Below are 57,671 nucleotides of genomic sequence, written 5' to 3'. Positions count from 1 at the left end.
CTGGTCTGTTTGCACAGATTGATAAGCTGTATGGGGTGCATTTTATTGAAAAACAGGTTCCGGTATGGCATCCCGATGTTCGTTATTTTGAGCTAGAACAGGGTGGCGCCATTATCGGCGGGGTATACATGGATCTGTATGCACGTGCCGGCAAACGTGGCGGCGCATGGATGAATGATTATCGCGGCCGCCGCCGATTCACTGATGGTCATTATGCCGGCCAGCTTCAAACACCGATCGCTTATTTGGTGTGCAATTTTACTCCGCCTGTAGCTGGTAATACTGCGCGTCTGAGCCACGAAGAAATTCTGACATTGTTTCACGAAACTGGCCATGGCTTGCACCATTTGCTGACTCAGGTGGATGAATTGGGCGTATCCGGTATCAACGGTGTGGAGTGGGATGCGGTGGAAATGCCGAGCCAGTTTATGGAAAATTTTGTGTGGGAATACGATGTACTGGCTGGCATGAGCAGCCATCAGGACACTGGTGCCATCCTGCCTGTAGAACTGTACGACAAAATGCTGGCTGCTAAAAATTTCCAAACTGGACTGTTTATTTTGCGCCAGATGGAGTTTGCACTGTTTGATATGGAAATTTACAGCCAGCCTGGCTGTGACTGGCAGCAAACATTGCGGGATGTACGTCGCAAGGTTGCGGTGATGCCGCAACCAGACTTTAACCGCTTTGCCCATTCTTTCAGCCATATATTTGCCGGAGGCTATTCTGCTGGTTACTATAGCTATAGCTGGGCAGAAGTTCTATCGGCTGATATCTATGCGGCCTTTGAAGAAGAAGCTGATGCGTCTGCTACCGGTAAACGCTTCTGGCATGAGATTCTTGCCGTAGGCGGCTCACGCCCTGCCATGGAATCGTTCAAAGCTTTCCGTGGCCGCGAACCCAGTATTGATGCATTGCTACGCCATTGTGGCTTGGACGAAGCTGTCTGAATTTTATTGAAATATAGAAAACGCGGTGCTTGTACCGCGTTTTCTATATTTGATTGTTTTTTCTTGTTGCAAATAAAATTCATTTCATCTATCAAGCACCGCTTCGCAATCATAACCGGGGGGTAGATGCTTGAACTCATCTTTACTGGATGGCTTGGATTTATACTGAAACTCCCGAAGTTTTTTGATATCCAGACGAGTTGTTAATATACAAGCATTTTCTCCTCCCTTTACAAACAATAAGGTTTTATTTTCTGTTTTGGTTGGTCGTAAAACACATGAACCACCATACTGAGAGGTATTGGCCTGAACTGTATAACAATGCAAGTCTCTTACAGCTGATTCAAGAATGTGCTGATAATAATTGGTATCTTTATTCCATACACATGCTATTAATAAATCAATTTCTGATTTGAATAACACTCTGTGAGTAATATCAGAAAGCTCAAAGCAGTTATAAGTGGCAAAAGATACACCTCGCCAAGATACTTTATGGTAAAAAACATCTTGATAAGATTTTCTTTTAGGCACTTCGAGACGCAAACTATCAATCATTTCCATTTCAGCGGGTGCATAATGATTTTTTATACGCGCGGTAACCACACAAGATTTATATTTTTCTGAATTTTTAAAAGGAAGAGCTTCGATAATTAGGTTATAAGCACATTTTTCAATAACCCAGTGCTCTAGACCAAATATTAAACCGATTTGATGCCTTCGGGCAAAAGCGACCATAAATGGCAGCCAGCTTACGGGGATGGCAACTTCAGGCAGCACCAGAAGATCAGCTTTTTCTTTTAAAGCAGAATTCAGAATAAAGTATAGATCTTCCTGCCGCTGAAAAGTTATATTGTTTTTTTGGTCTTTTCGAATAGCCGAATTGATGTCTGCTTCATTTACTTTCAGATTAGCTATGACCAAAGTTAATGTATTGTCTTTATTTTGGGCGTACGTATCTTTTATGATCAAGCTATATTTATTAATACTTTCTTTTTTTTCATCTATTTTTTTGAAAGCTATTGCTGTTGATTGTTCATTATTATTCTTGTTTTCATTATATCCCTCAATAGTTTTTTCGATCCAATCATAGAGTGTATTTTTTGAAATTTGTTTCTTTAAATCAAATAACTGCCATTCATCAGGATGAATAAACCGTGGAGAATATTCAACTTTATCACGATTCAACTCAATATCAGCATCATCTAGATAACTATTTTCGTCAGTCAGATCCTGATTAGTGTCGGTATAGTTAATTAATGGCCAGGCTACAAGATGATGACGGATTAGATTCGCCTGACGAAACTGTATAGCAAAATTTGAAATTTCTTTACAGTGTTTTTTTTCTAAATCTTCTAGATTGGTTAATCCCAAACTAATCGCTAATGCGATATTGCTGAAACTTTCTAAATCATTGTGAATTTTAGTTTCGATTTTAGTTTCGATTTCAGTTTCAGTTTCGATTTCAGTTTCGATTTCAGTTTCAGTTTCGATTTCAGTTTCGATTTCAGTTTCGATTTCAGTTTCGATTTCGGTTTCGATTTCGATTTCGGTTTCGGTTTCGGTTTCGGTTTCGGTTTCGGTTTCGGTTTTAATTTTATTTGAATCTTTTTTACTATATTTTATTTTTTCAATTTCTTTATTTATATATAAATGGAAATAATTAATAAAGGACTGACATTTTAATATAATTGCATATTGGAATATTTTTTCCCATAATCTAAAAAACTGTAATGCATTCTTTCCTTTGAAAAAAAGTTTAATTTGATTTAAAACCATGAACTTATCATCAATCTTACAAAGACGATGCGCAGTAATATGGCTGGCAAGATATTTAGCCAGCTCGGTTTCATTTTCTGCAATGCCAACTATACTGCGTAATTTATTGGCAGATCCTTCATAGAGCACATCATAAGCGAAATGTTCAAGCTCTTTATGGATATGTTCACTGGGCAAAAATTTAAATGCACTGCTTCTTTCATCCAACTCTTTTTTAAATATATCTAATGCAGCTCGGCTGTGTGTTTTATCATAAAATTGTAGGATTAGCTTATCTTTTTGAATGGGAAGATAATTATCTTTTATTTTTATAGAATATCGATTTTGTTCGTTGTCTTTTGCTTCTTCATGAATCAAAATCTTTCCAAAATATTTTTTGATAAATGCGTCAATGGGATCTGAATCATTATGGGTTGAATCATTATGGATTGATGCATTTTTGATTACGATGAGTATATCGTCAACATATCTTCCGTAATATATTGGGTTAACAGTTTTACTAATTTCTCTATCAAAATCAGATAAATACCAATTACCAATTATTGCAGAAGAGGCGAGACCAATCGGCAGTAACTGTTTTTGACTTGAATCATCATGTGTTATTTGCAGGTAAGCAGATATTTTTTCGCGGTAAGCAGCATATATTTGCCCGATTGTGTTATTTAACTTAGTTGCCAATATTGATAAATCACTACCCTTTTTATAAAATTTTTCAATACGACCATTAATATCATTAATATCTAGATTAATTTGATAAAAATAAGAAGTTAAATCTAATGAAAGTAGGGCTACATCATCTTTGTTTTCAGACAGGTCTTTTGCAATCTGAATGGACTGATCACGCCAGCGATTATATTGTTTGATAAAATATTTAAAAAGAACTTTTTCGTTATGGCTGCCTTGATTTTTCGCAAACCTCAAAGCAGATGCAGACATGCGGTTACCATAATTATCTTTACTAATTTCTGCTTCCAGTACTGGCCCCACATACAAACACCAGAGCGTATCAATTATATGTAAGGCGATAGGAGCATCAATCAAATAATTAATTTTTGTTACTACATATGACTCTTTTTCTTTTACATTACTGATAAATAAACCTTCTTGGGGTTTTTTATTATCACAATCCACGAAATCTACTTGCTTTGGCAATATATGAAAATCAATCTGTTCAAGCCAGTTGTTCAATTGGGTTGTATCATTGTGTGTTAAATAGTTAACAATTTCTTCAAACTTTTTCTCTAATTTTATTTGATTTTTTATTTGATTGTCGGTCTCAAATTCGGCAATCTTCTGTTTTAAAAATAGATTTAAATTGTCATAATATATATAATTTTTTAAATATAAATAAGCCTGCTTAATGATTTTGTTATCTATTTCCACTTATATGACCCCTATACAATTCCTGGTAATTGAACAATAAGAAAGCACGTTTTATGGTGACTATCTAAGATAGCTTTTTTCTGTTTGCAATAATTATATTTTGAAATTTCCCTTTATTCATAATAATTTGAATTGATCTGAGTATTGTAGTTTTCATTTACAAATTCTGGATGTTTATTTTACTGGTTGAACTATCTCCAATATAAAATTCAATGATGCAAAATAACTAACTTTTTTCATTAAAAATTTAATTCTATTCCTGATGTAAAGTAATGGGAATACTATTGTTAGGATATATAAAAAGCTGGCTGTTTCGATTAACAGCCAGCTTTTTTCTTGCCAGAAAGCTTATTCCTCATCCTCAATCAATGCATCTACAAATGCTTTGGCGTCAAACGGGCGTAAATCGTCGATGCCTTCGCCTACACCGATGAAGCGTACTGGTATCGGGCGTTTGGCGGCCAGTGCGGCGAGGATACCGCCTTTTGCGGTGCCATCCAGTTTAGAAACGATCAGGCCGGTTAAGCCAAGGGCATCGTCGAAAGCGACTACTTGATTGATAGCGTTCTGGCCGACGTTGGCATCGAGTACCAGCATGACTTCGTGTGGTGCTTCGGGTAATGATTTTTGCAACACGCGTTTTACTTTTTTGATTTCTTCCATCAGATGCAGCTGGGTTGGCAAGCGGCCAGCGGTATCAGCCAGTACGATATCGATGCCTCGTGCTTTGGCTGCTTCAAGGGCATCGAAGCAGACGGCAGCAGAATCACCGGATTCCTGCGCAATTACGGTTACGTTATTGCGCTCACCCCATTGCTGTAATTGCTCGCGCGCAGCTGCGCGGAATGTGTCGCCTGCGGCCAAGAGGACGCTTTTACCCTGACTTTGAAAATATTTGGCCAGTTTGCCGATACTGGTGGTTTTGCCTGCTCCGTTTACACCAGCCATCATGATAACAAAAGGTTTTTTATCAGCAGGTATGGACAAAGGCTGCTGAAGTGGCTGCAGTAATTCATATAAGGCTTCTTTCAGGGCGCTGCGCAGTTCGTTTCCGTTTTTCAATCCTTTCAGGGTAACGCGCTGGCGTACCTGTGCCAGTAGTTTTTCGGTGGCTTCGATACCCATATCACTGGTGAGCAATACTGTTTCCAGCTCTTCGTACAGGTCTTCATCGATTTTGCCGCCACCAAATACAGACGCCAGCGATTTGGCCATCTGGTTGCGCGATTTGCTTAGACCCTGTTTGAGCCGTGCTGCCCAGCCCAGTCGAGCTGGTTTGTCTGTTTCGCTAGGTATTTCTGTGGTTTCTACTGGAATCACTATGGTGTTTTCGCTGGCCGGAGCCTGAACAACTTCTGATTCCGTGCTGGTAGCAATGGCGGCCGGTTCATCTACAGCAGCCGGTACGATGATGTCTTCTGTTGTTTCGGTAGCTGTAGATTCGGAGACGGCTACATTCGCTGTGTGCTCTTCTACGCTTTGGTGAGTAGCAGCCGGTTCAGGCTGAGTATGAGTTTCAGCCGCTGTATCGGGTTGCTCTACTGATTCCGGCTGCGCGGGGTTAACGCTGGCTTGTTCTTGCTCTGACTCTGTATTTTTTTTTCTTTTAAAAAATCCAAACATGGGTTATTCCTGATGCTAGGTGAACCAAAGTTCTGTAAAAGCTTGTCTTTGGTAATGAATATATGGGTGCTATTGTAGCTTAGAGCCGCTGGTTTGATAATGTGTTATGGTATTTAGACCTGTTTATACGGCCGGTTTGGTTTGCCGGTATTTGAGTTTTCTCAGTCACGAAGGTTTTTTTCTACTTATGTTGTTGGCAGGTTCAACCATGCTGGCAGACAGTAGTGCCGAAGCGGTCTATAAACGGATGGATTTTCCTTCCGCCATGCTAATGAAAGCACTGTGCATTTCTGAAATAGCTGCTGACGTTAGTTTTTATTCGCATTTGTTCACTGGTTGCAATTGGTAGTGATGTTCCGGATTACTGTTACGAGTATTGATGCAGTTATGAATGCTGTTATTGCCGCGTTACTGCAATAATTCTGACCAGCTTTCCGGTTTTTGCCAGTTTACACGATGGATGTTGGTTGCATTGCGGTTGTAGGGCTGATCATAAATCCAGTGCTGCCATTGTGGCTGCAGGCTGCCGCTTATCATGGGTTTGTCATCAATGAGGATATCGCCGCGAATCCATGTTTTGTCTTTGGCTAAAATGATGCGGTTTAGCCATTCATCACCTAAGTAGCGGGCGACCCAGTCAAATTTTTCGGATACGCAGTAATGATAGTCATCGATAGGTGAGGTGCAGATGCGTACGTCGTGTCCTGCTTCTAGTAAGCGTCTGGCCGCCTGAATACCCTGATTCATGGGTGGCAGGGAGGCAAAAAAACCCTTACTGCTGTAAATCTGTGTCAGCTGTTGGTGATACTGTGGCGCCATGTCTTCACGCAGGTAGAAATGTCGGCGTTCTGGCAGGGGTAGGGGCTGCTGGTAGGTTAGCTGCCAGCGCTGTCTTACACCCTGCTCAAAATCAGCCAGAACTCCATCCTGATCAAGTAAAATCAATTTGGCTGCCATACGATTTCCTGTAGTGGGGTCTGCGATTATCAGAGTAATGTTTATAACATGTTTTTTAACGCAAGTCGTACACCTTCACTGATGTCGGTACCGGCTGGTATGTCTTTGCAGGCGCTGCGGGCTTCTTTATCGGTATAGCCTAAGGCTAGCAAAGTGTTAATTATGTCTTCGTTTGCGGTGGCAGCTTCGGCAGCATACAAACCTAGGCTATCGCCACTGGCAGCTAATTTGCCGCGTAGCTCAAGTACGAGACGCTCGGCTGTTTTTTTACCAATTCCGGGAGCAGCGGTCAGGCGTTTGATGTCTTCGCTGGCGATAGCGGCCGCCAGTTCATCACTGCTGAGGCTGGAGAGGATGCCCAGCGCGCTTTTGGCTCCGATGCCGCTTACTTTGATAAGTGCACGGAACGTTTCGCGTTCTTCGCGAGAGCCAAAGCCAAACAGCAGATGGGCGTCTTCCCGTATCACCAGCTGGGTGTAGAGCGCCGTTTCTTCTCCGACTGCGGGTAGGTTGTAAAAGGTTTGCATGGACACCTGAGCCTCGTAACCCACGCCATGTACGTCCAGTACCACTATCGGTGGATTTTTTTCTAGCACGATACCGCGTAAACGACTAATCATTATGTTCCTTTCCTGACGCGGGACAAACAAAAGCCCGTGCATAATACCACGGGCTTGTGTCTGAGTTTGTAGCTGAGTTTACAGTGTGGTCAGCATGGATTTTCTGGCTTCATCAGCACGTTGTTGTTGCTGGAAAGGACCCATACGGACAACGTAGCTGTTTTTCACTTTCACCAGTTTGGCCTGCTGTGCGCTGCCAGCAGCCTGCAGATGCTGTGTGGTTGCTTTCAGATACTGCTGTGCCAGCTCTTTGTTGGCAAATTTCTGTAAATCAACATAAATGTTGCCACCACTGCCGGCTGGTTGCAGGCTTTCGCCGGGCAGTACCTGTTCTACGCGTACCTGTGCTGTGCCGGCACGGACGAAACCCAGTTTCTGCGCCGCAGCGTAAGATAAGTCCATGACACGGTTTGCGTGGAAGGGACCACGATCGTTTACTCTCACGACGACTGTCTTACCGTTTGAGAGATTGGTTACCCGGGCATAGCTGGGAATAGGCAGAGTGGGGTGGGCTGCTGTCAGCATCTGGCTGTCAAACCGCTCTCCAGATGAGGTGCGGCGCCCATGAAAATTCTGACCATAGTAGGAGGCTCGGCCTACCTGACTGAAACTGGCCACTTTTTGTAACGGGTAATATCGTTTGCCCGCTACCTGATAGCTAAGGTTAGCTGTTTTATGCAGATGCTCTGCTGGTGCTACTGTAAGATTAGATAGAGATTTTTTAGCATGATAAACCGGCGCTGACAGATGAGCGGTCTGCTTGGCACTGGCCATGCTTAACCCCAGTATCATGACAACGCTAACAAATAATACTTTAATCCTGATCAAACCATATTTCCGTTTCTGTGAGTAAAAGACGCAAACACCAGACATGCAGATTTTGTTGTCCACGACAACACGTCAGTCTGGTAAAACTGTATTTATACTAAGACAGCAAAAAACAGCGGCAGCCACTAAAAAGTGGCAGGAGAGGCAGTAACCTCATTTGGCAGGAACTGACACTGGCTGCAGTTTCATACAGCACATTGGCGGGTTCCAAAAGTTGCTTACTAATCGGCAAAAAGCCGAAATGGTAACGCAGTTAATAATTGAATCAGTAATTTATCAGGGCGACACTATGCCAAACAAGCCTTTGTCTGTCAAAGATTTTTTCAATCCGGATGAGCCAGCGACCAAACAAAAACCTGTGCGGCACCCGATTTTTTAAGGGTTTGCGATAGTTCGGCAATTGTTGTGCCGGTGGTCACAACATCGTCAATTAACAACAGGTTACGTTTTTTTACGGGCTGCTTCAAGTGAAATACACCACGTACATTACGCTGACGGGCTGATTTTTTCAACGTAGACTGCGGCGGCCGGTGGGAGCGATCAATGCAGTACGGTGGCAGCAGCGGTAACTCGTAATGGCGGGCAATGCTGGCAGCAAGCAGCTGGCTTTGATTAAAGCCGCGCTTAAACAGCCGCTGACGGCTTAAGGGCATGGCCAGCACTGCGTCTATTTGTGCGGTTTCCAGCCACTGTGGCGGCCGTGCCAGCATCAATGCGGCCAAGGTATCGAGCAGGGCAAGCTGGCGCTGATGTTTGTACGCGCTGAGTATTTGTCGGAGTGGAGTGGCATAGCGGTAACTGGCATAGAGGCGAGCAAACGGCCAATGCTGCCCGCATTGCCCACAAGTTCCCGCTGTCAGATTGCCGGAATGGCATTGCAAACAGATATCACGTTCTGGGCGCTGAAGGCTGCTTATGTCCTGCCAGCACGGATGGCACAAGCCTGAGCCATCATCATAATCGTGGCATAATAAACAGTGCGGCCTGCCGATACAGGCGTGCCAGAATGAAGTAAGTAATGAAACTATTCCCATGATCACACCTTCTCAAACTTTACTGATACACGGCTGGGGTGCCAATCATCATATTTTCGACCCTTTTCTGGCCAACCTGCCGCTGCCAAATCAAATGCATATACTTACACCGGATCTACCCGGCCATGGCAGTGCGCCGTTTGATGGCACTTTTGATATAAATACTATTGCCGACCAACTAGCGGCACAGTTATCTGAACCGGCTCATGTTCTTGGTTGGTCGCTGGGAGGTATGGTGGCCATCAGTCTGGCCGCACGTTATCCAGACAGGGTTGCCACGCTGTGTCTAACAGCCAGTCTGGCTAAATTACTGGCCAGCAGTGACTACCCGCAAGGCCTGCAAAAGATTAGTCTGCATCAGATGGCAGACAAATTCAGGATAGATTATCCCAAATACATGCAACAGTTTCTACAGTTGCAGATGTTGTATGCGGATACGGGGATACAAACCGGCATGCAGCATCTGCTGCCGGCCATTTGCCAGTACGGAGCACCGGTTGCTCTTAACGCGGCTTTGCATGCGTTAGAACAGGCAGATTTACGCCCGCTACTCAATAGCTTACACTGTCCGGTAATGCTGGTTTACGGTGGGCGCGATACCATTACACCGCCACGCATGGGCGAATATCTGCATCAGCAACTGCCACAGAGTGATTGGCATCTGCTGCCGCAGGCTGCTCATACACCGTTTTTAAGCCATCCTGATGAATTTGCCCGTGTACTGGGTCGGTTTTGGGAACAATACACATGACAACTCTGCCACACCAGCCAGACTGGTTTCTGCATGCACATCTGGCCGCGACGCTAGACGAACGCCTGAGTATTCTGAAACAGCCACCGCAGCACATTTTGCTGGCCGCCGCTGATGGCAATGAAAGCTACCGCTTACTTAAAATGCGTTATCTACAAGCTTGTTTCCATGAATATGATAGTCGCAGCTGCTATCTTCAGGCAGCACAGGCGATTCGAAAAGCCAAACAGAGCTGGTGGCAGAAGCTCAATAGCAGTCTGCCGGAACAGATCGCATCCGACCGGCTGCCGGATAATCAGGCGGCGGATATGGTATGGAGTAATCTTGGTCTGATTCATCAGCCAGATGCAGTAGCGGTGATTGAAAACTGGGCTGGTGCTTTGCGCCCTGACGGTTTGCTGTTTTTTAGCCACTTTGGGCCGGATACATTAAAAGAAGTCCTGACACTGTGGCGCGCTGCGGGTATAGTGGTCAGCGCGCCGAGGCTACTCGATATGCACGACCTTGGCGACATGCTGTATCAGCACGGTTTTTATGATCCGGTGATGGATATGAATATGCTTACGCTGCAATATACTAAGCCAGAACGCTTTATCGAAGATATGCGCACAGCCGGTCTGTGGCAGAGTCTGAAATTTGACAACGAAATTGAGGCTGTACGTATTCTGGCACAGGCGTGGCAGAATGAAGATATACAGAATGTCACGCTGGAACTGGTGTACGGACATGGTGTGAAAAAACAGATTCTTCCGGAGAACGTTGCACCGATACAGTTTTATCCATCGTCTTCCACTCACTCTTCCCAACCTTAATATAAAAATATAAATATGAAATTTACTGTATTGCTGCGTACCTGTGCTGTGATTATTTCGGTTTTCTGTAGTCTTTCTGCTTGTAAAAGCACTACTCCTGTCACCCCAACGCCGGCAACCAAGCCGCGTGCGGTTATCGGGCTGGCACTTGGTGGCGGGGTTTCCAAAGGGTTTGCGCATATCGGGGTGATAAAAGTTTTACAGGAAAACCATATTCCGATACGGGTGGTGACTGGCACCAGTGCTGGCGCGCTGGTAGGCAGTATGTACGCCTCTGGTATGAGCCCCGACCGGCTGGAGCTGGAAGCAGAAATTCTAAATAAAACCGATCTGGTGGATCCGGTGCTGTCTACTTCCGGCTTTATCAAGGGGCAGAAACTACAGGATTACATCAATGCGAAGGTAAAGAATAAACCGATTCAGCAATTTCCTATCCGCTTTGGTGCTGTGGCCACTGAATTCGGTACAGGCCGCATGGCAGTGTTCAACAATGGCAATGCCGGACAGGCTGTACGCGCCTCGGCAAGCATTCCAAATATTTTTCAGCCAACGGTAATTGGCAATAAACGTTTTGTGGACGGTGGTTTGGTAGCACCAGTGCCGGTCACCGCCGCCCGACAACTTGGTGCCAATGTGGTCATTGCGGTGGATATTTCCGCCAAACCGGCGCGCCTGACCAGTGAAGGCTTTTTTTCTTATTTAGACCAGAGCCTGAATATCATGAGCGCTTCGGCACTGAACAGCGAGCTAAGTAAAGCGCAGGTGGTTATCCGGCCACAGGTACAGAAGCTGGGTACTGTTGGCGGCTTCGACCAGAAAACGCAGGCTATTCAGCTGGGTGAGCAAGCAGCGCGTGCCGCTTTACCACAAATTCGCGCGGTTCTGGCCAAATATCAGGTTAACTAAGCGCTCTGTGCCCGTGTAATCGGATGCAGGCTGCCGCTGTGGCAGTCTGCGTTTTTATTCTGGTTAATCTTGTTAAAAATAATGCAATCCATGATAGTGGCAATTTAATGATTATTAACTAAAATAATAAATAATGTTTTATTCATATGCCATGAACAACATGAGCTAATTCACAATATTAGCGTTAACTGTAAACTGAATGATTTTTAGGCAATCAAGAATTTCATTATTAAAAAATGATAAAAAGATATTTACACGGTTTGTATTTAGTATAAGCAGGAAACCATCTGTGTGAATCTACTGGTTGAATAATATGAATAAAACTATTTCTGGCAATTCATTTTAGTTTTTTATATACGCAAGCTTAGTTGTTACAAAATGAATATCTAATTGTTATCAGCAACAACCAAATACTTCCATTTATCATATAGACAGTCAGCCAAAGCACTATAAACAAAACTGTCATTCAGGTAATGCATTTCCTGCTTATGTGTAACGCAGCCAGTATAAAATAAACTGAATACATACCAATAGACATTACCGAACCCCACTGTCGAACCTTTTTATACTTATCTATGTATAGCTGTTTTGCTGCAATTTTGATAATAATCATGGAAAACCCATAAAGAAAACCGCCCCGATAAACGAGGCGGTTGGATAATATGGTACTGAATCGATTTTAGACTTTTAGTTCAGCACGCAGCTTTTTAGTCACTTTTACCATCACTTCTAGAGCTGCCGTGGTTTCCGGCCAGCCACGGGTTTTAAGACCACAGTCTGGATTTACCCACAAGCGTCGTTGGTCGATAACTTTAAGCGCTTTACGCAGCAGATGCTCCACTTCAGCTTCAGTAGGTACGCGCGGGCTGTGAATATCATATACGCCGGGGCCGATATCGTTTGGATAGCTGAATTTCACAAAGGCATCGAGCAATTCCATATCAGAACGCGAGGTTTCGATGGTAATAACATCTGCATCCATGCTGGCAATTGCTGGCAGAATATCATTGAATTCTGAATAGCACATATGGGTATGAATCTGCGTACTGTCGTCGGCATCGGTAGACGTCAGGCGGAAAGATTCACACGCCCAATCCAGATATTCATCCCATTGCGCACGTTTCAGCGGCAAAGCTTCGCGAATAGCCGGTTCATCAATCTGAATGACGCGGATGCCGGCTTTTTCCAGATCCAGCACTTCATCGTTTAAGGCCAGAGCAATCTGTTTGCACACCAAGCTCAATGGTACGTCATTGCGCACGAAACTCCATTTCATCATGGTTACCGGACCGGTCAGCATACCTTTCATCGGCCGTTTGGTCAGCGACTGAGCATAGGCAGACCATGCTACAGTCATAGCTTTCGGGCGGGCAACATCACCAAAGATAATCGGCGGTTTTACACAGCGGGAACCATAGCTTTGTACCCAGCCATACTGAGTAAAGCAGTAGCCATCCAGCTGCTCACCAAAGTATTCCACCATATCGTTGCGTTCGGCTTCACCGTGCACCAATACATCGATATCCAGTTTTTCCTGCTGCTCAACACAGTAGGCGATGTCTTTTTTCATTGCAGCTTCATAATCGGCGGCACTCAGCTCACCTTTTTTGAAAGCCGCACGTGCCTGCCGGATTTCCTGAGTTTGCGGGAAAGAACCAATAGTTGTAGTGGGCAGCAACGGCAGCTTCATCCACGCCTGCTGTTTCTCAATCCGCTCTGCAAACGGACTATGACGTTGGTCGGCATGAGCACGTAAACTAGCTACACGCGCAGCAACCTGATCGTTATGAATCAGTTTACTGGTCTTGCGGCCGGCAGCAGCAGCATCAGAAGCAGCCAGAGCTTCCTGTACCGTGTCCTTACCATGTGCCAGAGCTTGTTTGATAATACCCAGCTCTTGTAATTTCTGGGCGGCAAAGGCCAGCCAGTTTTTGATTTCTGGGTTAAGTTTCTCTTCTACATTCAAATCCTGCGGGCTATGCAGCAATGAGCAGCTCGGTGCAATCCACAGATTGTTGCCCAGCTGAGTGGCTACCGGTGCCAGCAAATCGATTACTTCGCGCAGATTGGCACGCCATACGTTACGGCCATCAATCAGGCCAACGGACAGAACTTTGTTTTCTGGCCATACATTGGCAAACTCGGCCAGCTGCTCGGGTGCACGGACACAATCAATGTGTACACCATTTACAGGCAAATTTTTGAGTAAATTCAGGTGTTCGGCCACACTTCCAAAATAAGTACCGATGATGATGCGGGTACCAGTAATAGCCAGCTCCTGATAGGTGGGTGCAAACGCATCCAGCCATTCACGCGCAATGTCCACAGCCAGAATCGGTTCATCAATCTGTATCCAGTCCACACCGGCATTGGCCAGTTCACGCAGCAGTTTCTGGTATTCAGGCAACAGACGTGGTAGCAGTTCCAAACGGTTATGGCCGGCATCTTTTTCCTTACCCAGCCACAGCAACGTCAGCGGACCTACCAGCGTCGGTTTGATATCGTGGCCAGTGGCTTTGGCTTCTTCAATCTGTGCAATCAGATTGGCGGCATTGGCTTTAAAGCTGGTGTCCTGATGCCATTCCGGCACAATATAGTGGTAGTTGGTATCAAACCATTTGGTCATTTCCATAGCCACCTGAGTGGCATTACCGCGAGCAAGCTCGAAATACTGGCTAAGAGTAAGCGTGGTCGCATCAAACCCAAAACGAGCCGGAATAGCGCCAAGCGCACACAGAGTATCCAGCACATGGTCATAATAAGAAAAATCACCAACTGGCAGCAGGTCAGCGCCAGCAGCTATCTGAGTAGCCCAGTTTTTCTGGCGAATATCCGCGGCGGTCTGCCGCAGCTCAGCCTCACTTTTGCTGCCTTTCCAAAACGCTTCAACAGCAAATTTGAGTTCGCGTTTAGCGCCAACACGCGGATAACCGGATAAATGGAATGTATTCATAAGAGTTTCTCCCTATTTGTGAAAGATAAATTTCGATAATAGTCAGTGTGCGGGAGTTAAGACATGACGACAAGCGATAAATTTTGCAGTTCTATATGAAAAATTTTAATATACCAATCAGACACTATGCAGTACGAGAATATGATAAGGTATGTAAGTGTATAGTACGAAAACAGATAAATGGCTATTCGAAGAGAAATAATCAGCATAGCCATATCACTCTTAATTAATAAACAAAACGATTGTTTATGAATTTTTTAACTTGTATTCGTGGTTAAAATGATCATTAAAGGCGGAAAATATGGAGTCGATTATTGAGCTGCGTCATTTACGCACTTTGCTAGCTCTCGAAGAAACCGGAAGTGTTTCCATGGCAGCCAAGCGAGTATTTCTGACCCAGTCTGCGCTATCACATCAAATACGGGTGCTAGAACAGTTTTACGGCACACCACTCTTTGAACGCAAATCCAGCCCCATTCACTTTACACCCGTAGGCGAACGCCTACTGCAACTGGCGCGCGAAATCACGCCTCTGGTCACCGTAGCTGAGCTGGATATGGCGCAGATTATTGAAGGCGAAGCAGGGGAGCTGCGCGTGGCTGTGGAATGCCACACCTGTTTCGACTGGCTGATGCCAGCCATGGATGCGTTCCGGCCGCTGTGGCCGAAAGTGGAGTTAGACATCGTGTCTGGTTTTCAGGCTGATCCGGTTGGATTACTGCTGACCCATCGTGCCGATCTGGCCATTGTGTCTGAATATGCACCTCAACCAGGAATTCTTTTTCAGCCTTTATTTGCCTATGAAATGGTGGGAATTTGCGCCAAAGACCATCCACTGGCCGCCAAAACTGTCTGGCAGGCGCAGGACTTCACCGACGAGACGCTAATTACCTATCCAGTACCGGACGATATGCTGGATTTAATCCGCAAAGTATTGAAACCAGCAGGCGTACAGCCCGCACGCCGCAACAGCGAATTAACTATTGCCATCATCCAGCTGGTTTCAAGCCGGCGTGGTATAGCAGCTTTGCCATATTGGACGGTGATGCCCTATCTGGAGAAAGGTTACGTGGTGGCACGCCAGATTGGCGACATTCCATTGCAAAGTGAGCTGTATGCAGCAATGCGCGAATCAGACCACAGCAAAAGCTATCTGGATAGTTTCTGCCAAATTGTGCGTGAGCGCAGTTTCGCCGATTTACCTGGTCTTAGCCCACTGAGCACCCCCGATTAATTTCCAACGACACAGACAATTTACATTGGGAGTGGTCCGACAGTTGTAAAAAATGTTGGCAGCTTGCCGCATCTGAAGCGAATCCCAAAGTAGATACAATAGCAATGATATTCATGTCTGCGAAAACCAGATAAGCACTCATGATTTCCATCTACGCTAAACTGGTAGTGAATAAATAACGGCGACCGAAGTGGCACCGCTACAAGTTATCTGAAGAAGGATAGAAACAGTCCGAGCAGGATACGGTTCTAGCTGCAGGTGAAGACATGTTCACAGTTTGTTTGTGTACATACACTGAATGCCAGAAAAAAGCAGAGTGTTTTTTCCAAAAAGCACGGTTTTCGCCTACCGGTATTACCCTTTATTGAATTTTCCTGTTTAATCGTTCAATTAAAGCTGATTATTCCTGTTCACAGAAACTGTTAATAATCCATTAACATATTTTTCCTTGCGATTTTTCAGCCTCAATCGGCTACAATAAGCGCTATGGAAATTTTATCTTCTTCCGGTTTACTGACCGGCCTCAATAGTGAACAATTAGCCGCCGTCACTTGGCCGGCGCAGCCTGCTTTGGTACTGGCCGGCGCCGGCAGTGGCAAAACAAGGGTACTTACCACCCGTATTGCTTGGTTATTACAAACAGGCCAAGCCAGTGTCCACAGCATACTGGCTGTGACCTTCACCAATAAAGCAGCCAAAGAAATGCAATTGCGCCTAAGCGCCCTGTTACCAGTATCAGTACGCGCCATGTGGCTGGGTACCTTCCATGGTCTGTGCCATCGTTTTCTGCGCCTGCATTATCAAGAAGCCGGCCTGCCGAAAACGTTTCAGATTCTGGACATGGGTGACCAGCTATCTGTGATTAAGCGCTTGCTCAAACAACTCAATATTTCTGATGAAATCATTGCTCCGCGTAGCCTGCAAGGATTCATCAATGCTCAGAAAGAAAATGGTTTGCGTGCCTCCCAGCTAAGCGCACGCGACCCGCATGAGCGGCAAATGATTGAATGCTACGCTGCCTATGACAGCCTGTGCCAGAATGAAGGTGTAGTGGATTTTGCCGAGCTGATGCTGCGCAGTTACGAAATTCTGCAAAATAATGATGTACTACGGAGCCATTATCAAAACCGCTTTAACCATGTACTCATTGATGAATTTCAGGACACCAACAAACTTCAGTATGCATGGTTAAAACTGCTTGCCGGAAAACAAGCAGCGTTTTTCGCAGTCGGCGACGATGATCAGAGTATTTATCGCTTCCGCGGAGCCGAAGTAGCCAATATGACCCGCTTTCTGCATGAATTTAACGTGAGCGAACCCATTCGGCTGGAACAAAATTACCGCTCCGTTGGTAACATTCTTACCGCAGCCAACGCCGTGATTGCGCATAATGCCAGCCGTCTGGGAAAAAATCTGCGTACCGAAGCAGGCACCGGAGAAAAAATTCGTGTCTTACAAGCGATAAATGATATAGAAGAAGCCCAATTTGTTGTCGATGAAGTAAAAGCTTTGCACCGTGAAGGACTAGACTATATACAGATGGCAATACTGTATCGCAGCAATGCTCAATCGCGTGTACTGGAACAAGCCTTATTTCGCGCCGGTATTCCCTACAAAATCTATGGCGGTTTGCGTTTTTATGAACGGCAGGAAATCAAAAATGCACTGGCATATCTGCGGCTGGCCGTCAATCCCGATGATGATAACGCACTTTTGCGCATCATCAATGTACCCACTCGCGGAATCGGCGCCCGCAGCATTGAAAATATTCAGGCAGCAGCCAACGAAGCCAATACCTCACTATGGCAGGCTGCCACCAATCTGGCGTCCAAAAATAACAAAATTGCCGCTTTTGTGCGTCTGATAGAAAATCTTCAGCTTCAAGCTACGCAGATTTCCCTGCCGGAAATCATGGCTGCTGCCATCTACGACAGCGGGCTGATGGAATATTACCGTACCCAAAAAGGCGAGCAGCAGGAACGCATCAACAACCTAGAAGAACTTCTCAATGCAGCCGTAGCATTCAAGCCACAAGAATCAGGATTTGAATTTGAATCCGACTATGACCCAAACGACCCATTATTCGCAGTATTGTCATTTCTAAGCACCGCCTCACTCGAAGCAGGCGAACATCAGGCAGGGCAGGGCGAGGATGCTTTGCAATTAATGACAGTTCATGCGGCTAAAGGTCTCGAATTTGACGGGGTTTTTCTTACTGGACTGGAAGAAGGCCTGTTCCCGAGCGAATACAGTATGGCTGAGCGCGACGGACTGGAAGAAGAGCGGCGTCTCATGTATGTCGCCATTACCCGAGCACGTAAACGCTTGTATCTAACCATGGCCGAGCAACGGCTACTACACGGACAGACTCACTTTGCCTTACCATCACGCTTTGTGGATGAAATACCCGAAGCAGTACTGCAATACCTGTCAGCACACAAAAACGCTTTGATAGCCAGACAGCAGAGCACACAGCGCACCAATCCATTTCATAGCCGCAGCAAACTGGCGGAAACACAAGCCAGCCCAGATTTCGACGGCTTCCAGCTGGGGCAGAATGTGCATCACGAGCGTTTCGGTACCGGCGTCATTATCGATGCCACACACAAAGCAGAAGGCGCGCGTCTGACCATAAACTTCGGCAAACAGGGAATCAAAGAGCTAGATACCGTATTTGCCAAAGACAAACTGACCATTATTTCTTAAACCGTTACTCAGGTAACGCCAAACACACCGATACACCAGAGAGGAGACTCATCATGCAGCAGTACGACCAAAATAACATCTTCGCCCGAATCATCCGTGGCGAAATTCCTTGTCATAAAGTATATGAAGACGCACAAACGCTGGCCTTTATGGATGTGATGCCGCAGGCGCGCGGCCACGTACTGGTGATTCCGAAATGCGAAGCGGTAGAGTTAACCGACATGCCAAACGATTATCTACAAGCAGTATTCAATGCAGCCAGAAAAATCATCAGTGCCCAACGTAAAGTGTTACACCGAGATGGCATAGTTCAGTTGCAGTTATCAGGTGAGCAGGCCGGCCAATCTGTGTTTCACTATCATATTCATTTAATTCCCGGCCACATCCATGAACTTGCCAAGCATGAAAGCACACCGGCCGATCAGGCAGAGCTGGCACAGTTGGCCGCGCAGCTACGCAATGAACTGGAATAAAACTTCAGTTTGATACAACAATTATCCACAGAATTATCCACAGATAATCAACTTAATAATATAAGTGAAAAATAAATTAACCCTTTATTTATAAGGATTTCAGAACCAAAGCTAAATTTTATTCAGACAAATACATTTAATTTGTCCACAATATATTTACCCAGACTGCCACCTTTCCACATCGCTTCTGTAGAAAATCATACAGAAGCGATTTTTTACTTGGAGCTATATCAAACAGATTGCCTGTTGAGATTCAGCTTAATCAGCTTTGGCTCTTCATACCAGCCATAATCCGAGTATTTAGCAAACTTTAAACCGGCCAAACACCGACTAACCTTTTTCCCGAACAAGAAAACGACACCACTCAAATTAAAGCATACTGCCTACCGGCTCAGCCTTAAACAGCCTGATTCTTGGCCAAATACAACAAAAGCCCGCTGATTTCATACCATCAGCGGGCTTTAACCTTGCATAACCAATGTTGATTATTTATCTTTCTGGACTATACTTTTCTAAACCATTCTTTCATCACAGCTTATTCAAACAGGTCACGCAGCTTGTCCATAAACGACTTCTGCCGTGGGGTCTGTGCGCGGTCCATACCAGTAGAAATCTTCTCAAACTCTTCCAGCAATTCACGCTGCCTATCTGTCAGATTTACCGGCGTTTCTACCACAATGTGACAATACAAATCACCCACAGCGGCCGAACGTACAGATTTAATGCCTTTACCACGTACACGCATACGGCGGCCTGTTTGCGTTTCTTTTGGAATATTCAGCTTAACCTTACCATCCAGAGTTGGCACTTCCACCTCTCCGCCAAGCGCCGCAATCGTAAAGCTAATCGGCAGCTCACAATGCAAGTCCATACCATCACGCTCAAATACCGGATGGGGACGCACATTCACCAGCACATACAAATCACCAGCCGCAGCACCATGCTTACCCGGCTCACCCTCACCACTCAGACGAATACGCTGGCCATCATCAATACCGGCCGGAATAGATACCTCCACCGTCTTACGTGTTTTAACCAGACCTTCACCATGGCATTTAACACACGGGTCTTTAATCTGCTTACCACTGCCATGACAAGTTGGACAGGTTTGCTGTAGCTGAAAAATCGCCTGCCGTACATGCACCACACCACTGCCGCCACACATACTGCAAGTAGTAGCAGAAGTACCCGCCTTAGCTCCACTGCCATGGCAGACATCACATTCCTCATGCGTAGGTATGGTAATTTTTTTCTTAATACCGCGCGCAGCTTCTTCCAGCGTGATTTCCACATGATATTGCAGATCAGCACCCTGATGATTCTGCTGCTGCCTACCACCTGCACTGCCACCAAACATCTGGCTGAAAATATCACCAAAATCGAAACCGCCGGAAAATCCTCCACCGCTACCCATATTACCGTCTACGCCGGCATGTCCAAACTGATCATATGCCGCACGTTTTTGTGAATCAGACAAAACTTCATAAGCGCGCTGTACTTCCTTGAATTTTTCTTCCGCACCCTTATCGCCCTGATTACGGTCGGGATGGTACTTCATAGCCAGCTTGCGATAAGCCTTTTTGATTTCCTCATCCCCTGCAGTACGGGTTACACCCAGCACTTCATAAAAATCTACTTCAGTCATAATTTTATTCCAAAGGTTTTCCGGCAGACTGTATCAGTACAACAGGTTGCCTGAAAAAAAACCGGATAATAGAAATGCAGCCCATATATGGGCTGCATCTATAAAAACAAGATATTAAAACAAAGTTAATTCCGGCTAGAGCAAAAAGGCCGGTTAACGCCGGCACCAACAAGCATAGACAAACACCATAACAACGATTGCGAATAATCTAAACCAATCGGCACCTATATCCGCATCCAATAGCTAAACCGGCTTGATACAAAACTCATTTATTCCCTCAGGCACCGTTCTGGGGCAACAAAGCATTGATATAATTTAGTCCCACACTCACCTGCACAAGGTCTACACCAGTTATCGCTACTTTCATCCTGCTTTTAGGCAAAGCATCAACAGGTATCCCGCTTACTCTGCTCACCAATGGCAAACCCTCTATCCGCACCAAATCATCGCGGATTAACTGTGCATTCAATTCCTGCAAATGCTCCTGCTGAATATAAATCAGACTCCAGTATGCCTCCATATGGCGCTGAAAATCATTATAGGTAGCATAAGTAGATTCAAAATCCCGCAATACCGCAAACAACATCGAATCCTGCGGTTCAAAGCGGGGAGAAGCATGCGGGTCAAGCAAACTAATCAGCTGTTTTTGATTAATATAATCAGTAGCGCGACGCAGCGGTGATGTAAACCATGCATAATGTTTCAGTCCCAGACCAATATGCGGCTCAGAATGCGTACTCATCCTTACCCGTCCCGTAGGCTGAACACGAAACAAACCCGCCATATCCGCAGCATCCAGCATCTGAGCCCAAGTACTGTTGGCAAAAATCATCAGCTCACTTACCAGCATATCAATTGGCGCACCTCGCTCGCGCACACAGATACGCACCTGATTACCCGCTTCCAGCTTAATACCGTAATCATACTGAGACGGGCGAGCCGGATCATATTTTCCGCGTGCCTGCATTCTGGCCACAGCAAAATCATACAGCCAGTTCATTTCTTGCTGATGCGGAAAAATTTCATCATCTGTGCGCATCTGTTGCGGCTGAAAGGCCTGCTCAATATGTTCAATACGTAAATTACGATCTACATAAACCGACTCAATACACGATTTACAATGCACAATCTCAAACTGAGGATTCACTTCAGCATATAGACTGATAGCCGGCCGGCTATCACCCTCATCCAAACTAAAAGCAGCTACCCAGTTATCCGGCAGCATCGTGATTTTTCCGCCCGGATAATAAACCGTACTTAGGCGTTCAAATATCAGCTTTTCCAGCGCCGAATCAGCATCAATGGCCAAGGAAGGTGCAGCAATGTGAATACCCACCAGCTTATTACCATTGGGCAGATCACGTACACTAAACGCATCATCTACCTCACTAGTATCCGCATCATCAATCGAAAATGCCCGCACCGCCTCATTAGCAACAGGTAAATTGCCAATATCTGGCAACGGATAATCTTCGCATGCAACCCCATTAGGAAACTCGGCAAGTAGAAAACCATCCAGAAAGTAGTCCGGCAGCGCAGGCACAGCACCTACACTCTGCATCAGCGCAAACAAAGATATTTTTTTCTGCTCAGCGGCTTTTATCACCGCCTTATAACTCAAACTTTGCTTATCAGGAGCGTGCAAAATCATCTTTGCATCAGTAGCAATAGCAGCAGGTAGGTGGCCAGCAAGCAACTCTTCAATCCAGCTATTAATTTGTTCTTCCTGCTGTTTGCGCCGTTCAATCGCCGCCAAAGCCTGCTGCAAAGTTTCTGCCGGTGCAGCCTTAAACACCCCTTTATTCTTCTTATAAAAGTACATAGGTGCCGCATAGAGCGCCATTAAAACCGCAGCAAGTTCAACCTGACCACTATTACTACCGAAATATTCAGAAGCAGCCTCGGCTGCCGTAAACTCAGCTTCTACACCCACAGCTTCCCACAACAGGCCGATATCAATACCGGCGGCGGCAGCACTGGCCTGCTGTAAAAATTGCGCAGCATCACCCTCAAACACCAAAAAAACATGGCTGGATTTAATTTTTGCCCGTTTGCCATGCTGTGTATTCACCAGAAAAGTAGCCTCATTTTCCTGAACCACTTCGGCTACTTTAAACTGACCGGACTCCTCATAAAAAATATGTTTACCCATAACGCCTACTTAAACCTAATAAACTACCCAAGCAACCTGTAAAAACGATTCAGAACACAGCATTTATTCGATTATAAACAAATAGACTGACATCCAGCTTACACAGAAACCACCATAGTATTAACCTATAGACATATCAGCATGAATAGCCCGCCAATACTTCCCCTCAGGCATTTCTGTTATACATAAATTTAATTATCAAAACATACAAATTAAATAGTTCCATGTTTTAATTTTTAAATAAAACAATCACCCCAAGTTAGCACAACATAATTATGCCTTAAACAATATTATGCTTTAAAACCAGTAAAATAAACAGCAAAAAAACACATTCCAGCAAATAAATTTCATCAAAACAAATAAAAATTATATAATTCCATATAAATAATCTACACAATATTCATCTTTAAAAACGCTGAAATACTTTATCCGAGCTGCCCAGTCTTAGTGTGCCAGACATATTTATGCTATTAAAATAAATACTACGGGCCATACTTTACACCCATTCCTTCATTCAGCTCGTTTCCCTATTTTCAACCACCTTTAAAGCTTATGGCTGATAGAATTTATGAATATATAAATAAAATTTATGAGCAGAATATTCGAATTCATACAAAACACATTCTTCAGTATATTCAATCCATGATTTAAAGCATCCATGAATCACAGCCAGACAACCACACCTTACCACTTATTAATCAGAAAAAAGTTAACAAAAAATTATCAGTATTATTAACAGCAATTCACAGCTCAGAAACATAATCTACCCTCAGTCGCATTACACGACAAAACTTCAACCCTACTGCTATTCAGCCGACCACTAAGCATATCCACAGCAAGAGCACCGCAGCCAGTGTTACAATATTCCCGATAATGTCTAAAGACCTAAATGATGAAGAAAATCACACCCAAAAGCTATGAAGAAGCCATCCAGCAACTGGAAAAAATTACCGAATCAATGCAAAACAATGATCTGCCATTAGAAGAAGCGTTAACCGCTTACGAGTATGGTCAGGAATTGGTGCAATACTGCCAGCAAAAACTGGCCGAAGTCGAACAAAAACTACAGGTATTGGACAACGGCGAATTGAAGGAGCTGAAACTTGAAGCAGGGGAGTAACTTTGCCCACTGGCAACAACAGGTACAAAACCATACCGAACAAACCCTAAATCGCTTATTGCCCTTATCTGACGAGCTACCGGCACCCCTGATTGATGCCATGCGCTATGCTGCGCTGGATGGCGGCAAGCGCTTGCGTCCGATGCTGGTTTTCGCTGCTGCCGAGCTGGGTAACAACATAGCAGAGGCTGTGGATAACGCCATTGCCGCAATCGAATGTATCCACATTTATTCACTGGTACACGACGATATGCCCGAAATGGACAACGACAGCTTGCGTCACGGCAAAGCTTCCTGCCACATTCGCTACACACCAGCCACCGCTTTACTGGTTGGCGACGCGCTGCAAAGCATGGCATTCAGCCTACTCAGCCGGCCCACCACACTCTCACCCGAGCGTCAGCTGCAAATGGTACAGACACTGGCTCAGGCCGCCGGCTGTAGTGGTATGGCTGGAGGACAAGCCATTGATCTGGCCTGCGTTGGTAAAAGCCTGAATCAAAATGAACTTGAGCATATGCATCAGCTCAAAACCGGTGCACTAATCCGGTCAGCCGTAGCCCTTGGCGGACTCTGCTGTAACGATATCGATCAGCACCAACTTACCGCTCTTGATGCCTATGCCTGTCATTTGGGTTTGGCTTTTCAAGTAATAGATGACGTACTCGATTGTGAACAGGATAGCGGCGTTCTGGGAAAAACAGCCGGAAAGGATGCGCAGGCCAATAAACCCACCTATGTCAGCCTGCTGGGTCTGGCTTCAGCGCGCCGATATGCTGAAAATTTAGTACAAAAGGCCTTGGAAGCACTGGCTGGTTTTGACCATCGCGCTGAGCATCTGCGCGAGCTGGCTCAATTTGTCATTGCCCGCAATCATTAGCAACATCATCACCGCATAACCCCGCGTGAATTCTGATAACAGATACTAAGATTTCTGCCCCAGTAAACGCGATCAACGATTCACAAAAAGACCGGCAATCAACGCAGCCGTTTACCTGACGCCCAGTCAATAATCTGGCTGGGTTGCCGGCGACCACCGGTTCGACCGCCAAGAATCAACACCTGACACCCAAACTGACGTCTAACCTCACGCTCCGTTTTACAGGCTTTTTTACCAGCCCGATTGCATGAAGTGGAGACCAGTGCCGTACCGGCTGCTTTGCACAGAAACCGTGCCGTAGCCAGATCAGGAATACGTACCGCCAGATTGTGTCGACCACGCCCCCGCAGCAAAGGCAGAACTCGCTGCCGTGCTGGTAACAACAAAGTTTTAGGCGCTGGCCATTCGCGCATAATAGCTTTAGATTCAGCTGCAGACACAGGTGCCAACAATGGCCGCAATTGTGCAAAATCAGCACCAATCACAATCAGCCCCTTATGCTGAGCCCTTTTTTTTAGCGCAATCAGCCGGCGTAATGCCGGAGCATAATCAGGCAAACAGCCAAGCCCGTAACTGCCTTCCGCCGGATAGGCAATCAAGCCGCCCTTGCGCAGAAACGCTTGCAGATGATGTAAAAATCGGCCGGCCGGCCGAGCACGATGGTGCATAGGTATTCAGAGAAATATAGCTAAGCCCTTATAATAGCAGGGCACAACCATCCACACTACTACTGCATCTTCGGCCACCATCATTCAATCAAACGAGGCTCTCATGATTACCGATGAACAACTACTGCGTTACAGCCGCCATATCTTACTGGATAAACTGGATATAGCCGGACAGCAGGCCATTCTCAGTGCACGCATACTGATAATCGGAGCAGGTGGCTTAGCACATCCGGCGCTTACCTATCTGGTGTCCAGCGGCGTAGGGCATATCACCGTAGTGGACAACGACAGCATCGATATCAGCAATCTGCAACGGCAGTATTGGTTTAACGATTCCGATATAGGCGCAGATAAAGCCAGCGTCTTGTGCCAACGCTTACAGGCTCATAATTCACACACACAACTGCATCCCGTTGTTGCCAGAGCAGATGCTACTCTGCTGCACAGGCTGGTACAGGATGCCGACATAGTACTTGATTGCACCGACAACTTTGCCAGCCGCCGTTTGATTAATCAGGCTTGTTTTACAGCCCATAAACCACTGGTTTCGGCTTCAGCACTGATATTTTCCGGTCAGCTGGCAGTATATGATTTTCGCGACGGCCATGGTCCCTGTTATCAGTGCCTCTTTGAAGGTGAAATGAATGATGAAGGTGCCAGTTGTGCCAAAAACGGCGTATTTGCTCCCTTACTCGGTGTCATGGGCGCCGCGCAGGCTGGCGAAGCATTAAAGATCATCACCGGTATTCAACCTACCGGCTGCTGGCTGCACTGCTTTGATGCACAACGCTTTCAATGGCAACGCTTACAACTGGCACCAAACCCAGACTGTCCGGTATGCGGATAGCCAATTTTATACACAAAATCCTGTGGATAAAATTGTGGATAATTATCTATTACTGAAAATCAGCCAGCTTCCGATCCTGACCAGCTTTCCAGCCGGATACCGTAATCACCAGCGCAGCAAAAAACATCAGCACCAACGCTGGAAACCATGAATGCATGATGTCGTGTAACGCCCCCATCAAAACCGGCCCTACGGCAGCAAACAAATATCCACAGGTCTGTGCCATACCAGACAACAATACGCCCTCAGTTACACTACTACTGCGCAGACTGAAAAACATCATACTCAGACAGAAAGCACCACTGATACCGAGACCCAGCAGCAGCACGGCTGGAAAATAACAGCTACGCCATGGCGACATCAGCAATAACACAGAGAGTATCAGCGATACTCCACACAATGCGCCAATCCACTTCTGCTGCTTTAATCTAGCCGCATAAATTGGTATCAGCAGATTAGTTGGCACCATTACCAACTGCATCAGCCCAAGCCAGCCACCAGCCTCAGTAGCAGACACACCGGCTTTAGCTACAATCTGCGGCAGCCAGCTTACCGTGGAATAAAATAAAAATGATTGAAATCCCATAAACAGCGTCACCTGCCACGCCAGCGGATTACGCCACAAATGTACCGTTACCGGCCGCGAACGCACAGCCGCTCTGGGAATGGCATTCGCTGTTTTAAAAGGCAGCCACCAGATCACCATCGCTACCAGAGCTGGCAATACCCACGCCACCAAAGCGCCACGCCAGCCCCACAAGTTACTATGCGCTAAAGGTGCACTCAATGCCGAACCGGCAGCACCACCCACATTCATAATTAAGGCATATAATGCAGTCACCAAGCCCATCTTAAACGGGAAATACTGTTTCACCATACTGGGAATCAGCACATTACCCACAGCAATAGCACAGCTAAGCAAAGTTGTACCCACCAGCAGCAAAAATAGCCCGCTGCCACAACGCAACACCAGCCCCAGCGTCAGCACCCACAAAGCAAAAAATACCATCTGCTCCGAACCAAACCGAGCTGCCAGTCTAGGAATAAAAATAGAAAACAAACCAAAGGTCAGCAGCGGCACCGTCGTTAGTAAGCCAGCCAGCGTACTACTGATGTGCAGCTGTGCCTGAATATTCTGCAATAAAGGTCCGACACCCGTCAGCGGACCACGCAGAACAAAAGCCAGTGCCAGAATAGCCACAAAAAGACTTAGACGACGCTGTGTTTTCGATACAGTCGAATCTGTTGTCATTACTTCACCAAATTACCCATTCCCCTTAATCCTGTACATTAAGGCTGAAGAAATCTTTAAACACCGGCCATTGCTGCAGAAATTTTTGTCCACACTCCAGCCCAGCCGCATAACTATAACGCAAACGGCTAGCATCCTGGCACAGGCGTCCAGCCATTTTGCTATTTTCCGGCGGATTGATTTCAAAAATATACCGCGAGTGTTCAGGCCGGCGCATCCATGCCAGCGTAGCATTATAATGCTTTACCCGCTGACGCAAAGCCCGAGCAAACCCACTGTCAGGCAAGCGCCGTGCCAGCAAAGCATCACCAAATCCACCTTTCTTAACATAAGCATGCGCACGTGTACGGATAACAACAACACCGCCGATATTCGGCTGCGACAGCGCCCATCGCACCGGCAAGGCATCAGCCACACCACCATCAAAATAAATTTCACTACCGATGGGTACCGGTTTACGAATAATAAAAGGGATAGAGCTAGAAGCACGCAGCACATCTAAAAAATTTTTGGGTTCAGCCTCAGCATAATGTGCCTCCCCTGTAACAGCATTACTAAGCACAATTCTGAAATTACGCTTCTGTGCAAACATACGTTCACAGTCGAGCGGATTTTCCTGCTGTACCACTCGCCATAACCAGTCTATATCCAATAAATCACCACCACGGATAAAACGAGACCAGCTGATAAACGGCCTCTGGCACGACTGATTCATCAGCACATCCAGATTACGACCGGTTTGCCCAGACAAATAGCTGGCAATCGTACCGGCACCAGAAGATACACCAACCAACAAAGTAAACGGATTAAAGTCTGCCTGCAAAAAAGCATCTGTCACCCCGCTGCTGAAAGCCGCACGCATACCGCCGCCCTCCACAACCAAAGCAACCTGCATACCAGACGGTTCCCGCTGCGCATTACACATGGTTTATCATGTCCATGTTTATGTAATAATAAATAAATATTAATAAATATATAATACACATAGGTGTAAGACAATAAAAGCTGATTCCAACTAAATATTATCCAACTGCATTTAACCAGCTCTTTTTGAAAACAACTAAACAGCACACTATTTGTACCGCCGTCAGTAACTTCCGTTTTATCACCAGATAAAACAAAATCAAACCGGCGTATCAAACAGCGAATTATCATTTTGTAGGGTCAACGGCCGCTGAATTAAAGTCAGTAATGTTGAAATCACAAATAACGATTAGCGGTTCTACACCAAATGTCATCGTCCTTTGAAACTGCTTAATGAAATTTCAGAAAAAGAAGCTTAGTTTAATCATGCACCGGTTCTAAAATATAGCCTTGTGTTAACCGAAATCCAAAGGCAAGCCAAACTGATACAACTCATCACCTTGAGTAGCAGAACGAATACCGTGGTAACAGCAAATATTGGTTCGTGACTTGGACACGGAGCATTTCAAAAGAAAAAACACGCTCAAATATGCGACACAGGGTTACACAGCGTCACCTAGCACTTAACTATTAGAAAAATATAATAATTTTTCAAATACCGAAAGGATTAACATCCCTTTTGTAAAAACTGCGCCTTACACTTACTACTAAAATGATATGTTGCCCCGTTTATCCTTGAATCACGCCACGTTTTGTTATTGCTCAAACATCAACACAAACAGAAGCAATTATTTTCATTTGAGAACACAATTTTTAAATAAAACTTAGAAGCCGCTTATCAAAAGCATCTTCATTAAAATCAGCCCAACTCATCTCACCAACATACCAATAGCATCAAACCAATATCAACATTTTTATTTAGTTAATACTCTGATTCGAGTGTAAAATTCAAGCTATATCTAATCTTTGGGCTCAGAGCAACCATCACCAGCGCTATGGTTTCTCATCCATATATTGCTGTCCAGCCTAAGGGGTTTGTAAATACATCTTTGTCATACGTCACCCCCACTGTATCTTTCTTTGTTTTGCATCCCTTGCGATGGCACACAGAGCAGGTATCATCTCGCCTACAGCATTCTGAATTGAATTTTTTGCCTGTGCGCATTTGTACTCTGGCTGCAATCTTTTCCGAGGAATTCATGACAAACACTAATTTTTCCCAAACGGCTGCGTTTATCTGGTCGGTGGCAGATTTACTGCGTGGAGATTTCAAGCAGTCTCAGTACGGGCGCGTGATCCTGCCCTTTACCCTGCTGCGCCGCCTAGAGTGTGTATTGGCAGAAACGAAAGATGCAGTGGTGGCAAAATATGATGAATTTCAAACCAACACACTGCCGGAAGAAAGCTTAGAAATGCTTCTGCAGCACGCCAGCGGGCTTACTTTTTTCAATACATCGAAGATGGATCTAGGTAAATTGGGGCAGAACGACATCAAAGCCAACCTAGAAAGCTACGTACAGGCGTTTTCACCGGATGCGCGTGAAATCTTCGATCACTTTAAATTCAGTGAGTTTATCGGCCTGCTGGAAGATGCCAACTTGCTGTATAAAGTGGTGAAAAAATTTGCCACTACCGACCTTAGTCCAAAAGCGATATCCAACTATGAAATGGGGCTAGTATTCGAAGAGTTGATCCGCCGTTTTGCAGAAAGCTCAAACGAAACCGCCGGTGAACACTTCACCCCGCGTGATATCGTCCGTTTAACCACCTCTCTGGTATTAATGAAAGATGATGAAGTGCTGGTCAAGGACGGTATCATCCGCACCATTTACGACCCAACCGCCGGCACAGGTGGTTTTCTCTCTGCCGGTATGGAATATGTGCACGAGCTAAATCTTAAAGCTGTCCTATGTCCTTTTGGCCAAGAGCTAAACCCAGAATCCTACGCCATCTGTAAAGGCGATATGCTCATCAAAGGTCAGGATATCAGCCGAATTAAACTGGGCAACACCCTCTCTAACGACCAGCTACCGCTGGATAAGTTTGACTATATGCTCTCTAACCCGCCATTTGGCGTAGACTGGAAAAAAATAGAGGGCGAGATTATTGATGAGCATATACAAAAAGGATTTAGCGGCCGCTTTGGCCCAGGCCTGCCGCGGGTTTCCGACGGTTCGCTATTGTTTCTACTGCACCTGATTAGCAAAATGCGCAACAGCCATAATGTAGATGATAGCGTCAGCCACGGCAGCCGTATCGGAATTATTCTTAACGGCTCTCCACTGTTTACCGGTGGAGCGGGCAGTGGTGAAAGCGAAATCCGCCGCTACATTTTAGAAGCTGATTTGCTGGAAGGCATCATCGCATTGCCAACAGACATGTTCTACAACACTGGCATTGCCACCTACATCTGGATACTTTCCAACAAAAAATCGCCTGAGCGTAAAGGCAAAGTACAGCTAATTGATGGCACCAACCTGTGCGGCAAAATGCGTAAATCATTGGGTTCAAAGCGTAACCTAATACGTGAAGATGATATCAAACTAATCACCCAAACCTTTGGTGATTTTGCAGTAGTAAACGCTACCACTTTAGAAGAATTGGGTCTGGAAAAAGCCACCGAGCAAAAATCCAACCGTGGCCGCCAGCCTGCCACCACCAAAACCGAAGCGCCGAAAACCTTCGCCAGTAAAATCTTTAACAATACCGACTTTGGCTACCGCCGCCTGACCATTGAGCGCCCGCTGCGGATATCTTCTCAGGTGACGGATGAAGTAATTGCAACCCTACGCTTTGCACCGAAACCATTTAACGCGCCGATGGAACGCCTGTATGAAGAGTTCTCGTCCCAATGGCAGGACGACACCTACGGCGATTTCTCGGAGCTGGAAGCCGATGCACGCGCCATCATCAAAGCCGAATTTTCTGAGCTGAAAGAGAAGCAGATTAAAGACCTGCTCGACAGCAAACTGTGGCTGGCGCAGCGCGGGTTAATGGAAAAAGCACAGCAGATACAGGCAGCTCTGGGTACACAGGTGGGTGGCAAAACGCTGGTGAGCAATGACTTTAACCAGTTCCAGCTGACCCTGAAAGAGGCCATCAAAACCGCTGGCGTGAAGCTGGATACGAAAGAAAACAAACAGTTTATCGATGCCATCACTACCAAAAACCCGGATGCCGAACCAGTGGTCAAGAAAGTGCTGAAAAAAGCCCCTCAGCCGCTGTACGGTGCGTTTGAATATAAAGACAAGGTTGTTGAGTTTGAGCAGGACGGCGAGCTGCGTGATAACGAAAATGTACCGCTAAACCCAGCCCTATCCAACAGCGACCTGATTGAAAATTACTTCAAAACAGAAGTGCTGCCGCATGTGAATGACGCGTGGATCAACGCCGATAAGCGTGATGTGAAGGATGGTGAAGTAGGGATTATCGGTTATGAGATACCGTTTAACCGGCATTTCTATGTCTACCATCCACCGCGCCCACTGGAGGAAATTGATGCCGATCTGGATGCGGTCAGCGCCGAGATTATGAAGCTGCTGCAGGAGGTACATTCCTGATGGCGAAGTATAAGGCATATCCGGAGTATAAGAATTCTGGAGTTGAGTGGCTGGGGGATATTCCTCTAAATTGGCATATTCATTCACTAAAACGTGCGGTTGATAGTTGTACGAATGGCGTTTGGGGGGGGGAGCCTGATGATAAGCATGATTTAATTGTGCTGCGAGTTGCTGATTTTGAGCGTCAGTCATTTAAGATTTCTGATTCGAAACTAACGACAAGGTCTATTCTTCCGAAAGATAGAGGTAGCCGTTTGCTTAAAAAAGGCGATTTATTAATCGAGAAATCAGGTGGCGGTGAAAAGACTTTAGTTGGTTGTGTTGTTTTGTTTGATAAAGAATACGAGGCAGTTACTTCAAACTTTGTTGCAAAAATGTCCCCAAGGGAAAGCTATGATAGTCATTTTTTGACATATGTGTTTTCACAGCTTTATGCAGGGAAAGTAAATTACCCATCGATTAAGCAAACAACGGGCATTCAAAACCTCGATGCAGATGCTTATTTGATGGAAAAATTCTGTTTTCCTCCCATGCATGAGCAACGAAATATTTCATGCTTCCTTGACTACGAAACCGCAAAAATCGATAACCTGATCGAGAAGCAACAGCAACTGATTGAACTGCTGAAAGAAAAACGTCAGGCAGTGATTAGCCATGCTGTCACCAAAGGGATAAACCCTGATGTACCGATGAAAGATTCTGGTGTTAAGTGGTTGGGGGAAGTGCCGGCGCACTGGGAACTCATACCACTTAAATACTTATGCAATTTTAGTGGGGGTGGAACTCCTACAAAAGATAACTTATCTTATTGGAAGGGGGGGACTGTTCCTTGGGTTTCACCGAAAGATATGAAGTCTTTTTGGATTTCAGAAACTCAAGATTATGTTACACCAAAAGCAGTAAGTGAATCTTCAACAAACTATGTTGAAGAAGGTTCATTGCTCATGGTCGTTCGTTCTGGAATCCTTCAACGAAATATTCCTGTGGCTATAAATATCATAAAAGTTACGATGAATCAGGATATGAAAGCGTTAAAATTCAATGAAAGAATGAAAGTTCATTATGCTGCGTATTTTATCAACGGAAATGTCAATTCTTTGTTGTTAGAATGGACAAAAGAAGGGGCTACAGTAGAAAGTATTGAACATGAGTATCTTGCCAATAGTTTGATTCCGGTTCCCCCTATTGAAGAGCAATATTCGATAATTAAGAGCATTTCACAACAAATGAAACGCTTTGAGTCATTGGAAGAAAAAGCGATAATAGGTATCCGTCTCCTTCAGGAGCGCCGCACTGCCCTAATCTCCGCCGCTGTCACCGGAAAAATCGACGTTCGCGACTGGGTTGCGCCAGAAACACAGAAAGCAGGAAAACCAGAGGAGACCGCTGTATGAGCATGGACAGCACCAAAGAGCTGATTTTCCAGAATGACATAATCGCTCAGATGGAAAAAAGAGGCTGGGTTCGCGGAAAATCGGATGGCTACGATCGCGAACGTGCGCTTTACTCGCAGGATACGCTGACCTTTGTGCAGACTACGCAGCCACAGGAGTGGGAGAAGTTTGCCAACATTTATCCCACCGATACCGAGCGTCATTTTCTCGATGCGCTGGTGGCGCAGCTGAAAAAAGCGGATATCAACGCTACCGATAGGCAGTCGCGCACCTACGGCACGCTCGGCGTGCTGCGCCATGGTATCAAAAACCATAGTGCGCGTTTTTCTTTGTGTCAGTTTAAGCCAGAACATAACCTCAACCCAGATACACTAACGCGCTACAAGCAAAATATCTTTCGTATCGTGCCGGAGCTGATTTACAGCCCGCATGCGTCAAAAGCGGCATTGGCAGAATCGGGGGTCAAAGCCAAGAAATGGCGTATTGACCTGGTATTGTTTATTAATGGCCTGCCAATCGCAACACTGGAACTGAAATCTGAATTTAAGCAGACAGTACAAAACGCCATTACACAGTATAAACAAACGCGTTTGCCCAACTCTGGTACCAATAAGTCTGAACCACTGCTCACCTTCAAACGCGGCGCACTGGTGCATTTTGCAGTTAGCCAGTACGAAGTGTTTATGACTACCAAACTCGCGGGTGATAAAACTTTCTTTCTGCCATTTAACAAAGGCACTCATGATGGCGGGGCGGGGAACGATAGCCCGCAAAATACCAACGACTACGCCACCAGCTACCTGTGGAATGAGGTGCTGTTGCCAGATAACCTGCTGAAAATTCTGGCCAGCTTTATGCATTTGCAAATCGTTGAAAAAGAAGACGCCATTGGCCGGAAATACAAAAGCGAAAGCCTGATTTTCCCACGCTATCATCAATGGGACGTCGTAAACAAACTCATCACCGCCGCCACAGTGGAAGGTACCGGCAATAAATACCTGATTCAGCACAGTGCGGGGTCGGGCAAATCAAACTCTATCGCATGGACAGCCCATCAGCTTTCGCGCCTGTACGATGAAGATGGCGAAAAGCTGTTTAATTCGGTAATTGTGGTAACAGATCGTACCGTGCTTGACGATCAGCTACAGGATACCATCTATCAGTTTGAGCATCAGGATGGTGTGGTCGGCCGCATCAACAACAAAGAAGGGGACGGTTCAAAATCGGAAAAGCTGGCAAGTGCACTGGAAAACTCGCAACCAATCATTATTGTCACCATTCAAACCTTTCCATTTGTCCTAAAAGCGATTGAAAACAGCGTCAGCCTGAAGCAGCGCAAATATGCTGTGATTGCCGATGAAGCACACTCATCACAGAGTGGCTCTACAGCGCGTCAGCTAAAAGAAGTATTGATGACTGACACAATGGATGACGATGTAGAGATATCTTCAGAAGATATTCTAGATGCTACCATTGCCGCACGTAAAGGCAGCAACAACCTTAACTTTTACGCTTTTACCGCCACACCTAAAGCCAAAACGCTGGAGTTGTTTGGCCGTCGACCAAATCCGCAAGAACCAGCTTCAAAAACCAATAAGCCACAAGCATTCCACGTTTACTCCATGCGTCAGGCCATCGAAGAAGGTTTTATTCTAGATGTACTGCAAAACTATATCAATTACAAAGTGGCCTACAAGCTGCTGCAAAAGCTGGATGATGAAGACCAAGAAGTCGACAGCAAAAAAGCCAAAATCAAACTAAATCAATGGGTCTTGCTTCACGAGCATAACGTATCACAGAAAGTGAAAGTGATAGTAGAGCATTTCCGCAAACATGTGATGCAATTACTGGGTGGGCAGGCAAAAGCGATGGTGGTAACCAGTTCGCGTAAAGCGGCAGTGCGCTACAAGCTGGCATTCGATAAATACATTGCCGAGCAAAAATACGACAAAATCAGAGCCATGGTGGCGTTTTCCGGTGAAGTGGAATTCCACGAAGATGACCATAATAGCTTTGCACTGCTAAATCAGAAGTTTACTGAAATCAATATGAATCCAGGCTTAAAAGGCCGGGATATGCGCAAAGCGTTTGATACTGAAGACTACCAGATAATGCTGGTAGCCAACAAATTTCAAACTGGTTTTGACCAGCCTAAGCTATGCGCCATGTATGTGGATAAAAAGCTGGGTGGCGTCGAATGCGTACAAACGCTATCGCGGTTAAATCGTACCTATCCGGGCAAAGCGGAATCAGACATATTTGTACTTGATTTTTACAACCAGCCCGAAGATATTTTGAGTGCTTTCCAGCCGTACTACCAAACAGCAACACTCACGGATGTTAGCGATCCACAACTCGTCTTTGATTTGTTTGCAAAGCTGCGTACCAGCGGTATTTTCCTATGGAGCGAAGTAGAGCAATTCTGCAAAGTATTTTTCAACAATCATTTACCCATTGCGGCCTTAAGCAATATCTGCAAACCAGCGGTACAACGCTGGCAGCAACGCTACAATTCGGCGGTTGAGGCGTATGAGAATGCCAAAAAAATTGTTGAACGCACTAAGCAAACCGGCGATGTTGTACTGATTACCAATGCGGAAAACACCTTCAAAGCATGCGAACAAGAAAAAAGTAAGCTGCTTATTTTCAAGAAAGATCTCGGCAGTTTTGTCCGTTTTTACGAGTTTATGTCCCAAATCGTCGATTACGATGATAAAGAATTAGAAAAACTGAGTCTGTTTGCCCGCCATTTGCGTCCGTTGCTACGTGAACAGCGCATTGAAGATGATAAAATTGATTTAAGCAACGTTGAAATGAGCCATTATCGTATTTCGAAGCTCTATCAGCAAAGTTTACAGCTACAAAAAAATGCTGAAGATGGCAAAATCAATCCAAGTAATGATATTGGTACGGCAAAACCAAAACACAAAAAAGAAGAGTTTCTGTCAAATATCCTAAAACGTTTGAATGAGCTTTTTATCACCGATAATCTAACCGATAAAGACTTAATTAATTATGCTTTCACAGTGCGCGATAAACTGTCAGAAAACCAAACTGTAATGGCACAGATTATGAACAACTCACCAGAACAGGTGATGCTAGGTGATTTCCCGAAAGCCATTGATAATGCCGTGTTGGAGAGCAATGACGCCCAGAAGGAAATGATGATGCAATACCTTTCTAATCCTGAACTGGCAAAGAACTTCGCTCGCGTAGTGTTTGATATGTTGAAAGGGATTTAACGCATTTTCATCAAAGATTAGGGTAAGAAATCCCAAATCCACTTGTGATACACCAAGCATTAAACAAATTTAGTTTTCAGCTTGAGGCGAGAATATTCGGGCCAAACTAAGCCTCAGCATATGCACTCCGGTATAAAAATTATTTATATGGCAAGTGTTGTCAGGATAGTGTTGTTAATAAAATCATGTTAGCCCATGCACCAAAAACCTTGCCTTAAAAGCGAAAATTAAACTTATTGCAGGCATCCACCATTGCCTTTGGGAAAAGTAAACAGCACCAGCTACCGCCGTTATAAGAAAGATATAAGCATAGTGATATTCATCGTCTCCGATTGAAATCATAAGTTTCGTGCCATATTGCCTATCTGTGACCAGAGACAATCCAACTCATGATGCTATAAGCGATAACAAATATTTCCTTGGCTATCGCGCTAAAGCGCCATGGTGCTGGCCATTCTTAAACAGATAAATCTAGATTTTCAACATGATTCGCATCATGGCATCTTTTATCGTTTCCTATACAGAAACCATATAAAGGCTGAGTAGGGTACGGCCTAGTGAAACATTGCATCACCATTATCAGCTCATAAAACAAACTAAAAGCCGGTACCTGATAAAGTATGCTCCCATCGGCGAAATTACCGTACTAATCGTTAATGTTTAAATTAGACTTTCTGATAGCCAAAAGGTAACCGGTGGTTTCACTGCCAAATGGAAACGATTAGATAGCGAGCGAATGATAGTCTGAAAAACATGAAATCAGCCAAAATTTATTGTTTACCAAGCTAAAACAAAACAGCAAACAATCCCTAGCGGAAGATATTTCAGCCTCAAATCTATACTTATTGTTTGGATAAATATCCACCCAGTCTGGAGCAAATCAACTTCACATTAAATGCAGTCAAACAAATGCATTGCCTGATAAATCTATCAATGAAAGTCACAATCAAACAAAAAACTTCCGGATTCGAAACAAATCCGGAAGTTTTATTCACGATTCAGCTAAAAGGTTTAGTTGTTGCTCCACTTGAAGCCAACACCGGCATTAAAGCCAACCTCTTTGCCAGTAGTGGAAACACCTGCACCCCAGCCGATATTACCGCTATTACTCATTGCCTTGTAGTTGGCGCCTACAGCGGTATAGCCACGATAAGTACCTACACCCACACCAACTGCCTGCTCACCGGCATTCAGAGAAGGCAGATAAGCACCGGATAAGGCCATGGCCAGAGCAGTACCAGAATAAGCACGACGCTCAGTACGCTGAACACGCTCATTTACTTGGTTCACATACTTATTGATGTTCGTAATCTGATTATTAACACCTTTAAGTTGAGCCACATTCACAGCATCAGTGTCAGCAGTACCAGCTGCAACACCAGTTATCTGACGGTATACACCCTTAGATGCATCACCTACAGATACCGCTCCTTCTGTACTTCTTGTGGCACGGATTGCTGCTGCTTGCTGCGATGTTGCTGTTACTGGAACATATCCTTCTTTTCCAGCAGCCGTGCTCGCTACTGATCCAGCACCCAGAGCCACACCACCAGACTGTTTCACCTGAGCATTGCTACCCAGAGCCACGCCATTGGCAGCAGGAGCACTGGCTGAATCACCAATCGCAATCGCTGAAGTACCACTAGCCATTGCTGCGCCACCCACTGCTATTGAATCAGCACCTTGAGCAATTGATGCAGCTTTAGCAGAGTTGATCTTCGCATACTTGGTGCCATAATTCTGAATGTTTTGCAAAGCATCAGCGACATTATTTGCTGTTACATTGCCACCAGTAGGCGTAGACGTATCGTATTTAGGTGGATTGATAGCATTCGAACCCGGTGTGTAAGACGTACCCAGACCTGATGCTATGGAAGCAATCTGGCTGCCAACAGCTTGACTGATCGCGGTAGACAGACTATTCAATTGTGCGTCTGAAACCGTACCAGTTGGCAAACTATGTACCAATGTACTCAGATTATCCAGGTCTGTTTTCACATCCCACAACTGACCAGCATTAACTGCCTCTAAAGAACCTTTGTACATTCTACCGTCAGCCACATTGGTAATACGCTGAGCTGCACCACTGCCATGACTGGCATCATAAGCCCCCAACGTGCCATTCCACTGCAAGGCATTCTTCGTCAGGTTAGTAATATTAGTGATCATTTCCCCTGTCGGAGTATCTTGCAAAATACTGGTGATTGTAGATAATCCGGTTGAAGTAGATGTTGATAAACTTGTCAGTCTTGATCTTTCGATATACAACTGGCCGCCATTGACAGCATCATGTGAATCTTGGTCAACTATACCATCAGCCACATTGATAATCTTGCCATATTTTCCGTCAAAATCTCGAGTAAGTTTATTTGGTCTTCCAGCATCAAACCCGTTTTTATCATCACTCCATTGCAGGCTCTTATCCTTCAGCTCTTTCACATCTTTTTGAGTATTGCCAAAGCTGGTAGACAGGCTGCTCAGACTGGTGCTCGTGTTTGTAGCCAGCTTATCCAGACTGTCACTGGCGGTACTCAAACTACGTGACAAACTCTCATATCCGGTAGACATAGAGTTACTGATACTGTTGATACCTGAAATCACAGTTGATGAAACTACTGTTGACAGACTATTCAGACCAGTGGAAGTAGAACCAGACAATGCATACAGCTGGCTACCATTTATCGCATCAGTAGAATCCACTGCTACGCGGCCTGCAGCTACATTGGTAATACGCTGAGCTGTACCACTACCATGACTGGCATCATAAGCGCCCAGTGTGCTATTCCACTGCAAGGCATTTTGCTGCAGGGTAGTCAGGTTTTGATTAGTGCTGCTTAAGCTGGCCGTCAGACTAGTCAGACCGGATGAAGTACTGCTGCTCAGGCTGGTTAAGCCTGTGCTGGCACTAGCCAGTCCTAATTGAGTGGTGCTGGTCAGCGTATCCACTTTGTTATTAACATTAGTCAAACCTGCTGATGTGGCACTGCTCAAGCTGCTTAGTCCCGTACTGCTGCTGCTCAGTCCTGCCTGCGTCAAAGTAGACAGGCTGTACATCTGAGCACCGTTAATGGCATCACTAGAGCCGGCACTGATATTTCCGTCAGCAATACCGGTCAGATTCTGCGCACGACCGCCACGAGTTGCATCATAAGCGTTCACAGCATTGTTCCATTGCAGTGCATCCTTTTGCAGATTACCTACATTGGTATTGGTATCACTCAAACCAGTTGACAGACTGCTTACACTCTTAATTACTGTACTGAGGCTATCAGTAACGATGGTAGACAGACTACCCAGCTGATTTTTGGTTACCTCATTCAGATTAGTAGACAGGCTGCTTAGTCCGGTTGAAGTAGAACCAGACAAACTAAACAACTGGCTACCGTTAATTGCATCAGTAGAATCCAAGGCTACCCGGCCGGCCGCTACATTAGTAATACGTTGAGCTGTACCACCGCCATGACTGGCATCGTAAGCTGTTAGCGAACTATTCCACTGTAAGGCATTTTGCTGTAGGGTAGTCAGGTTCTGATTTGTGCTACTCAGACTGGATGTCAGACTGGTCAGACCGGTTGAAGTACTGCTGCTCAGGCTGGTTAAGCCTGTGCTGGCACTAGCCAGTCCTAATTGAGTGGTGCTGGTCAGCGTATCCACGCGATCATTGACAGTAGACAAACCAGCTGATGTAACACTACTTAAGCTGCTCAGCCCCGTACTGCTACTGCTCAGCCCTGCCTGTGTCAGAGTAGACAGGCTGTACATCTGGGCACCATTGATGGCATCACTTGAAACAGCGCTAATATCTCCACCAGCAATACCGGTCAATTTCTGAGCATGGCCATTACGGGTAGCATCAAAAGCACCGCTCACACTATTCCACTGTAATGCATTTTGCTGCAAGGCTGCTACATTGGTATTGGTTTCTCTCAGACCTGTAGACAGACTGCTTACATTTTCCGTTACCGTACTGAGACTGTTTGTCACTATAGTAGACAGACTACCCAGCTGATTTTTTGTTACCTCATTCAGATTAGTAGACAAGCTGCTTAGTCCGGTTGAGGTGGAGTTAGATAATGTATACAGCTGGCTTCCATTTACTGCATCAGTAGAGTCTGCAGCAAGACGTCCGGCACTAACATTGGTAATGCGCTGTGCAGTACCGTCACGACCAGCATCATAAGCTGAAAGTGAACCATTCCATTGCAAGGTATTAGCCTTCAGCGTCGTCAGATTTTGATTGGTGCTGCTTAAGCTAGCTGTTAAACCAGCCAAGCCTGTTGCTGTACTGCTACTCAGCGTGCTCAGATTGCTATTGGTACTGTTCAAGCCTGCCGCAGTTACCGTAGACAGACTATAGAATTGCCCGCCGTTAATAGCTTCAGTTGAAGCTGCATTGACTGCACCAGCACCGATGCCACTCAGTACTTTGGCTTCTCCATTTCGACTAGCATCGTACACACCCTTGCCTGCATTCCACAGCAGCGCATTGGCCTGCAGTGAAGATACACTAGCATTAGCTGCCTGTAATCCTTTATCCAAAATCTGTAGATTGGAAGAAGTCGTACTGGTTAGGCTGCTTAGACTGTTGTTGATGCCAGTAATGCTGTTTGTCGTTGTATCAGACAACTGATTCAGCGCATCTTTAGTGCTACTCAGTCCTGTTGTAAGTGTACTCAGGCTAGTGCCATAGGCAGTAGACAGTGTATTTAACGCTACATTAGTAGAGCTCAGACTTTGATTCAAAGTATTGACACTGGCTGTTGTACTGGTGGACAAGTTATACATCTGAGCACCGTTTACAGCATCAGTAGAATTTGCAGCTATGGAACCTGCAGCTACCTGAGTAATATTCTGTGCCTGACCTGTACCATGATCAGCTACGTAAGCACCTTTAGTTTTATTCCACTGCAACGCATCTGCCTGCAATGAAGTGACATTACCATTAATCTTACTTAAGCCGGTAGAAAGGCTGCCGATATTATCAGTTACCGTACTGAGGCTGTTAATCACAATGGTAGACAAACTACCCAGCTGATTTTTAGTCACTTCATTCAGATTAGTAGACAAACTGCTTAGTCCGGCTGAAGTGGAGCTAGACAATGTATACAACTGGCCACCGTTTACTGCATCGGTAGAATTCAGAGCTACCAAGCCCGCAGCTACATTAGTAATACGCTGCGCTGTGCCACCATGTCCGGCATCATAAGCTGACAGCGAATTGTTCCAAAGTAGGGCATTATCTTGCAGAGCAGAAACTTTGGCTGTCGTAGAGCTAAGATCGGTATCTAGTTTATTCAGGCTATTCGTTGTATTAGCAGTGAAAGTATCCAGTTTACTGCTAACAGTGCTAACACTATTACCTAATATAGTAGAAAGACTTGTATAGCGATTATCTACCGTTGTTCTGATGCCGGTAGAAAGGTTGTACAACTGAGTACCATTAACTGCATCAGTTGAATCAGGAGCTACGTTGCCGGCAGCTACATTAGTGATTTTCTGTGGCTTATCTGTACCATGATCTGCACTATAGCTACCATTTTTCCACTGAAGAGCATCCTGCTGTAATCCAGCTACGGTACTAGTAGTTGAGCTCACAGTGCTGCTCAGGCGTCCTAGTGTAGTGGATGAACTATTGTACAAACTACTCAGACTATTTTGAGTAACAGTAGAAAGATTAGCAATATTGTTTGAAACACTTGTAGATAAGCCGCTCAGCCCAGTAGAGAAGCTAGAAGACAGAATAGCTACACTGTTTGATGTCGTAGAGGACAAGCTGTTGAAAGCATTCGATACCGTAGTAGACAAGCTACTGAAAGTAGTGGAAGTACTAGTAGACAGATTGTTTAGTTTTTCCGGCCAAGACGTAGACAGGCTATCTAATGTCTGTTGGGCTGAGTTCAAACCAGATGATAGTGAGCGAGATACATTTGCCAAACTGGTAGAATATCCTGAGGAAGCACGATACAGTTGTGCGCCAGTAATCACATCACTTGAATCTACTGTTTCAGCACCTTCTGCAACACGGGTAATTTTAGCTGGCTTGCCAGTAGCATGGCTAGCATCATAACCTGTCAGAGCAGAATTATACTGCAACGCGTTCTGCTGCAGCTGGCTTACTTTGCCACTAATCACCTCGGTAACAGTTGAAAGACTAGATACACCACCGGCTTTGACAATCGTGCTTAAAGAAGATGAAAAATTGTCAAATCCTGTGCTAACACTGTTTGAAAGGCTAGATATTTTGGTATTGGTTGTAAACAACTGGCCAGCAGTCGCTACATCACTGGAATCCTGCGCAAGTGTACCTGCAGCAACATTGGTAATCTTACCTAAAGCACCTGCTGTACCATGACGGGCATCGTAGGCACCTTCATTACCTAAACTATCATTCCACAGCAATGCGTTCTGCTGCAATGTATTCACATTAGCGTTAGTTACTTTCAAGCTGCTGGAAGCAGTAGTAGATAATTCAGTTAGCCTGTTATTGGTGTTGTTCAAACCAGTTGAAAGGCTGGCCAGATTATTAGTATTCATCTCAGTTAGAGAAGAAGACAAGCTGCTTAAACCATTTACCACACTGTCTGAGATCGAGCTTATGCTACCAGACAGTTTGCTAACATTAGTATTGGTTGTAAACAACTGGCCACCAGTAACTACATCACTTGAATCTGCACTTAAAATGCCATCCTTAACATTAGTAATACGCTGATAGATACCATTATGACTTGCATCATAAGCACCTTCACCACCATTCAGATCCTTATTCCACAATAAGGTATTTTGCTGCAGCACACCAATATTGGAATTGGTAGTCTGAAGAGAAGTTGAGGTTGAGGTAGTCAGATCATTCAGTTTGATATTGGTTTTATTTAATTCGTCTTTCAAACCAGCAAGACTATTGTTGCTGATATCCTGAAGCGAACTAGATAATTCACCAAATGTAGTACTAACACTTCCAGACAAAGATGTAAGATTACTATTAGTGGTAAACAGCTGACCACCAGTAACCACATCGCTGGAACCGGCTACGGCATTTCCATCCAAAACATTAGTAATCCGCTGAGCCTGTCCATTATGAGTAGCATCATAAGCTTTCAAATCACCATTCCACAGCAATGCATTTTGCTGCAAAGTTGAAAGGCTGGTATTGGTTGCAGTCAGCTTAGCGTCAAAACTACTAGACAAACTACTGATTTTACTATCAGCAAAATTGTTCAAAGCTGTGGATATACTACTGATACCGGTTGAGGCTGATGATGAAATCGAACCAAGAGTATTAAAAGTACTGCTAGATATATCGCTCAAAGTACTATTAGTAGTATACAACTGGCCACCAGTGACTACGTCACTTGAATTAGCTCCTAAAGAGGCATCGGCCACATTAGTAATTTTTTCTGATCCACCTATCGCACCGTGGCTAGCATCATAAGCACTAGCAGTACTATTCCATTGTAAAGCATTCTTTTGTAATGCTGTCACATTAGCACTGGTAGAAGCCAGACTATTATCCAAAGTTGTAGATAATGTTCTTAGTCCAGATTTCAGTGAGTTATCCAGAGTATGAGTCAGATCGATCAAATCATTACTAGTGGCAGTAGATAATGTATTTAATCCAGTAGACATACTAGTAGACAAGCCACTGACTGCGGTATTGGTAGTATACAACTGGCCACCGGTAACAACATCGCTGGAGCCTGCTGTGGCACTACCATCAGCTACATTGGTAATTCTCTGTTTTTCATTTGTAGCACCATGACTTGCATCATAAGCATTTGCAGTATTATTCCACTGCAATGCATTCTGCTTTAATGAATTTAAATTAGTATTGGTTGTAGTCAGACTGTTTTCAGCAGCAGTAGAGAGAGAACCCAAACCTGTAGACAGGGATTTATTCAGATTAGCTGAAATATTATCTAGACCGGTAGAAGCAGAACCAGATAAGCTTTGTAGTCCATTATTCAGTTTGTCAGTCAAACTACTAACACTAGTATTGGTTGCAAATAGCTGCTTACCTGTAACCACATCACTTGAATCAGCGCTAAGTATGCCATCTGCTACATTAGTAATTTTCTGTGTGGTATTGGCCAAACCATGGCTAGCATCATAAGCACCAATATCATTATTCCATTGCAAAGCATCTTTTTGCAAAGCTGAAATATTTGTATTGGCAGATTGCAGACCAGTACTGAGAATAGTAGACAGGCTTTGTATTCCTTTTGCAGACAAGCCTTCTAATGAAGTAGATAAGCTGTTTAGACTTTCTACCGTAGAGCTAGAAAGCGTATACAACTGTCTACCTGTTGCTACATCTGTTGAATTAGCTGCAAGTGTGCCATCCATTACATTGGTAATGCGCTGATTTTCGCCACCATTTCTGGCACTGTATGCTTTATCAGCAACACTCCATTGCAAGGCATTTTTCTGCAGATTAGCAATATCTGCCTGGCTATCACCTACTGCAGACGATAAGCTGCTGATTACAGACTTAGAAGAATTCTGTAATGCAGTATTCAGGCTACTTAAACTATTCGTAGTTGATAAAGACAATGTATCTAGAGTGGTATTAGTTGTGTATAACTGAGCGCCAATAACCACTTCACTGGAATCTGCTGTCAGATCGCCGCCTGCTACTCCTGTAATCTTCTGAGCATTACCACTGCGGCTGGCATCATAAGCAGTTTTAGCTGAATTCCACAAAAGCGCCTGATCTTTCACAGCAGTTAATTTAGTGCTGGTATCTGCCAGACTGGAATTAACTGTTGAAGTAGTACTCGCTAATTTGCCAGCCGTAACAGTGGAAAGACTATACAGCTGACCACCATTAATCGCATCAGTGGAAGCCTGATCAGTACTACCTGCTTTAACATGAGTGATCTTCTGATCCACATCACCATGTCTAGCATCATACGCACCTTCTTTCCACAGCAATGCATTACTCTGCAGCCCAGTAACACTATTACTAATAGTACCAGCTACCAGAGAAACTTTATTAATATCTGCAGTGGTTGAAGAAATTATCTGATCTGAAAGCTGAGACAATCCAGTTGAAACACTACCGGATAAAACTGTCAGATTTGAATTAGTCGTATATAGCTGAGCACCATTGACAGCATCAGTAGAAGCGACAGATAAAATATCACCCGCGGCAACCTGAGTAATTTTTTGAGGGCTGCTGCCACGCAGGGCACTAAATGCTTTTAAGTTATCATCCCATTGTAAAGCATCAGATTTCAGATTTTTAATACCTGTAGAAGTAGAACTCTGCACGCTTGATAAGCTAGTGCTAACATTACCCAGATTAGTGTTGATGTTAGACACTACATTATCCACACGGCTGGATAGTGCAGTAGATAGGGTAGTAATATTGGTATCAATACTGGTTGATAAAGAAGACAAATCAGCGTTTGCAGACTGTAGGTCTGAACTTGTTGTTGATGTTAATGTACTGATACTTTTATTAGTGGTAAATAATTGTCCACCTGTAACTAAATCTGAAGATGTAGCCTTGCTGATGTCACCAGCAGCAACATTAGTTACCTTACGCTTTGTACCTGCATAGCTGGCATCATAAACATCACCTTTAAGCTGCAAAGCCACATCACTAAGATGGTCAATACTGTTTCCAGTAGCCACAGACAATGAAGAAATAGTCTTATTCGTAGTATCAAGTACTGTACCCACAGATGTCGATAGTGAGTCTCTTTTTGTATTTGCATCCTGAATACTTTGACTGGTTGAAGTAGACAACCGGCCAAGACTAGAATTAGTTGTAAACAACTGCCCACCGTTAACTACATCTGTAGATGTAGCTTTAGAAATATCGCCGGCTGCAATATTGGTAATTTTTTGTGCTTCACCATTACGGCTGGCATCATACATACCGTTTTTCAATTGCAATGCATCAATATTCAGCTGGCTCAGACTAGTTGAAGTACTGGTTACAAGAGTATTCAATTGATTAACGGAAGACGACAGCGTTGTGCTAACAGAAACTGAAGTCGAATTAAAATTGGTTACTGCACTACTGATGCTGCCTAATGAAGATGTGCTTAAAGAAGCTAACTCTGTATTAGTAGCGTATAACTGCCCACCATTCACTGCATCTGTCGAACCCGGTGCGCTAATATCACCAGCACTAACATTAATGATTCTTGCTGTTTTTGCTCCACTGGCTGCATGAGATGCATCATAAGCCAATTCTTTTGCATTCCATTGCAACGCATCTTCCTGAAGGTGCTTAATTCCGGTAGATGCTGAAGTATTTAAGGAAGTAATATCAGAATTTGCTTGATTAAAACGAGTGGTAATACTGTTTGTCAGATCAGTTAGATTACTTGTAGTTGTACTTATTGATGTAGAAGCAGATGCCAGAAAATCAGTTAAATTACTGTTTGTAGTTGACAATCCGGTTGATGTAGACGAAGAAAGTGAACTCAGACTGGTTGATGTGGAAGTGCCCAGACTTTTAAGCTGGGCTACATTCACTGCATCTGTATCTTGTGTACCAGCAGCAAGTCCAGTAATCTGTCGAGTCAAGCCCGAAGCAACGTCCCCAATTGCTACAGCATTTGCTGTACTGTTCCATACAGGTGAAGCTGTTGCAGCATCACGGGAGACACTTGTTGATGGATTATACCCAGCCACACCTTTTGAAGTAGAAGCGACAGAACCACTACCTAAAGCAATACTATCATCAGATTTGGCAGAAGCACCCTGACCAATTGCTACGCCATTGGTACCACTTACCTGAGTATTATTACCCAATGCCAAAGCATTGGCTGCACTTACATTAGCCGTATTACCAACAATCATTGCTCCAGTGGCTTGTGCAGAAACAGTATTACTGCTACCCAGAATTCTTATGTTATCAGCTTTACTAATTCCTTCTGGATCAGTCTGGATAGTATTTTTATTACCAAAAATACCAGTATTATCAGCGGCAATCGTACCGTTCTGATTACCAAAAGAATAAGTTCCTTCACCGTTGACTATAGTTACACCGGTTGCAGCAGTAGTCTGGGTACCATCTGTACTGTTAAAGCCTGTAGTAGTACCGGAACCACCAATAGCTCCGGAACCTTTACCATTCACCTGATTAGCTGAACCAATACTGATACTCTGCTCCGCATTTGCCTGAGCTGAATTACCGATGGCAAGAGCAGAATCTTTTTTGGCCTGAGACTGTACACCTAAAGCCACCGTACCATCTGCGCTGGCTTGAGACATCAAACCAGCAGCCACACTACCCACACCATCAGAAGAAGCCACAGAACCTAAAGCCACACTGGATACACCAGTAGCCTGAGCACCAACACCAAAAGCAATCGCAGCTCGACCAGAAGCGAGAGCCGCTGTACCAATAGCCATCGCACCACCAGCTGTAGCAGTAGCATTGGTACCAAAAGCCATTGAATAGTTACCAGTAGCATAGGAGCCACAGCCAGATGCAAATGAGTAAACACCATATGCAATGGGCATTTTACTTTGCGCTCCGCCTGTTATCGTTCCTTGCATGGCGGCTGCATCTGCATTTACCGAACCGATTGTTGTTCCGTATGGAGTTTTAGTGCCACTAGCAGTGTTATAAGTAGTGTTTTGGGCAAAACGTAAATACTCATCAAGTGCACTTATTTGTGTACCAGAAATACTTCGATTAGGATCTCCTCTTCCAACGACTTCATCCGCCCCACAAGTATAAGGTATAGTAGTACCATTAGCTGCAAAATCATTAGCACCATTGAGAATGATGGAACCATGACTTGCCCATTTATAACTAGGTTGATCTACCCCATTAAAACCCGCATTAGTATTACCTACCCATGCCAGATTGGCAGCATAAACAGTTGGTGCCAGTAAAGACAAGTTTAGAAAAGAGGTCAGAAGACTTAGTTTAAAAATTGAACTAAATCTAATTTTATTATTTTTCAAACCTGTTACAGATAGAGAGGAAACTGTATCAGACTTGGTTTTGCTTTTAGCTAGTTCGGAAGCAGCTACCCAAGTCTGGGTCGTTTCATTCCATATAGCACGATATATTTTATTCAATTGGTTTACTCCTGATTAGAAATCATGCCGTCAAACAAAATTCTGGATAACTTAAAATAAAGTTAAATCTCTAGTTAAATCTTTAAGTAATATAACATAAATATTTGTTTGGATGTAGTAAACGAGACCAGTTAGTGTTTAACACTGTTAATTAAATTATTTTTTTGTTTTATACAACCCAATGAAAATAAAGACATTTTTTCTATATATCGTTAGGACTCTTCAAACTAAAGACTGAGGAAATACTTTGTTCAAATGTTATTATTGTCTTATAATAACCACAGTGTTGCTGTTGTTAACTATTCATATTTCCATAAATTTAAAATCATTTATTCAAAGAAATGAGTACTTAACTGTTTATATACAAAAATAATAAAATAGTATATTGATATTTTAATTATTAATCAATAAAAACCAATATGTATATGATAAGTTATCTTTTTCAAGTTACATTATTTTTATCTTTTAAATAAGATACTTATTCACATTAAAGAGTTGTTTTAGTAGAAAAAATCAATTAATTTTAAATATTCACATACATTAGAGAATTTTTATTTCATATATATAATATAGTAAGTTTCATAATAAAATATATTTTTTTGGCATATTAGATAAAGCTGATGCTACTTATTTCAATCTTACAAAATATGAATTTTATTATCACAGATATTTACAAATAACCTATATAAATAGTTTCATAATAAAATTATCTTATATATTATTTATTATATAAATCCGTAAATTTTCTAAAACAACCTAAAATTTTCGATTAATATTATTTAACCAGATAATTTTACTGTTCCATTTCCTTTTCAACATCGATTAAAGCGCGACGAGACAAAGCCAAAGTAGCACGATTACTATCCAATACAGAGTATAAAAACAGGCTACCTAATTTTTTTAGCGGACGGATAAGATGATACTGATGTCCGACAGTAATAAGAATATCCTCAATTTCATCATTTAATTCCAGCATCTGCATGGTTTTGATTTTAGAACGGATAACTTCTGTACTGCTGGCTGCGGCAATTTCCAAATCTATTTTATTGATGGCACTGCCAGCCATCAGCATACCATTATCATAATCAACCACTGCAGCTGCTAGTGCACCTTCTACGTTTAACAATTGTGCTACCACAGCCTGATAGTTCATTCTCTTATCCTGCAAAAATTAGAAATTAGGCCAAATTATATCAGTTATTGTATTCAAATTTTCTTACCCATTGCAACATATTCTTTAGCTGATTTTAAATTCAGTAGTTTCATGCTACCTGAGGTAAGTGATGAAATGCCGAAGGCAGTAGCCGATTATGTGGAAAAGTTACCCATTCATATGCTTCTGGCTGATTAAGTAGTTGCCGTAAAAGTGCATTATTAATAGCATGCCCAGATTTATAGCCCTCAAAAGCTCCGATAATTGGATGGCCCAGTACATACAAGTCACCAATTGCATCCAGAATCTTATGGCGTACAAATTCATCTGGATAACGCAAGCCTTCAGGATTAAGAATATCCATATCGTCAATCACTATCGCATTGTTTAAATTTCCTCCCAATCCCAGATTGTGACTACGCATCAGTTCTACTTCCTGCATAAATCCAAAAGTTCGTGCCCGCGAAATTTCATCGATATAAGATTGCCCCGAAAAATCAATCTTAAAAGTCTGATTACTGCAGTTAAACACTGGATGATCAAAATCTATGGTCAAAGTTACCTGAAATCCTTCATATGGAGTAAATTTCACCCATTTATCCTTTTCTACAAGTGTTACTGTCTCTTTAATACGTAAAAAGCGCTTTTCTACAGGCTGATCAACTACGCCTGCATCCTGTAATAAATAAATAAAAGGTAAACTAGACCCATCCATAATGGGAATTTCCGGTGCGTTCAACTCTACCAGAATATTATCAATTCCATAGGCAGCAAATGCGGACATGATATGCTCAATGGTACCAATACGAATGCCATCTTCTGTCACAACAGTCGAAGAAAGTCGGGTATCGTTAATCAGTTCTGGTGTCAGTTGCACAATACGGCCTTGTTCACCGGTCAAATCTATCCGCCGAAAATGTATCCCGGTATTAGAAGCAGCTGGATGTAATCCGAGTCTGACTCGCTCTCCCGAATGCAAACCCACACCAGTTACACTAATGCTTTTCGCTAATGTCCGTTGCAACATAATTTTTCCTGACTAATCTGCATACCTTATGGTAACGAAATTTTCTTATGGCAGTCATGAATTCTGCCAAACAGTGGATAAATTATTGCTATCAAGGTTCATTCCAATTAGTTTTCCACTGCAAACTAAAATTTCGCAAAAATTATCCACAGAATCCACAAAATATTCCCAAACCAAGATTTTAACTTATCAATATTTAAACATAAGATAAATATAAATATTTTAAGTTATCCACAGAATGTATGGCTTCGTCTTTGTCTTCATCATTTTATTATTTATATTTTTATTAGAATAATAAATTAAGTTTCTATGTGTTCACGTATTCCTGTTATTTCTACAATATTATCTATTACTCTAAAAAGCACATCCCAATCAAAAAGATTCACTACAAAAATCTTATTAGATTTATATTGATGAGCTGGTCTTGGATCATGAGCTAAACTTTGATTAATCAAATCATAATGTTTTGTATCTAAAGAAAATAATCTTACTTGTTGTAAAGCTTCTGGTGACCAATACACTCTCAGCTGTTCATGTTCGCGAGCAAAACCACAACGTGCATGAGGCTTCGCCTCAACAAAAGGAATATAAGGTTTGATATCAATAACAGGTGTCTGATCTAAAAAATCCACACCACTGATGTGTATACGAACATGTTTACTACATTCGATTCGTTCCAGTTTCACCAATGATAAACCTAGATGATTTGGTCGATGTGGGCTACGAGTCGCAAAAATCCCTTTTTTTTCTTTACCTCCCAATTTAGGTGGGCGAATTAATGGCTGCCAACCTTCTTTTACGGTGGCATGAAAAATAAACTGTATCCAGATATATTCATAATCTTCTAATCCGCGTACACAATCAGTTGTGAATTCTTTGGATAAGTCTATATATGCCAAAGCAGCTGGAACAAGACCAGGCTGCCTGGCTACACCAAATTTCTGTTTATAGGGAGAAGTAATATATCCAATTGGCTGGATTGACCAATATCCTTTGGATACTTCACAAGAATGAGACATCATACTAAATACATATTTATTCACTTGAGCATATTGTACGGGAATCAGTGTATATATCTGTATATAAGTTGTGGATATTGATATAATAAATTGTTTTATTTATCTATATTTGTAATAAAAAGAAAATAGCTAGCCTATTTCCGATGTACATAGCCAATTCAAATCATTTGAATAAAATGTTATGCTATAAGTTTGAAGTTTTCCCATATAACTTAAAAAAATTCAATGTAATATAGATAATTTATTATCTATGCTGACTGATGGATTCTTAGCTAAATTCAGTTCTGATTAATAAAATAAAAAGTATCAGGCTTCTAAAATCAAAGCTTTGATTTAGGGAAATAAGAATAATGATTGAATGCTGTATGTGGATAAATAAAAAGAGTAGGGAAGAGGTTGAATACTAAATTTATATTAGAAAATTATTTCCCAAATTATGATTTTGTTTGTGGATGTAGGTAACTAACTTTGACATAAAAATTTTCTATTATTTAACGTTAAACCATGCCACTTTATTTGTGATTAAAAGGGAAATTTTTTAAAGTAATAAACACTCAAAGTTTAATAAAATCTCATAAATAAAATTCTATTAAATGCTATTAGATTCTGTTCATTGCCAGACAAACAGGTAGTTAATAGTGGTTTATCGGCAGTGTGTTTATATTTCTGATACCATGTCGAGTTATTAGGAAAGAAGATAGCAGTATAATTATTTAATTTGACTGATTTATCCATTTTAAGATGGTTATTCTGTAATCAGAATGCTGGTAACACCTAAGATTGTTGCTGGTTTTGATTAATCTAGGGATAGTTCTGATGAAAATATTGGTAGCAATAAAGCGTGTTGTTGACTATAACGTAAAGGTACGCGTTAAAGCTGATGAATCAGATGTGGATATTGGCAATGTTAAAATGTCAATGAATCCTTTTGATGAAATTGCTGTTGAAGAAGCAGTGCGTTTAAAAGAAGCAGGAAAAGCCTCTGAAGTAGTGGCGGTATCAATTGGGGTAAAGCAATGTGAAGAAACCTTGCGAACAGCTTTAGCAATGGGCGTTGATCGTGCCATACATATTGAAACCGATGAAAAACTTCAGCCACTTGCAGTGGCCAAGTTGTTAAAAGCTGTAGCAGACAAAGAACAGCCGCAATTGTTTTTGCTGGGAAAACAGGCAATAGATGATGATGCCAACCAGACGGCACAAATGCTATCAGCTTTAATGAAGGTTTCTCAGGGTACGTTTGCCAGTAAAATTGAATTAAATTCTGATAAAGTATTGGTAACGCGTGAAATTGATGGTGGGCAGGAAGAAGTGGCACTTACATTGCCAGCCGTAATTAGCGTTGATTTGCGCCTGAATGAACCTCGCTATATTAAATTACCTAACATTATGCAGGCTAAAAAGAAACCGCTGGAGAAAAAAACGGTAGTCGAACTAGGTGTGGATATTTCTTCGCGGCTGATTCAGCTGAAAGTAACCGAACCGCCAGAGCGTAAGGCGGGTATCAAAGTAGCTGATGTAAGTGAATTAGTTGATAAACTGCATCATGAAGCTAAGGTTATTTAAAGGAGATATAAATGTCTGTATTAATTATTGCTGAACATCAGCAGTCATGTATAGATGAAGCTACGTTGCATGCCGTAACAGCAGGAAAGCAATTGGGCGATGTGGATATTTTAGTTGCGGGATATGAAGTAGCAGATGTTGTGGCTCAGGCACAGAAAATCTGCGGTGTACGAAAAGTGATATTTGCAGATGCCTGTATTTATGCTCATCCACTGGCAGAAACTTTAGCTCCTTTAATAGTACAACTTTCTGAGTCTTATAGTCATATAATAGCTTCTGCCACTAGTTTTGGTAAAAATTTACTGCCTCGCGTGGCTGCATTATTAGATTGTGAGCCCATATCTGATGTGACAGCAATCATTGACTCTTCCACTTTCGTCCACCCAATTTACGCCGGTAATGCTTATCAGACCATACGAAGTGAACAGCTCAAACAGATCCTCACCATTCGAACCACTGCTTTTCCATTGGCTGAAGCAACTGGAGGCCAAGCGCTCAAAGAACAGATCACACCGGTGGAAGTACCAAACCTAAGCCGTTTTATTGGCCGAAAGTTAACAAAATCTGAACATCCAGATCTCACCACTGCTAAAATAGTTGTTAGTGGCGGGAGAGGCTTAGGTAGTGAAGAAAATTTTGCTCTTCTTTTGAATCCGTTAGCAGATATTTTGAATGCAGCTATTGGTGCTTCACGTGCTGCTGTGGATGCTGGCTATGCGCCAAATGATTATCAGGTAGGGCAAACGGGTAAAGTAGTTGCTCCTGATTTGTATATAGCTATCGGCGTATCGGGTGCTATTCAACATCTGGCTGGTATGAAGGATAGTAAAATTATTGTTGCCATTAATAAAGATACAGAAGCTCCCATTTTTAATGTAGCAGATTATGGTTTGGTTGCTGATTTGAATACAGCTGTTCCAGAATTAATTGCACAGTTAAAATCAATTTTGCATTAAAGCATTAAAAAAATTTGCTAATGTTTCACGTGAAACATTACTGTATTGTGTGAATAAAGCAGAATTAATGGAAACTATCTTGAATTAATGCTATTTTCGGATAGATAAGATTGTCTGATTCTAAAAATTGCCTGAATAGGTTCTATTCAGGCAATTTTAATGAGATATCAAAGAAATTAATAGGCTATATACGATGAATTGTTTACATGATAAACAAAGTTTTGCCTTTGCTTCAGATAATTATGCAGGCGTACACCCAGAAATTATGCAGGCTTTGCTAGTGGCTAATGAAGGACATCAGCCAGCATATGGAGCTGATGTTTATACCCTAGCTCTTCAACAAAAAATAAAACAGTTATTTGGGGAAACGGCTGAAGCATTCCCCGTCTTTAATGGAACGGGAGCCAACGTAACTGCATTGCAGTCGCTATTGCCTCGCTGGGGTGCGGTGATATGTGCCGAAAGTGCACATATTCAGTGTGACGAAGGCGTGGCACCAGAACATTTGGCCGGTGTAAAGTTGCTAACCATTCCTACTGCAGATGGTAAATTAACCCCGCAATTGGTATCCAAACAGGCATGGGGTTTTGGTGTAGAGCATCGAGCGCAACCAGCAGTGGTATACATCAGCCAGTCCACTGAATTGGGGACTTGTTATAGTGTGGCTGAGATTCGGGCTTTATCTGATTACTGTTATCAGCATAATATGAAATTATATGTTGATGGTGCGCGTCTGGCGAATGCACTGGTTGCAGAAAATACAGATGTTAAAACCATGATTACGGCTACTGGTGTAGATATGCTTAATCTGGGCGGGACTAAAAATGGCCTGTTACAGGGAGAGTGTATTATCAGTATGCATCCAGATACACATGCATCTATGCCGTATCTGCGTAAAATTAATGCTCAGCTGGGTGCTAAAATGCGGTTTATTTCTGCTCAGTTTTTGGCATGGTTTGAGCATGATCTGTGGCTGAATCTGGCTGCTAATAGTAATCAGATGGCTACCCGTCTAGCGAATGCACTAGATGAAATTGAGGAAATTACTGTTACTCAGCAGACGCAGGCCAATGCTGTGTTTGCTGTGTTACCTGCACATGCACGTGCCAAGCTACATCAACAATTTCATTTTTATGATTGGGATGAAAGCAAAGGTGAAGTACGGTGGATGACCAGTTTTGATACAACAGAAAAACAAGTGGATACCTTTATCGCTGCTATTAAACAGGCTTTGGTACAGACATGAAAGAAGTTTATCAGTATACAACGCTGGCTACACCGGCTCAGGCAGAATTTAAAGATAAAGGCAGTCGCTTTCTAGGGTTTGCTTGGCCCGTACAAGATGAAGCAGAAATTCGTCAGCATGTACAGATATTAAGAGAGCAGCACCATAAAGCACGACATTGCTGTTATGCATGGCGTCTAGGTGTGGATGGCAACCGATACCGTGCCAATGATGATGGAGAACCTGCTGGCAGTGCTGGTAGGCCCATTCTCGGACAAATTGATTCTGCGGCAGTGACAGATGTTTTAGTCGCTGTTGTACGCTATTTTGGTGGTACCTTACTTGGGGTGCCTGGTTTAATTCATGCATATAAAACCGTTACAGCAGCTGCTATTGATGCTGCAGAAAAAATACAACAAGATATCTGCCAGCAATTACAGCTTCATTGTGAATATGCTCATTTAAGTGAAGCCCTGCGCTGGTGTAAGCAGCATCAGGCACAGGTTTTGAAACAGGACTTACAGCAGAATTGCTCGCTACAGGTGTGTATACCGCTTAGACGGCTGGAAAATGCTCTGGCTGTTTTGCGTAAGATGCGCATAATTGATGTTAAACTGGAGAATTAAATGATATATTGATGCTTATAATAGCTAGTATATTCTGACTAATTGTAATGATATTAAGGGAGAAATAAGTATGAAATTATTGGTTATTGGTAGTGGAGGGCGTGAGCATGCTTTAGCATGGCGTCTGGCTCAGTCGCCTAAAGTCAGTACTGTTTATGTAGCACCAGGAAATGCCGGTACTGCTACCGAACCAAAACTGCAAAATATTGACTTCACTAATCATCAACAGCTAATTGATTTTTGTCGGCAGCAGCAGATTGAGTTTACCGTAATTGGTCCAGAAGCACCTTTGGCTGCAGGCATTGTGGATGATTTTATTGCTGCTGGTCTGGCGGTTTTTGGTCCAAGCCGTTATTGCGCTCAGCTAGAAAGTTCCAAGGATTTTGCTAAGGAATTTATGATCAGGGAAGGTATTCCCACCGCAGCATATCAAACATTCACTGATGCTAAGCAAGCACACCAGTATGTCAGCCAGAAAGGTGCACCGATTGTGATTAAAGCTGATGGTCTGGCATCAGGTAAAGGTGTAATAGTTGCCATGACTCTGGCTGAAGCCCATCAGGCAATAGATGATATGCTATTGGACAATGCTTTGGGTACAGCTGGTGCCAGAGTTGTTATCGAAGAGTATCTTCAGGGAGAAGAAGCCAGTTTCATTGTGATGGTAGATGGTGAACATGTCTTACCTATGGCAACTAGCCAGGATCACAAACGTTTACTTGACCATGATAATGGGCCTAACACTGGTGGGATGGGTGCCTATTCTCCGGCTCCTGTGGTCTCTGCTGCTGTGCATCAACGAGTAATGGATGAAATTATTCTGCCGGTAGTTCAGTCTATGCAAAGAGCCGGTCATCCGTATCGTGGTTTTTTATATGCCGGTCTGATGATTGATCAATCTGGTGCGCCTTATACGATTGAATTCAATTGTAGATTTGGTGACCCGGAAACTCAGCCTATTATGTGTCGTTTGCAGAGTGATTTGGTAGAACTAATACAAGCAGCTTTAGCAGGAAAACTAAATAACATTGCTGCATCATGGAGCGAACAGGCAGCTGTGGGTGTGGTGCTGGCTGCTGATGGTTATCCACAAGCGCCACTTAAAGGTGCTGTAATTTCAGGTATAGAAGTAGCTAATCAGCTTGGCAAAGTTTTTCATGCTGGTACAAAATTGAATGCACAAGGTGAAACGATTACTAATGGTGGCCGCGTATTGTGTGTAGTGGGAATGGGATCAGATATTCATACTGCACAAAAACAAGCCTATACAGCTGTAAACCCTATCCATTTTGATGGAATGCAATATCGACATGATATTGGATCTAAAGCAATAAAGTATGAGAATTAATATAGTTGATGAAAAGTAAGCTAATCCTTGCTTCAGGCTTGTTAGGATGGATTACAAACGATTGAATTTTATTTTC

The 57,671-nt window shown here is 43.6% G+C and carries 34 protein-coding genes (1 of these 34 only partly in view); 18 read left to right on the top strand and 16 right to left on the bottom strand.

Features of this window, described 5'->3' with window-relative positions:
• On the top strand, positions 1-950 hold the final stretch of the coding sequence (locus tag ACQP6D_RS07185) for a M3 family metallopeptidase (protein WP_427857802.1). It extends 1,150 nt beyond the left edge of the window; 950 of the gene's 2,100 nt are visible here — the last part of the coding sequence; its start codon lies off the left edge, out of view; the stop codon is at positions 948-950.
• An 84-nt stretch (positions 951-1,034) separates the two neighbouring features.
• Here the strand turns inward: ACQP6D_RS07185 and ACQP6D_RS07180 are convergent, their stop codons facing one another.
• The 6 genes from ACQP6D_RS07180 to ACQP6D_RS07155 all read right to left on the bottom strand — a co-directional run bounded on the left by ACQP6D_RS07180 (position 1,035) and on the right by ACQP6D_RS07155 (position 9,171).
• Positions 1,035-4,109, bottom strand: coding sequence for a reverse transcriptase domain-containing protein (locus tag ACQP6D_RS07180; protein WP_427857801.1), 3,075 nt, complete (start codon positions 4,107-4,109; stop codon positions 1,035-1,037).
• 348 nt (positions 4,110-4,457) lie between these two features.
• Positions 4,458-5,732 carry a signal recognition particle-docking protein FtsY gene (gene ftsY / locus ACQP6D_RS07175; protein ID WP_427857800.1) on the bottom strand — a complete coding sequence of 425 codons (1,275 nt, stop codon included), beginning with the start codon at positions 5,730-5,732 and terminating at the stop codon, positions 4,458-4,460.
• Between the two features lie 408 nt (positions 5,733-6,140).
• On the bottom strand, positions 6,141-6,689 hold the full coding sequence (locus tag ACQP6D_RS07170; RefSeq protein ID WP_370388727.1) for a 5' nucleotidase, NT5C type: 549 nt from the start codon (positions 6,687-6,689) through the stop codon (positions 6,141-6,143).
• 41 nt (positions 6,690-6,730) lie between these two features.
• The gene (gene ruvA / locus ACQP6D_RS07165) at positions 6,731-7,309 is read right to left on the bottom strand and encodes a Holliday junction branch migration protein RuvA (protein ID WP_370389508.1); all 579 of its coding nucleotides are present in this window, start codon (positions 7,307-7,309) and stop codon (positions 6,731-6,733) included.
• A gap of 78 nt (positions 7,310-7,387) precedes the next feature.
• The gene (locus tag ACQP6D_RS07160; protein WP_323811353.1) at positions 7,388-8,083 is read right to left on the bottom strand and encodes a septal ring lytic transglycosylase RlpA family protein; all 696 of its coding nucleotides are present in this window, start codon (positions 8,081-8,083) and stop codon (positions 7,388-7,390) included.
• A 377-nt stretch (positions 8,084-8,460) separates the two neighbouring features.
• Positions 8,461-9,171, bottom strand: coding sequence for a ComF family protein (locus tag ACQP6D_RS07155; protein WP_427857799.1), 711 nt, complete (start codon positions 9,169-9,171; stop codon positions 8,461-8,463).
• On the opposite strand from ACQP6D_RS07155, the gene bioH reads away from it, so the two are divergent.
• The 3 genes from bioH to ACQP6D_RS07140 are packed head-to-tail and all read left to right on the top strand — an operon-like array spanning position 9,170 to position 11,640.
• A complete protein-coding gene (bioH, locus tag ACQP6D_RS07150) occupies positions 9,170-9,922 on the top strand; it encodes a pimeloyl-ACP methyl ester esterase BioH (protein ID WP_427857798.1) in 753 nt (250 codons plus the stop codon). The genes ACQP6D_RS07155 and bioH overlap by 2 nt on opposite strands.
• Positions 9,919-10,734 carry a class I SAM-dependent methyltransferase gene (locus ACQP6D_RS07145; protein ID WP_427857797.1) on the top strand — a complete coding sequence of 272 codons (816 nt, stop codon included), beginning with the start codon at positions 9,919-9,921 and terminating at the stop codon, positions 10,732-10,734. The genes bioH and ACQP6D_RS07145 overlap by 4 nt, the downstream gene beginning before the upstream one ends.
• Before the next feature lie 15 nt (positions 10,735-10,749).
• Positions 10,750-11,640 carry a patatin-like phospholipase family protein gene (locus ACQP6D_RS07140; RefSeq protein WP_427857796.1) on the top strand — a complete coding sequence of 297 codons (891 nt, stop codon included), beginning with the start codon at positions 10,750-10,752 and terminating at the stop codon, positions 11,638-11,640.
• A gap of 679 nt (positions 11,641-12,319) precedes the next feature.
• Here the strand turns inward: ACQP6D_RS07140 and metE are convergent.
• Positions 12,320-14,593 carry a 5-methyltetrahydropteroyltriglutamate--homocysteine S-methyltransferase gene (gene metE / locus ACQP6D_RS07135; RefSeq protein WP_427857795.1) on the bottom strand — a complete coding sequence of 758 codons (2,274 nt, stop codon included), beginning with the start codon at positions 14,591-14,593 and terminating at the stop codon, positions 12,320-12,322.
• Between the two features lie 301 nt (positions 14,594-14,894).
• Here metE and ACQP6D_RS07130 point away from each other — a divergent pair, with 301 nt between their 5' ends.
• From ACQP6D_RS07130 to ACQP6D_RS07120, 3 genes are all read left to right on the top strand, one after another.
• Complete coding sequence (locus ACQP6D_RS07130; RefSeq protein ID WP_367431806.1) at positions 14,895-15,827, top strand: LysR family transcriptional regulator; 933 nt, start codon at positions 14,895-14,897, stop codon at positions 15,825-15,827.
• A 486-nt stretch (positions 15,828-16,313) separates the two neighbouring features.
• A complete protein-coding gene (locus ACQP6D_RS07125) occupies positions 16,314-18,533 on the top strand; it encodes a UvrD-helicase domain-containing protein (RefSeq protein ID WP_370386688.1) in 2,220 nt (739 codons plus the stop codon).
• Between the two features lie 53 nt (positions 18,534-18,586).
• Positions 18,587-19,006, top strand: a complete 420-nt coding sequence (locus tag ACQP6D_RS07120) for an HIT family protein (RefSeq protein ID WP_367431804.1) — start codon at positions 18,587-18,589, stop codon at positions 19,004-19,006.
• 535 nt (positions 19,007-19,541) lie between these two features.
• On the opposite strand, the gene dnaJ is transcribed toward ACQP6D_RS07120, so the two are convergent.
• Both dnaJ and ACQP6D_RS07110 read right to left on the bottom strand, forming a co-directional pair.
• Positions 19,542-20,651 (bottom strand): molecular chaperone DnaJ, encoded by a 1,110-nt coding sequence (dnaJ, locus tag ACQP6D_RS07115; RefSeq protein ID WP_370386687.1) that lies wholly within the window; start codon positions 20,649-20,651, stop codon positions 19,542-19,544.
• Between the two features lie 277 nt (positions 20,652-20,928).
• A complete protein-coding gene (locus ACQP6D_RS07110) occupies positions 20,929-22,803 on the bottom strand; it encodes a ribonuclease catalytic domain-containing protein (protein ID WP_427857794.1) in 1,875 nt (624 codons plus the stop codon).
• An 892-nt stretch (positions 22,804-23,695) separates the two neighbouring features.
• Here ACQP6D_RS07110 and ACQP6D_RS07105 point away from each other — a divergent pair.
• Both ACQP6D_RS07105 and ACQP6D_RS07100 read left to right on the top strand, forming a co-directional pair.
• Positions 23,696-23,923: an exodeoxyribonuclease VII small subunit gene (locus tag ACQP6D_RS07105; RefSeq protein ID WP_100141044.1), complete on the top strand. Its 228-nt coding sequence runs from the start codon at positions 23,696-23,698 to the stop codon at positions 23,921-23,923.
• Positions 23,907-24,803 carry a polyprenyl synthetase family protein gene (locus tag ACQP6D_RS07100; RefSeq protein ID WP_427857793.1) on the top strand — a complete coding sequence of 299 codons (897 nt, stop codon included), beginning with the start codon at positions 23,907-23,909 and terminating at the stop codon, positions 24,801-24,803. Before ACQP6D_RS07105 ends, ACQP6D_RS07100 begins: the two co-directional genes overlap by 17 nt.
• Before the next feature lie 98 nt (positions 24,804-24,901).
• Here ACQP6D_RS07100 and ACQP6D_RS07095 read toward each other — a convergent pair whose 3' ends face one another.
• Entirely contained in the window at positions 24,902-25,471 is a 570-nt protein-coding gene (locus tag ACQP6D_RS07095; RefSeq protein WP_427857792.1) for an L-threonylcarbamoyladenylate synthase, read from the bottom strand.
• Positions 25,472-25,574: 103 nt separating this feature from the next.
• On the opposite strand from ACQP6D_RS07095, the gene ACQP6D_RS07090 reads away from it, so the two are divergent.
• The gene (locus ACQP6D_RS07090) at positions 25,575-26,318 is read left to right on the top strand and encodes a HesA/MoeB/ThiF family protein (protein ID WP_427857791.1); all 744 of its coding nucleotides are present in this window, start codon (positions 25,575-25,577) and stop codon (positions 26,316-26,318) included.
• A 49-nt stretch (positions 26,319-26,367) separates the two neighbouring features.
• Here ACQP6D_RS07090 and ACQP6D_RS07085 read toward each other — a convergent pair whose 3' ends face one another.
• Together ACQP6D_RS07085 and ACQP6D_RS07080 are read right to left on the bottom strand one after the other, a co-directional pair.
• Positions 26,368-27,570: a CynX/NimT family MFS transporter gene (locus tag ACQP6D_RS07085; protein ID WP_427857790.1), complete on the bottom strand. Its 1,203-nt coding sequence runs from the start codon at positions 27,568-27,570 to the stop codon at positions 26,368-26,370.
• Positions 27,571-27,595: 25 nt separating this feature from the next.
• Complete coding sequence (locus ACQP6D_RS07080) at positions 27,596-28,495, bottom strand: patatin-like phospholipase family protein (protein WP_427857789.1); 900 nt, start codon at positions 28,493-28,495, stop codon at positions 27,596-27,598.
• A 1,138-nt stretch (positions 28,496-29,633) separates the two neighbouring features.
• On the opposite strand from ACQP6D_RS07080, the gene ACQP6D_RS07075 reads away from it, so the two are divergent.
• Genes ACQP6D_RS07075 through ACQP6D_RS07065 form a run of 3 tightly spaced genes read left to right on the top strand, consistent with a single transcriptional unit; the run spans position 29,634 to position 36,630 of the window.
• Complete coding sequence (locus ACQP6D_RS07075) at positions 29,634-31,994, top strand: type I restriction-modification system subunit M (RefSeq protein WP_427857788.1); 2,361 nt, start codon at positions 29,634-29,636, stop codon at positions 31,992-31,994.
• On the top strand, positions 31,994-33,388 hold the full coding sequence (locus ACQP6D_RS07070) for a restriction endonuclease subunit S (protein WP_427857787.1): 1,395 nt from the start codon (positions 31,994-31,996) through the stop codon (positions 33,386-33,388). Before ACQP6D_RS07075 ends, ACQP6D_RS07070 begins: the two co-directional genes overlap by 1 nt.
• Positions 33,385-36,630: a type I restriction endonuclease subunit R gene (locus ACQP6D_RS07065; RefSeq protein ID WP_427857786.1), complete on the top strand. Its 3,246-nt coding sequence runs from the start codon at positions 33,385-33,387 to the stop codon at positions 36,628-36,630. The genes ACQP6D_RS07070 and ACQP6D_RS07065 overlap by 4 nt, the downstream gene beginning before the upstream one ends.
• 1,011 nt (positions 36,631-37,641) lie before the next feature.
• On the opposite strand, the gene ACQP6D_RS07060 is transcribed toward ACQP6D_RS07065, so the two are convergent.
• The 4 genes from ACQP6D_RS07060 to tsaA form a co-directional block, all read right to left on the bottom strand.
• Positions 37,642-48,675: an ESPR-type extended signal peptide-containing protein gene (locus ACQP6D_RS07060; protein WP_427857785.1), complete on the bottom strand. Its 11,034-nt coding sequence runs from the start codon at positions 48,673-48,675 to the stop codon at positions 37,642-37,644.
• A 793-nt stretch (positions 48,676-49,468) separates the two neighbouring features.
• Complete coding sequence (locus tag ACQP6D_RS07055) at positions 49,469-49,828, bottom strand: hypothetical protein (protein ID WP_427857784.1); 360 nt, start codon at positions 49,826-49,828, stop codon at positions 49,469-49,471.
• Between the two features lie 109 nt (positions 49,829-49,937).
• On the bottom strand, positions 49,938-50,855 hold the full coding sequence (gene lpxC, locus ACQP6D_RS07050) for a UDP-3-O-acyl-N-acetylglucosamine deacetylase (RefSeq protein ID WP_427857783.1): 918 nt from the start codon (positions 50,853-50,855) through the stop codon (positions 49,938-49,940).
• 299 nt (positions 50,856-51,154) lie between these two features.
• Positions 51,155-51,877 carry a tRNA (N6-threonylcarbamoyladenosine(37)-N6)-methyltransferase TrmO gene (gene tsaA, locus ACQP6D_RS07045; RefSeq protein WP_427857782.1) on the bottom strand — a complete coding sequence of 241 codons (723 nt, stop codon included), beginning with the start codon at positions 51,875-51,877 and terminating at the stop codon, positions 51,155-51,157.
• Between the two features lie 813 nt (positions 51,878-52,690).
• Here tsaA and ACQP6D_RS07040 point away from each other — a divergent pair.
• The 5 genes from ACQP6D_RS07040 to purD all read left to right on the top strand — a co-directional run bounded on the left by ACQP6D_RS07040 (position 52,691) and on the right by purD (position 57,595).
• Positions 52,691-53,440 carry an electron transfer flavoprotein subunit beta/FixA family protein gene (locus ACQP6D_RS07040; RefSeq protein ID WP_370389523.1) on the top strand — a complete coding sequence of 250 codons (750 nt, stop codon included), beginning with the start codon at positions 52,691-52,693 and terminating at the stop codon, positions 53,438-53,440.
• Between the two features lie 11 nt (positions 53,441-53,451).
• Positions 53,452-54,396, top strand: a complete 945-nt coding sequence (locus ACQP6D_RS07035; RefSeq protein WP_267390975.1) for an electron transfer flavoprotein subunit alpha/FixB family protein — start codon at positions 53,452-53,454, stop codon at positions 54,394-54,396.
• 193 nt (positions 54,397-54,589) lie between these two features.
• Positions 54,590-55,642, top strand: a complete 1,053-nt coding sequence (locus ACQP6D_RS07030) for a threonine aldolase family protein (protein ID WP_427857781.1) — start codon at positions 54,590-54,592, stop codon at positions 55,640-55,642.
• A complete protein-coding gene (locus tag ACQP6D_RS07025) occupies positions 55,639-56,247 on the top strand; it encodes an IMPACT family protein (protein WP_267390977.1) in 609 nt (202 codons plus the stop codon). Before ACQP6D_RS07030 ends, ACQP6D_RS07025 begins: the two co-directional genes overlap by 4 nt.
• Before the next feature lie 70 nt (positions 56,248-56,317).
• Positions 56,318-57,595: a phosphoribosylamine--glycine ligase gene (gene purD / locus ACQP6D_RS07020; RefSeq protein WP_427857780.1), complete on the top strand. Its 1,278-nt coding sequence runs from the start codon at positions 56,318-56,320 to the stop codon at positions 57,593-57,595.
• Positions 57,596-57,671 lie beyond the last annotated feature (76 nt).

Source organism: Snodgrassella sp. CS2, assembly GCF_050310315.1.
GTDB classification, from domain to species: Bacteria; Pseudomonadota; Gammaproteobacteria; order Burkholderiales; family Neisseriaceae; genus Snodgrassella; species Snodgrassella alvi_E.
This window is presented reverse-complemented; position numbering and strand designations above follow the sequence as displayed.

What these genes read in the sequence shown, in the direction of transcription:
- ACQP6D_RS07125 (WP_370386688.1), top strand. Translation starts at nt 16,314, where the DNA reads ATGGAAATTTTATCTTCTTCCGGTTTACTGACCGGCCTCAATAGTGAA.
- bioH (WP_427857798.1), top strand. Translation starts at nt 9,170, where the DNA reads ATGATCACACCTTCTCAAACTTTACTGATACACGGCTGGGGTGCCAAT.
- ACQP6D_RS07140 (WP_427857796.1), top strand. Translation starts at nt 10,750, where the DNA reads ATGAAATTTACTGTATTGCTGCGTACCTGTGCTGTGATTATTTCGGTT.
- ACQP6D_RS07160 (WP_323811353.1), bottom strand. Translation starts at nt 8,083, where the DNA reads ATGGCCAGTGCCAAGCAGACCGCTCATCTGTCAGCGCCGGTTTATCAT.
- ACQP6D_RS07110 (WP_427857794.1), bottom strand. Translation starts at nt 22,803, where the DNA reads ATGGGTAAACATATTTTTTATGAGGAGTCCGGTCAGTTTAAAGTAGCC.
- ACQP6D_RS07085 (WP_427857790.1), bottom strand. Translation starts at nt 27,570, where the DNA reads ATGACAACAGATTCGACTGTATCGAAAACACAGCGTCGTCTAAGTCTT.
- ACQP6D_RS07065 (WP_427857786.1), top strand. Translation starts at nt 33,385, where the DNA reads ATGAGCATGGACAGCACCAAAGAGCTGATTTTCCAGAATGACATAATC.
- ACQP6D_RS07025 (WP_267390977.1), top strand. Translation starts at nt 55,639, where the DNA reads ATGAAAGAAGTTTATCAGTATACAACGCTGGCTACACCGGCTCAGGCA.
- ACQP6D_RS07120 (WP_367431804.1), top strand. Translation starts at nt 18,587, where the DNA reads ATGCAGCAGTACGACCAAAATAACATCTTCGCCCGAATCATCCGTGGC.
- metE (WP_427857795.1), bottom strand. Translation starts at nt 14,593, where the DNA reads ATGAATACATTCCATTTATCCGGTTATCCGCGTGTTGGCGCTAAACGC.
- ACQP6D_RS07130 (WP_367431806.1), top strand. Translation starts at nt 14,895, where the DNA reads ATGGAGTCGATTATTGAGCTGCGTCATTTACGCACTTTGCTAGCTCTC.
- ACQP6D_RS07170 (WP_370388727.1), bottom strand. Translation starts at nt 6,689, where the DNA reads ATGGCAGCCAAATTGATTTTACTTGATCAGGATGGAGTTCTGGCTGAT.
- dnaJ (WP_370386687.1), bottom strand. Translation starts at nt 20,651, where the DNA reads ATGACTGAAGTAGATTTTTATGAAGTGCTGGGTGTAACCCGTACTGCA.
- ACQP6D_RS07030 (WP_427857781.1), top strand. Translation starts at nt 54,590, where the DNA reads ATGAATTGTTTACATGATAAACAAAGTTTTGCCTTTGCTTCAGATAAT.
- ACQP6D_RS07105 (WP_100141044.1), top strand. Translation starts at nt 23,696, where the DNA reads ATGAAGAAAATCACACCCAAAAGCTATGAAGAAGCCATCCAGCAACTG.
- tsaA (WP_427857782.1), bottom strand. Translation starts at nt 51,877, where the DNA reads ATGATGTCTCATTCTTGTGAAGTATCCAAAGGATATTGGTCAATCCAG.
- ACQP6D_RS07155 (WP_427857799.1), bottom strand. Translation starts at nt 9,171, where the DNA reads ATGGGAATAGTTTCATTACTTACTTCATTCTGGCACGCCTGTATCGGC.
- purD (WP_427857780.1), top strand. Translation starts at nt 56,318, where the DNA reads ATGAAATTATTGGTTATTGGTAGTGGAGGGCGTGAGCATGCTTTAGCA.
- ACQP6D_RS07040 (WP_370389523.1), top strand. Translation starts at nt 52,691, where the DNA reads ATGAAAATATTGGTAGCAATAAAGCGTGTTGTTGACTATAACGTAAAG.
- ftsY (WP_427857800.1), bottom strand. Translation starts at nt 5,732, where the DNA reads ATGTTTGGATTTTTTAAAAGAAAAAAAAATACAGAGTCAGAGCAAGAA.
- ACQP6D_RS07055 (WP_427857784.1), bottom strand. Translation starts at nt 49,828, where the DNA reads ATGAACTATCAGGCTGTGGTAGCACAATTGTTAAACGTAGAAGGTGCA.
- ACQP6D_RS07035 (WP_267390975.1), top strand. Translation starts at nt 53,452, where the DNA reads ATGTCTGTATTAATTATTGCTGAACATCAGCAGTCATGTATAGATGAA.
- ACQP6D_RS07080 (WP_427857789.1), bottom strand. Translation starts at nt 28,495, where the DNA reads ATGTGTAATGCGCAGCGGGAACCGTCTGGTATGCAGGTTGCTTTGGTT.
- ruvA (WP_370389508.1), bottom strand. Translation starts at nt 7,309, where the DNA reads ATGATTAGTCGTTTACGCGGTATCGTGCTAGAAAAAAATCCACCGATA.
- ACQP6D_RS07075 (WP_427857788.1), top strand. Translation starts at nt 29,634, where the DNA reads ATGACAAACACTAATTTTTCCCAAACGGCTGCGTTTATCTGGTCGGTG.
- lpxC (WP_427857783.1), bottom strand. Translation starts at nt 50,855, where the DNA reads ATGTTGCAACGGACATTAGCGAAAAGCATTAGTGTAACTGGTGTGGGT.
- ACQP6D_RS07070 (WP_427857787.1), top strand. Translation starts at nt 31,994, where the DNA reads ATGGCGAAGTATAAGGCATATCCGGAGTATAAGAATTCTGGAGTTGAG.
- ACQP6D_RS07095 (WP_427857792.1), bottom strand. Translation starts at nt 25,471, where the DNA reads ATGCACCATCGTGCTCGGCCGGCCGGCCGATTTTTACATCATCTGCAA.
- ACQP6D_RS07090 (WP_427857791.1), top strand. Translation starts at nt 25,575, where the DNA reads ATGATTACCGATGAACAACTACTGCGTTACAGCCGCCATATCTTACTG.
- ACQP6D_RS07145 (WP_427857797.1), top strand. Translation starts at nt 9,919, where the DNA reads ATGACAACTCTGCCACACCAGCCAGACTGGTTTCTGCATGCACATCTG.